The sequence below is a fragment of the Sulfurospirillum arsenophilum NBRC 109478 genome (assembly GCF_000813345.1).
Classification (GTDB): domain Bacteria; phylum Campylobacterota; class Campylobacteria; order Campylobacterales; family Sulfurospirillaceae; genus Sulfurospirillum; species Sulfurospirillum arsenophilum.
Genome location: NZ_BBQF01000004.1, coordinates 57,672 through 113,462, shown reverse-complemented (window position 1 = coordinate 113,462; position 55,791 = coordinate 57,672). Strand labels below are relative to the sequence as shown.

The window sequence follows — 55,791 nt, the reverse complement described above, 5'->3', positions numbered from 1 at the left end:
ATTGACGTACAATGAGACGATAATCACGCATGAAGGCGCGCCATGAAAATTATTGTTTTAGATACCGAAACCACAGGTATGATGGAAAAAGACCGCATCTGTCAGCTGAGTTACTTAGTTTTAAACGAAGAGTTTGAGATTGAGGAGATTCATAACGACCTTTGTATGCCACCACTTCCTATCGCATTCGAGGCAATGGCGATTCACCACATTACCCCTGAAATGCTTGAGGGTGAGCCCTCATGTGTGCAGACAAAAGCCTATAAAAGACTGTGTGAACTCAACATACCGAGCAACATCATTGTCATTCAAAATGCCGCGTTTGATCTTGGAATGCTCTCAAAAGAGGGCTTTACCTCTCAGATGAATCTCATCGACACCTTTCGCATTTTACGTGCTTACTATCCGCTCGATGGCTCATCCTTTAGCTTGCAGTACAAACGCTATCAATGGGGACTCTACCGTGAAGAAGAGGCTCTTGCCAAAAAGCTTGGCATCACCATCAACGCGCATGACGCACTTGGCGATGTTATCGTTCTAAAACACCTCTTTGAACGACTTTGCGAAGAACACTCTATGCCAAAGATGATACTCCTCTGTTCCGAGCCTATAGTGCTAAGCCACATTCCTTACGGTAAAAACAAAGGTAAAAAATTCGCCGATGTCGCACGCACGGATCGCCAAGACCTTCACTACATGCAAAATGCCAACGGACTAGACGCTGATGTCAAAGCTTCCATACTCCACGCCCTCGAAGCCACCAAAGAGAACGTCACTCTAACCATCGGCTTTGGCAAATATGCTGGCAAAACACCCGAGGAAGTTTTAGAGATAGATAGAAACTATCTTTTATGGATGGTCAATAAGATGGATAACCTCAATGCAGAGCTTAAAGAGGCGATAGAGAAGGTTTTGGTTTCGTATCCATAAGAGTTATATATAATTTTTTTTTATGGGTAGTTCACAATTAGTATTGATATATTGCGTTCAATTTGAAGTTTATATTTTATATAATATTAAATCATAAAAGGGGTATTAGCATGGTAATCAAAAAAAGAGTATTTATTAGTTTTGATGTTGATCATGACGAAGGAACAAAACACATGCTTGCTGGTCAAGCAAAATTACCTGATAGTCCATTTGATTTTAAAGATAATTCAGTAAAAGAACATTTAACTGGTGATTGGAAAGAAAAAGTAAAACTTCGTATGAACAATATTGATGTTGTTATAATTCTTTGTGGTACAACAACACATACAGCATCAGGCGTTGCAGCAGAATTATTAATTGCAAAAGAGAAAGGAAAACCTTACTTTTTATTAGCTGCATATTCTGATAGGACATGTACAAAACCTACATCAGCAAGTTCAACGGATAGTATTTATACTTGGACTTGGGAAAACTTGAAAAAACTTATAAATGGTGCACGATAAGAAAGGTTTAAATGAAATTATTTGTAATTCATAGGTTTCAAGAGAGAGACCTTGCAAAAAGAAAACTAAAAAATCTTGCAAAAGAACTATCTATAGAGTTATCGTTAATTTTTTTAGATAGTTCGTATAATGAAGAATGGAAAGAAAAAGCTATTAATGCAATTGCTGAAGCAGAAGCTGTGCTTGTTTTCAATCCTCAAGCATGCAATGAATCAAAGAATGCTAAATGGGAAATTGAAAAAGCACGTGAGTCAAATAAAGAAATAATTAATTTTGATAATAATCAAACTGACCCAGCTTCAATTTTAAAATTAAAGTCATTATATGATTTAAAAGAAGAATTTGAAAAGTGTTTTGTTAATAACAGTGACCAAAATTTTGATTTATACAAGTTAATGATAGATTCATCAGACAAATTAATTGAAAGAAGACAAAAAACAAGTGCGTTTTTTATTACTGTAATTGGTAGTTTACTTGCGATTGCTGGACTCTTGGTAAAAACAGATACTCTCTCTAATGCAAGTTGGTTATTATATGGTTTCTCACTAGTTGGGTTGCTTTTATGTAATTCATGGGGAAATCTTATTGATAATTATGGAAAACTAAACAAAGCAAAATTTGATGTAATTCTTCGGTTAGAAAAAGAGCTTTCATCACAAATATATTTAGCTGAATGGGTGTCTTTAGGAAAAGGATTGCGTCCTAAAAAATATAAATCATTTACTGCAACAGAAAAACATGTACCATTGTTGTTTGCAATATTAATAGGAATATTAACATTAATTACACTTTTTATGAAACATATGTAATGAAAAAAGTGGACGAGGCTTTTACTAAGAGATAAAGGGTTAGGATTAACCTTTTATCTCTTAAAATCCCTTTCAAACACATTTGCCAAACTGCTCAAAAATGGCTTTACATGTAAAGTCATTCTCCCTCACATACAACACTAAAATAGTGTCATAAATAACCACGATAGAAAAGGTTTTGTGGCATATTTGTCCTGAAGCTACGTAAAGCTTTTCTTTTAAGTTTGGTTGTGTTAGCATGAATGCAATGTTCCTTTATGAAAAGTAAGGGGACAGGCTACTTTACAAAACAAACGGAATAATTCTTTTCGTTTGTTGCATATAGCTTTTGTACTCGTTAGACTGCACCATCCACAGCATCTCTTCTTTTTGAGCTTTCAAAAACAGTGTTACAACTAAAAGCACGTAGATAAAAAGACTGAGAATTGTAGGCTTAGACAACACAATCCCAAGCATCATCACAAGCACTGAAAAATACATAGGATGCCTGATGTATCGGTACGCTCCAGTGGTGATGAGTGAGGCATTTTCTTTGATTTCGGGCGTGATGTTAAAGTTGCCAAGTGGATTGTGTTTCACCGTATAGAGTCCAAAGCCACAGCCTAGAATGAAGATGAGTAAAGCAAAGATGGTTGTTGGTATGTGCAAGCCATGTTCTACAAGTAAGATTGCGATGAAGATGAATTGTAACGATACTAAGATGTAGGAGTAGTTTTTGCTCTTCATTTTAACTCTTTGTATGAACATTGCAAAGCCCCAATTTTAAGTGGTTGAAGCTTTACATGTAAAGCTTATTTTGTCTCTTCTACTTTAGCAGAAGCAACAGGTTTTTTAGCGGGCTTTGCGATGATCTCAACATAACACTCGCTCCATTTTTCAGCGTGCGCTTTGTCGATTTCTGCTGTGAAGTCAGCGTGGTGGATGACGTGTGCTGTTTCGCTGGTTTGTCCGAATTTGCAGTCAAAGTCCCAGTAGTGAAAGCCTTCAGGTGTTTTTTTAGCACGTTCACGTTTGAGGTATTTTCGGATTTCATGTTTGATGGACTCTACAAGTCGGTCACTGTTTTTGTTTTCTTCTTGAATGAGAAATATTTTTTTCAAGGATTGCCTTTTAGGGTGTTAATTTTTGAGTTGTCTATTATACTTAATTTCACCTTTGAATGCCTCTTTATTTAAACTCTGCTTTGTATGCATTTTCCAAAACACTCATAAAAGAGGCAGGGTCCATGTAGCCTGTGTACCCTTCGATGATGCTATGGCGCGTTGGTGAGAGAATGGCGTTCGCTGGGGTATATTTGGTACGCAAATCTGCTGGCAAGGCAGGATCATAAAGATCGATTGAGACGAAAACAAATTTTTGGTCTATTTGCTTTCGATACGTTGCGTTGTTAAATATCTCTTTTTGCATTTGCTTACAGTAAGGGCAATTTTCCGTTACAACGTTGACAAGAATGAGCTTTTTCTCTTTAATGGCTCTCGCACTCTCTTCTTCTAAAAAGCTGGCGTGAAGCATCGTCATGCTCATAAATGCTACAAAAAGAAGTCGCAGAAGCGTGTACATGGTTTATCCTTTGTTCGTATAAATAAAGTTTTGTCAAAACTCTAACACAAGCAGGATAAAAGCAACGACACCTCCAATCATGAGTATTCGGCACTCTCTTTAGCTATTGGTGCAACGTATTAACTACATAACATGAGAAGCCCTATGAAGAGCTCATAGGGCTTATGAAAGAGCATGGCGTTTTATTCTGCTTCTAGCATAGCGATGATCTCTTGGGCAATCTGATGCAGCGGAACTTTGGTCTTAACAAGTTCCCCTTTTCTGTAAATGGAAACAACTTCGACCACTTCATCATCAATTTTAGCTTTTGAACCCACAAAACCAAAATCGCCGTTTTCATGGATTCCACACCCTTTTGGACAGCATGACCAGTAAAATTTGAGTTGCTCTTTATGGTTAGGAAATTTTTCAAGCAATGCTTGTGCTACTTTCAATCCTTCTTCTTTTGCTTCGATAATGCCAAAAGGACAATGTTTCTTCCCAGCACATGCAACAATGTTACGGAAGTAACTGTTATCAAAGGTGGCATACTCTTTTACAAAGGCGTCATCCAAGAGAAGATTTTGAGCCCCCACAACAATAAAATTTTGCTCTACACTTAAACGAATTTCACGTGCCTCTTGCATCTGTGCAAATTGGACGGCTTTGAGCAGAGCACTTCCACTAAAAACACCGCAAGGAACAGGGCAATGCAGATGTTTTTGATCTTTGTATGTTGTGATAAACTCAATTTTTCCTTCTTCTTTGGTTAAAATTTCTGGATCGGTAGGGTAGGTTAATCCTTGTTGGTCTTGGACTTCTCGGATGATCTCATCCATTCCTACTTCATCGAGTAAAAAACGAAAGCGGTTTTTGTTGCGGTTGTGTCTAAAGCCGTAGGTTTGAAAGAGCTTTAAGAGCGCTTCGTAAAAAGGTGCTACTTGGTTGGGTGTTAAAAAGAGGTTACTGGGCAAAGAATGATGCCCCACGCGACCGCCCAAGAAAGGAGAAAAGCCAAGCATTCCCTCTTTTTTAGCTAAGACAAATCCGCAGTCTTGTCCGTACACATTGCAACGATTTTGAAGTGCTCCTGTGATGGCGGTATTGAACTTTCGTGGCAAGGAGGCAATCCATTCTTCATTTTTAAGAAAAACAGCTTCCATCTCTTTGACAATCGGTTTACATGTAAGCAGAGAATCTTCACTGATTCCATCCAATGGATCCATAATGATACTGCGGATATTATCGACGCCCGTTTGAAATGAGGTCAGACCAACATGCTCTAATCGGGCAAGAAGATCGGGAATGTTTTCAATCTCAAGGTAACGAAGCTCTATAGCAGCGCGTGTTGTGAGATCCATATAGTCATTGCCATACGATTTGGCAAGTTCTCCTAGGGTTTGCGCTTGCTCTAAACTCAAACAACCGCCACTGGTGCGAATCCGCATCATAAATTGACCCGGGGTGCTTTCTCGATCAAAAATACCAAAGCATTTAAGAAAATAGCTTTTTTCATCTGCTGGTATCGCTTCATACCCCTCTTTAGCATACTGTTTGATGCAGGCAAAGACTTCAAGCGGTGTTTTGGTCTGTTTTAGCTCTTCAATTTTATTGGCAACTTGGTTGACTTTTGCGGAGATTTCTTCTAATTTTGACATGAGATTTCCTTTGGTTAAGATCGAAGGGCTATGCGTGTGATTTTGACGCATGCATGGTTGTAATCAGGCTCTTTGGAGAGCGGGTCATAAAGATCGTTGGTGAGGTAGTTGATGCCACGGTGTGTGACGGGCAGAAACACGCAGCCTTGCGCTATATGTGAAGTGACAATGGCTTTTGCGACAATTTTTCCCCGTAAGGATGCAATTTCGATGAGATCATCGCTCTTTATGCGATACGCCTTTGCGTCTTCTTCGCTGATTTCAACAAATTCCAACGGTTTATGTTTGAGTAACGAGGGCACAAAGCCAGTTTTGGTTCCACTGTGCCATTGATCTCTGGTGCGACCGGTGAGTAAGACAAATGGAAACGCTTTGGTTGGCGCTTCACTGAGTTTTTGATTTTCAACACAAAACAGATGTGCTTTTTGATTGGGTGTTAAAAACGTATTGGTTTCAAACAGTTTTTCTCCCCAACGAAACGGCTTTTCACGAAGGCTATCGTAGTCACATTCGTAGATATTCAAGTGTTTTTTATAGGAGAGTTTTGTCATTGCTTTGTACTCATTAAAAACATCTTTGGCACTTTCATACGCAAAAGCCTCTTTAAAGCCTAAGCGTTGCGCTAATTTTGTAAAGATTTGCCAATCAGGCAATGCATCAATAGAGCGTCTGGTTAGCACCTCTTGTTTGGTGATGAGGCGTTCCATATTGGTTTGGGTTCCCTCTTTCTCTCCCCACGGTGAGGCAGGAAGGCGTAAGTGGGCATAGCTACTGGTTTCACTATCGCGGTACGCATTGATCTCCACAACAAAAGGGATTTTTTGAATGGCTTTTTCAATACGGTGACGATTTGGAAGATGATAGATAGGATCGGTATGGCAAATAATGAGGGTTTCAATTTCACCACGTTCTGCTTGTTCAAAGATCTCCATAGCGGTTAACCCCTCGGTTGTTGCCATCAAAGGTGCACCCCAAAAGTCTTGCACGCTGGCGATGGATGCTTCATCAAACCCCAGATGTACGGCAAGCATCGTTGAAAGACCTCCCACTTCTCGCCCACCCATGGCATTGGGTTGTCCTGTTAAGGAGAATGGACCACACCCTTTTTTATTGATTTTTCCCGTAATGAGGTGCAGGTTGTGAATGGCAAGGTTTTTATCAACCCCTTGGATGCTTTGGTTGATGCCCATTGTCCATGCGGTGATGAAGTTGGGATTTTCATAGATGAGTGCCATGAGTGTCTCAAACTCTTCTTTACTCACGCCACATCGCTTAAGCAGTTTTGTACTCGCCATCTTGGCAAGGTGCGCTTTGAGCGTTTTAAAACCCTCCACATGGGCTTGTAAAAAGAGATGGTCAATCATCATATCATCGCTGATAAGGCGTTTTGCAATGGCATTAAGAAGATCGATGTCTGTGCCTGGCTTGATCTGAAGAAACAAGGTCGCATGTTCTGCTGTCATCGTTTTTCTTGGATCAATCACAACAAGTTTGAGTCCATTTTTTAGAAGTTTTTTGACTTTATTGAAAAAAACGACATGCGCTTCGGCTGGATTTGCACCGATAAGCATCAGCAGATTGGCATCTTCCACATCATCACTGGTGACCGGTACATAATCAACCCCATACGCCTTTTTATGCCCAACCACCGCACTTGCCATACAGGTTCGTGAGTTGGTATCGACGTTAGAGCAGCCTAAAAATCCTTTTGCCAGTTTATTGGCAACATAGTAGTCTTCGCTCATTAGTTGACCTGAGAGATAAAACGCCAATTTATTGGGGGCAGTGTTTTTAATTTTATTGGCAAGAATTCCTAAAGCTATCTCCCAATCAATCTCTTTGAAATCATCATTTATGGTCGTGCGCACGTAAGGTCTTAAAAGCCTAGATGAGGTTTGGATGGATTGCAATTCAGAAACGCCTTTAGCGCACAAAGCTCCCTCATTAATAGGATACCCCACATCGCCAATGAGCCGTGTTTCGTCAAATTCTATTCCGCAACCAACCCCACAATACCCACATACTGATTTAATTTTCATAGCCATTCCTTACTTGTGCTGTGAAATTATACAATCACGAATTCAATAATAATTCAGCTTATATGATTAAAAATTAATCAATAAAACTTAATTTTCAAAATATTTTTTATACTATACTGCTGGCAAGCGTTGATTAAAAAAGGAGATAGCAGATGAAACAGGGGTTTAATGTCACAAAAATAACACTCATGACGTGTTTAGGTTACAGTTTGGCACTCGCTGCACCAGAAAAGACCGATCTCAAAATAGGCTTTATTGCCTTAACGGACTGTGCTCCCATCGTCATTGCAAAAGAGAAGGGCTTTTTTGAAAAGCATGGCTTAAAAGTCCAAGTCCTCAAAGAGGGTGGTGGTTGGGCTGGCATTCAGCAAAAGAGCATCAGTGGAGAGTATGATGCTGTTCATGCACTTGCGGGCATGCCTTTGGCTTCAACCATAGGGATCAATGGCGAAACACCGATGGTTGCCTTAATGTCTTTGGACTTTAACGGCAATGCGATTACCATCAGCAATAAAATGGTTGCGTTGATGGAGCAAGAGGGGTTAGACCCTAAAAAACGCCCCGTTGATGCCAGTTCGCTTAAAAAAGTGATTGAGAAGAAAAAAGCAAAAGAGGGTGCAGGGTTTAAACCTTTTGAATTTGGCATCGTCTATCCCGTTTCCACCCACAACTATGAGATTCGCTACTGGATGGCATCCAGTGGCATTGATCCCGATACCGATGTGACACTCAAAGTCTTCCCACCACCACAAATGGTTGCCAATATGCAAGCAGGAAACATCGATGGTTATGTTGTAGGTGAGCCTTGGAATGAGCGTGCGGTTATGGAGAAGATGGGCAGTGCGTTGATTACCAACTATGACATTTGGAACAATAAGCCTGAAAAAGTACTCCAAACCACCGAAGCATTCACTGCAAAGTACCCTGAGACAACCCAAGCGATGATTAAAGCGGTGATTGAAGCATCCCGTTGGTTGGATGAGTCATGGGAAAACAGACAAGAGGCGGCAAAAATTCTCTCTAAAAAAGAGTATGTCAATGCTCCCTATGATGTTCTTGAAAAGTCTATGACAGGAACGTTTCAGTACCTAAAAGACTATAAGTCTGAAGAGAACCCGATGTTTAATGTTTTCTCCAACAACTATGCTAGCTACCCTTTTAGAAGTCATGGTATGTGGTTTATAACGCAGATGTACCGTTGGGGACAGATCGATAAACCTATCAATATCAAAGAGGTTTCTGAGAGAGTTTACCGAAGCGATCTTTTTGAAAAAGCAGCCAAAGAACTTAACTATAAACTGCCACCAAGTGCTTATAAAATTGAGGGTATTGATCAATACAATAAATTTATTGATGGCAAAGTATTTGACCCCAATAAAGTCATAGAGTATATCTATGGATTTGATGTCAAACATACTAAGGTCAGCAAAGAAGAGTTAGCCAAAGTCAATGCATGGAGTGTGACGACTGCGCAACCGGGTTACTTATGTACCTCTGGCAAGCCAGGCTGTGCCAAATAAGGAGTTAGCATGAAAAAACTTTCAAAACGAAAAGGAGAAGAGCTTTTTTTGAAGCTCTTTTTACCTTTGGTCTTTTTAGGCATTTTGCTGTTAGTGTGGAGTTTGTTGTGTAAGAGTGTGCCAAGTTTTCCAACACCCTCTGGAACATTTGCGAACTTTGTTGAGAAGCTGTCTGACCCTTTTTACATCAACAGTGAGAATGACAAAGGTATTTTTTGGCAGCTCCAAAACTCTTTGTTTCGTGTGTTTGCAGGATTTTCTTTAGCGGTTATCGTCGGTGTACCTGTTGGAATAATGGTTGGTATGAGTAAATATGTCTATTGGATGCTTAATCCATTTATTCAAATTTTTAAACCCGTTTCGCCTTTAGCATGGTTACCACTAGCCCTTTTGGTTTTTAAAGAGATCAATGCAACTGCTGTTCTTGTGCTCTTCATTACCTCAATTTGGCCTATCATTGCTAACACAGCATTAGGTGTTAAAAGTGTCAATGAAGATTATCTCAATGTGGCAAAGGTTCTTAGTTTTAACCCTTTAGAGAAGGTTTTTAAGATTATTTTACCCGTTGCAATTCCTTATATTTTTACAGGTATGCGCCTTTCTCTTGGTATTGGATGGTTGGTTATCGTGGCAGCTGAGATGTTAACAGGTGGTATTGGTATCGGTTTTTGGATTTGGGATGAGTATAACAATCTTAACTATACAAGCATTGTTGTGGGTATTTTGATTGTTGGTATTGTGGGATTTGTGCTCGATCTTATGATGGGATGGCTTGCAAATCGGTTTGATTATAGAACATACGGTGCATAAAAGGAGTAAATAATGGAAACGATAGAAGAGATGAAAAAGCCTTATTTGCAACTAGAGGGCATTAACAAGGTCTTTAAATTGCCCAATGGCGGAGAGTATGTTGCACTTAAAGAGATCAATCTTGATATTTACAAAAACGAAGTTGTAGCCATCATTGGGCATTCTGGTTGTGGAAAATCAACGATTTTAAATATTGTTGCGGGGCTACAAGATCAAAGCAGTGGTAATATGATTCTGGATAAAAAAGAGATTACAGGACCTGGGCCTGATCGTGGTGTTGTCTTTCAAAACCATTCGTTATTACCGTGGCTCACAGTGTTTCAAAATGTTGAAATGGCGGTTAAAAAAGTAATGCCTGATTTGACTAAAAAAGAGCGAGAAGAGCGTGTCAATACCTTTTTAGAGTATGTCAATCTGACCCATGCGGCGCAAAAATATCCCGGAGAAATTAGCGGGGGTATGAAACAGCGTGTTGGTATCGCTAGGGCGCTTTCGATTAGACCGAAGGTATTGCTGATGGATGAACCTTTTGGCGCTCTTGATTCACTCACCAGAGCTAATTTACAAGAGCATTTAGGGCGTATTCAGCAAAGTCTTGAAAATACTGTTATTATCATTACTCATGATGTGGATGAAGCTGTTTTGCTCAGTGATCGCATTATTATGATGACCAATGGACCTGCCGCAACGATAGGTGAAATCGTAGAGGTTAATTTACCCAAGCCTCGCAACCGTTTGGCTTTGCAAGATAATCCCGAATACATCCGTTGTAAAGAGGCCGTACTCGCATTCCTTTACCAAAAATATTCAAAAGAAGAAGTTGAATAAATGGGTAAGTTTATAGTCAAGTTTGAATATAATAATTGCCTAAATAATTAGTATAGGGGCTTTCGAGATGAAAACACGCATTTACTATGATGATACCGATGCGGGTGGTGTGGTTTACCATGCAAATTACCTTAAGTTTTGTGAGAGAGCAAGAAGCGATCTTTTTTATGAGCATGGTAGAAGCCCTGCTGTCAATGGTGGTCATTTTGTAGTGTGTCACCTTGAAGCAGACTTTATAAAGTCTGCAAAATTAGGTGATCTTATAGAGGTCAAAAGCGAGATGATAGAACTTAAAAATGCTTCGCTTATTTTAAAACAAGAAGTTTGGAGAGATAAAGAAAAACTCTTTGCGATGACTTCCACTCTTGCGTATGTTAAAGAGGGAAAGCCATGCAAAATAGATGAAGAAACCAAAGCCTTTTTCAGAGGCTTTTTCATTTAAAAAAGCTCTTCTAAGCAAAGCTCAGAAGGCTACGTTAGCCACTTGGGCACTAAAGCTTGCCTCTTATGAGGCAGAATTTAATTTCCGCGAATAAACTCACTGCGACCAGGTTGGTATAACGAAGTGTTATAGATCACTTGGTTGCTAGAGATGTTTTCTTTAAATGTCCGTGCGATCTTTCCATCAAAGAACTGTTGACACAAATAATCCGCTCCAATAGACGTAGAGTAATTCACCCAGTCATAGACAATGTCATGTCCAAACATCGTGTTGATCTCTTCCAGTGCTGGGGGTGCTTTTTGGATGGAGTTTGCGATGTACATATGGTCGCGATCTTCATACTGTGTCAGTGTTAAAAGCAATGGATTGTAGTTGACTTGTGTTGAAAGTAGGGTGTATGGACGAATGTCATTGGCACGAAGTTGCGATGCAATAAGGCTTGATGTTACAAGCTGAGTATTTAGATAAAGAGAAGCGTTATTGAGCGAGCTGTTACCTTTAAACATCTGTTTGAAGTTTGCTTTGGGGCTATCAACGCGTTTTTCATAAAAGACGCGGTTATTGTTTTTCTTAACATAGCCATTGAGTTGATAGCCTAGGCTACTACCGTCTTCAAATGTTCCCACACGTTCATTGGCTTTTGTTGCCAAAAGAGCGATTTGTTGGTCATAGTCGATACCACCAAAGACAATGTTGGAACCTGCATTTCGTACATTAGCGCGATGCAGTGTTGGGATAAAAACAAGAGTGTCTGTGACACGATTTGCAATAATATTGGCACCATCAGCAGTCACTGGTGCTATGATGTAATTATACCCACCCGCTTGAATATCAGCAAGCGCTTTGGCAATCGACTCTTCTCTCTCATCACCTGAGTTAAAGACGTTAAGATCAAAGTAATAGTTTTTATACAAAAGATATGAAATAACGGAGTTAACAGAAGTTATTGCATATTTTTTGATGGTTTTTTGAGGGACTAAGACAGCGATTTTAATCATCGTACTATCATCATTGAGTGGTTTTGGCATCGGTGAGGCAACTTTAGGTTCAAGCGGTAGATCGGCACTTTTTTCAACCGTTGTGCTAGGTGTCGGTGTTGCCATCGTCAGTGTGTTTGAGCTGATGGTATTGTCAATAATCACAGGTGCAGACGATGGAAGCGTCTCTGTTGTTGCTGGAGTACTTGGCGTTGGAACTGATTTTACTTTTTCAGACCCAGGGTACGTCGCAGTACTTTTTTGATTAATGGCAGCGCCTTTTTTAGCGGTAGATGAAATATTGTAGGTACTTGGTTTATAAGGCTCTGGGGTTGGGCTTGTCGTTGTACAGCCCGTAAAAAGAAATAAACTCAGGGCTAGGGGCAACCAAAATTTCATAACATGCTCCTTACTTTTAGCATATCTGCAAAAACCTCTTTTTTCGCACTAGGGTTTCGCAGTAAAAAACTTGGGTGGAACGTTGGGATCAATTTGGCTTCACCAAAGTTGAGAACCGTGCCACGTATTTTATCGATGGGTGTATCATACTCTCCTGTGAGATGATGAAAACTGGTCGATCCAAGTGCAACAATAATTTGCGGTCGAATGGTTTGGATCTGTTGCATCACATACGGTTTACAACACGCGACTTCTTCGGGCGTTGGAACGCGATTGTCCGGTGTTTTACACTTTAAAATCGTGGTAACATAGACCTCTTCTTTAGGGATGAGGAGTACATTTTCGATCATTTTGGCAAGCAATTCGCCGCTTTTACCTGTAAAAAGCATACCTGTTTCATCTTCGCTGACACCGGGATTGTCGCCTATGAACATGACCTTAGCTTTAAGATTACCTGCACCAAAAATGACGTTTTTACGACTCTTTGCTAGTGCGCAGAGATGACATCCCGCAACACTGATTTTAAGCTCTTCTAAATTGTGTGACAGAACAGGCTGTTTGCTCAATGAGAGTGGTCTATACTCTTGAAAGTATTCAAATCCCATGGCTCTGTACTGGTACAAAAGTTTTAAAAGTCGTATTTTTTCAATGTGAGTCATTCTTATATGGTAGCCAAGCGGGAGTTAAAATATCCTTATTCGACGTCGCAGTACTCCAAGGAGGGGAGGAGAGGTTTTTGCAACCCATGGTTATTGGCAATAAAAAGGCTTTTAAGATGTGTTAGGTTTTGAATGGAATTTGGAAGCGTGCTTAAGAGGTTTTCTTCGACATCCAATTCATAGAGATTACTCAAATTTCCGATGCACTCTGGAAGTGTTGTGAGGTGATTGGCACTGAGATCTAAAGAGGTGAGGTTACTAAGCTTGCAAAGTGTGCTTGGAACACTATCTAGTAGATTGTTTTCCAAAGAAAGTATTTGCAAATCTTCGAGCTTTGAGAGATCAAAATCGATGGAAGTGAGATGGTTGGAGGCAAGATTGAGTTTAACGAGCATATCGTGTGCTTCTAAGCTGGGAAGATTTTGAAGAAGATTCCCTTCTAAGATGAGTGTTTCTAGCTCTTTAATTTCACCAAGTGATTTTGGTAGTGTGGTCAACTTGTTAAACGATAAGTCTAAGAAATAGAGCGATTGCATGGAACCAAAGACTTCGGGAAGGCACTCGAAATAGTTGGTATCTAAGCTTACATGTAAAAGTTTTTTGAGGTTTTTAAAAGCGACATCAAGGTGGTTTAGACGGTTCACGGCAAGAGTAAGGCGGGTGAGATTGGTGAGATCATAAAAGCTTTTTGGAAGAGCACTTAGTTGATTGCCATTGAGATTTAAAATCACTAAAGAGCGAAGTGCTCCAAAGTTTTCTGGAAGAGTTTCCAACAGATTGTTCTCACACTGTAAATTGCGAAGATTTTTAAGCGAACAAATGCTTTTTGGAAGCTCACTTAAGCGGTTACCAGAAATTTTTAGTACACTGAGGTTTTGTAACGCTCCGATGCTCTCCGGCAGGCTTTTCAGTTTTTTACGGCTCAGATCAAGTGTGGTCAAGTTTTCCAGTGTGGAGAGTTCACGAGGAAGCGTATGCTCTAAGCCTTGGGACTTAATCCAGTGTGCAAAATCACGTATGTTCTCACTCATCACTCTCTCCTTGCTCAAATCTACTGTTTTTCTGATCGATCAAAAAGGCAATCTCTTCGTAGTCAATTTCTCCAAATTCTACCATATTAAACAGTGCCATCAACGGTCTTCTGCAACAGGTTTGGTTGCATTCGGTTACTAGTTTTTTAGCTTTTTTATAGGGTAGGGTGGTGGATTTAAAAATATCAATAGCATCTTGAATGGTTTTTTGTCCGCATTCACAGATGATTTTAGAGGCGTACTCTTGCATAGGTTTATCCAGCTTTTGAAGCGATATAGAGCGCTTTTAGCTCCTTTTTATTGAGCACTTTTTTACGATTTGTGACCATTTCTCGCACTTGAGGAAGCATTTTATTGATGACTTCATTTTCAGGCTCATACCCCATGGCGCGCAAATGAAAGAGAAGCGTTGAACTCCCTGAATGTTTACCAATAGGATAACTTCGTGTCATTCCTACACTTTGAGGGGTGAATGCTTCGTAGGCTTTATCGTGTTTGATCATACCATTGACGTGAATACCCGATTCGTGAGAGAAGATATTTTTACCCACAATTGGCATGGTAGCGGAGATACTTTGGTTCGAGGCTTTTTCGACCAATTGAACCACATGTTTAAGAGCATCTGGATTGATGATGCGTTCTTCGCCAAAAAGGTGGGCAAGGCTCATCAAAACTTGCTCAAAACTAGCGTTTCCTGCGCGTTCTCCAAGCCCTATGACGGTGGTATTGACACTCGTTGCTCCCGCTTCGAGTCCACTGATGGCATTCGCGGTTGCCATACCAAAGTCATTATGCGTGTGCATTTCGATCTCTAAAAGATTGAGGCTTGAAAGGTAGGAGATATGCTCATAAATTTGATGCGGGCGCATGATACCTACTGTGTCGCAGTAGCGAAAGCGATTGGCTCCCACACTGGCACCTAGTTCCATCACTTCTTTCAAAAATCCAAGGTCGGCGCGTGAACTATCTTCACCACCGATGCAGGCAAAAAGACCCTCGGATTTGCTTACATGTAAAACTTCTTCAAGGTTTTTTAAAAGACGTGCTTTATTGCCTCCAAATTTGGCTTCAATGAGAATGTCAGAAACGGGGATGGAGAGATCAACAGCTTTTAGACCACACGCGAGCGATGCTTCAAGGTCACGCATTGTGGCACGATTCCAGCTCATAATGCGAAGAGGCAGATCAAGAGCCAATATCTCTTTGATATCGGCTTGCTCTTTCGCCCCCATCGCAGGAATACCCACTTCAAGCTCATCCGCACCTGCAAGGTAAAGTGCAGAAGCAATGGCAATCTTCTCTTCGGTATTAAACGCGACATACGGCGCTTGTTCACCATCTCTGAGTGTGGTATCGTTGATAATCATCGTCTGTTCCTTTGCTTCTTATGAAGCGGCAAAAAAGTGTTTGCGCACTCCCTTTAAGACAGAAAGCTCAATAGGCTCATCCGCAAAACTCTCATCACAGGTAAGGTGAATGCTCTCTAACTCTTTTTGTGGGCATTCGCCAATTTTTTGGGTCAAGAGAAGATGACAATCGGAGAGGGCATTTTTTATCTCATCAATCGGATAACTTCCATCACATCCCTCTTTACCCATGCAGTAAGACTTTTCGACTTTACGGTGCATAATAAATTTGATCGCCTTATCGCCTGCTTCGTAGATGAGAAACTCTTTTGCGCTGCCAAAATGGTCGTTAATCAGTCCATTTCCACGTGTTGTGACGGCTACAAGCATTGTATTGCCATTGGAGCTGAGTTCGTCTTTGTTCGCTTCTTCTTGGCTGATCTTGCCATTGGCCGCACGAAGTGCTCTTCTCCATGTCTCGATGTTTTCGTGCGTTTTCATACGTTGATTGAGGTCGTAGTGATGTGCGAGTTCTTCAAAGCTTTTGTCTGCAAAGCTCTCTTTGAAAAATTCATCACTGCGATCTTCGCCTAAAAGTCCAACCGCGTCAGCCCTGCATTGGCGACAGTGACGCATCAATTTGACATTAACATCGCACGCTTCTTGTGCCTTCATCAACTGTTTATGTGTGGCGCTTGGAACACCATCTAAGCCAAATTTAGTACCGTATTCGGGTTTAGAGATGATAGGCATAACATTTTGAATGAAAACACCAAGCTCTTTGACTTTTCGTGCCACAAAAGGAAGATGTTCGTCATTGATTCCTGGGATTAAGACTGAGTTGACTTTGACAAGGATGCCCCTTTCAACCAGCATCTGAATGCCAAGAAGTTGCTTTTCGAGCAACAATTTCGCACCTTCAACGCCTCGATGTTTTTTGTGTTCATAAAATACCCATGGGTAGATTTTTGAACCGATTTCACCGCTCTCATCGACCGAGTTCAGCGTCACTGTAACATGCTCAATGTTGTACTTTGCAATCTCATCAATATGTTTATGAATCATCAAACCGTTCGTTGAAAGACAGAGCTTGATGTCAGGAGCATATTTTTTAAGAAGCGAGAAGGTCTCAAAGGTTTGCTTAGGGTTGGCGAGTCCATCGCCTGGTCCCGCGATGCCTACGACGCTGAGTTGTTGGATGAGTCCGCCTACATGTAAAACCTTTTTAACGGCTTCTTCGGGGCTTAATTTATAGCTCGTAACGCCTGGACGACTCTCGTTGGAGCAGTCGTACTTGCGGTTACAGTAGTTGCATTGGATGTTACAAGCAGGGGCAACCGCTACGTGGATACGCGCATAATGTTGGTGGGCATCCTGAGAGTAACACGGGTGGTTGTTAATCTTTTGCAAGATGCTGGCATGAAGTTCATTTTGGGTGTTGGTGGATGATGTACAAGAACAACTCATGTGCGATCCTTTAGAATTTCTTTACTCTAAAGTTTGCACAAAGTGTTCCTTGGAAACTAAGTAGGGATTCTACATTCTCAGTCTTTAAGCTCCTGATAAATAGCGTGAATTTTTTCAATATTTTCGTTAAAAAGATTGATTAATGCAGGGTCAAAGTGTGTTCCACTACTCTTTTGCAAGTGCGCATGTGCTTTTTTAAAACTCCATGCGGCTTTGTACGGGCGTATGGAAATCAGAGCGTCAAAAACATCAGCGATGGCAACGATTCTTCCATAGATTGAGATCTCTTCGCCGCTTTTGCCATGAGGATAGCCACTACCATCCCATTTTTCATGGTGTTCGAGTGCAATGAGAGCGGCAGTTTTAAGGTATTCATTCTCTTCATCAAACAACAGATCATGACCTAACTTGGCGTGTGTTTTCATCACATCAAATTCTTCATCGCTCAATTTATTGGGCTTGAGAAGGAGTTTATCGGCGATACCAATTTTCCCAGCATCATGCATAGGAGCGGCGAGTTCAATTTTCGTGATGTCATCTCTGCTTAAACCATATTTTTCAGCCAAAAGAGCGCTGTAAAGTCCTACACGTTTGGTGTGTTTAGATGTTTCTTGATCTTTAAATTCCGCAGCGGAAGCAAGTTTGTTGATAATCTTGGTTTGAGTGTCACGAAGTTTGTCGTATAAAATAGCATTTTCAATCGCTGACGCTGCATAATTAGATATGAGCAGTAAAAGTTCGGCATCAACATTGGTAAAAATACTCTTTTTTTTATTGAGTGCTTGAAAAACGCCTATAGTATTTTCTTGATTGTCGAGTAAGGGAACAGAAAGGATTGTTTGCGTCAGATAACCTGTGGCTTTATCGACTTCACGGTTAAAGCGGTAGTCATTGTATGCATCGACAACAATTTGAGTCTCTTGCGAAAGTGCGGCATAGCCAGCAAGCCCTTTTTTTGCGCTAATGCGGATAGGATGTACTTCATGAGCGACTTTTGACCAAAGTTCATCCTTATGTTTATCGTAAATAAAAATAGAACAACGATCAGCTTGTAAGATATCTCGTGCAAAATTTGCCATAGACTCTAATACACCGTCTAAGCTTTTTGTCTTGTTGATGACTTTACCAAACTCTAATAAAATAGCGAGTTGTTTTTCCGCTGTGTTCATGGTTGTCTCTTAGTATAGAAGATGTACTAGAATTATAACAAAGTTTTAAATTGTTATAGGCAAAATGATGTCCTTTATGTATAATACAAAATAATAAAAGTTTGGAGTGGTTATCAAAATGCAAAAGAAAATTAAAGTCCTCTTAATAGAAGATGACTACGATGCGGCAGGTCAAGTCGCTCAGTATTTAGAGAATGTAGGGTTTGAACTGGATATTTCAGAAACAGCAGTTGATGGTCTTTTAAAACTTTCTGCTCAACATTACGATATTTTATTATTAGATCTTAGCCTTCCTGATTTCAATGGGTTTGAAGTGATTAAACAGATCAATAATCAAAGCATTATTCCTATTGTTGTCCTAAGTGCACACGCTAATTTAGAAGCCAAAGTTCAAGCCTTTCGCTTTGGGGTAGATGACTATTTATGTAAGCCTTTTATGCTTGAAGAATTGGAAGTTCGTATGTGGGCAATTTTGAAGCGTTGTTCTACGATTAAACTTGAATTTAAGAAAAACAATCTGGCAATTGATTATAACAACCAAACCATTTTATTGAACCAAAAACCACTCTCTCTCACTGCAATTGAATACAAAATCCTTTCTTTCCTCATAGAGAACAAAAATAGGGTCGTTTATCGCAATGTTTTAGCGATTCATCTCTCTTCTTTAAGCTCTCCTCAGTCTTTAAACTATCATATTCAAAATATTCGTAAAAAGCTCGGGGATGACCAAAAGAAGCCACGTTATATCATGACAGAATATGGAACAGGTTACCGATTAGTGTTATAAAAGTGTTACATTTCTTATAATCCTCATAAAAAACTGATAATACAACATATTTTTGGAGTATAATCTACATATAGATCCAAAAATATGGGGAAATGATGGATGCATCAGCAATGGAGAGACTCAAATCTCAATGTAAAAATGTACGTGTTTTATACGTTGAAGATGATGAGGTTACACGAAAATATACACACTCAATTTTAAGTGAATTCTTTGATTGTGTTGATGTTGCGAGTGACGGGCAGAGTGCTTACGATATGTTTTTTGACGCTGAAATTGCTATTCCCCATTTAGGACTTCCTCAGGAAACAAATACTCAACGCTATAATCTTGTGATTACTGACATTAAAATGCCAAAAATGGATGGCATCGCCTTAATCTCAAAAATTCGTAAAATCTGCAAAGAGACAGCGATTATCGTCACATCAGCACACAACGATGCAGAGTATTTGATTGAGACGATTCGTTTGGGTGTGGACGGGTATATTTTAAAACCCATTGAGCTCGACCAACTGTTAGATTCTCTTGCTTCCACGGTTGAAACGATTTTACTCAAAGAAGAACATCGTGCTTATACTAGCTCCCTAAAACAAACCATAGAGTTGCAACAATCCGCCTTGGACGAACAACTTCACACGGATGCATTGACCAAACTTTCCAATAAAAACACATTAGATAATATTCTATCGCAAATCCAACCTATAGAAGTGCCATCGTTGTTTCTCATCAATATTGATAATTTTAAAAATTACAACAAGCTCTATGGTATTGAAGTTGGCAATCAGATCTTAAAAGAGTTTGCACACCATCTCAAAGATGTGGCAAGCTCTTTGTGTTACGATGTTTTTCGCATCTCTTCCAATGAATTTGTAATGCTACGACTTGATAATCAACTTGATCCTGAGCATATTTATGAAGACATTACCCAAACGCTTGAAGTGCTTAATGGGATTGAGCTTAAAATTCCAGACCTGAATGAAAAAATCCTCGTTAACATCTCTATGGGCGTTACATTTGATCAAGAAAATCTCTTCAATAAAGCGTTTACAGCTCTTGATTTTGCGAAACAGATGGGTAAGTCTTTTGTGGTTTATACGAGTAATCTGGATGAAACGGAATCTTTAGCCAATGATTTTTATTGGCAAGATGTCATCGCGGATACGCTTGATAAAGACAATGTTGTGCCTTTCTTTCAGCCTATTTGTAACAAAGATGGTCATATTGATAAGTATGAAGCCCTTATTCGCATTAAGACCAAGGACAAGTTAGAGCAAGAGCAGTATGTTTCTCCTTACTATTTTTTAGACATTGCTCGGCGCACGAGACAATACGATAGCCTAAGTCACAAAATGATCGAAAAAGTTTTAGAGATGGCAGTAACGCACCCAACCATAACGTTTTCCATCAATTTTAGTTTTAGAGATATGCTCAACAAAGAGATCCGAGATATGATTCGTGCTAGCATGGTTACTATGCAAGAAGAAAAAAGAGCCATAAACCTTGTCTTTGAAGTCGTTGAAAGCGAAAAGGTGACCGATTACAATACCATTAAAAATTTCCTAAAGTATATTAAGTATGAAGACGGACCTATTGCGATTGATGATTTTGGCACAGGTTATTCTAATTTTTCGCACATTATGGAGATGAACCCTGCCTATCTTAAAATTGATGGCAGTTTGATTAAGTGTATTGATACCGATAAAAAAACACTGAAGCTTGTGAAAGGTATTGTCTCCTTTGCAAAAGCTTTACATGTAAAGACGATTGCTGAGTACGTGCATAATAAAGCGATTTTTGATCTTCTGGTTGACATTGGTGTGGATGAGTTTCAAGGCTATTATATTGGGGAGCCGTGTTTGGAGCTACAATGTCAGTTATAACGTTAGATACTATATTCATTTTCCTTGGCGCACTTTTGCTCTTGGGCATGATGTGGATTTATCTGCTTTTAAAACAACGTCAAAAGTTTAAACAGCTGATTGATTTTGCGATTGAAGGGTTGGTCATTTCGCACAAAGGGCTTGTTATTGAGATCAATGAACAAGCGCTGGAAATCTTTGGAGGAACGGATAAGCAAGAGATTTTAAAGAAGTCTATGTTTGATTTTATTGCTCCAGAATCAAAAGAATTGGTTTATAAGCAAGCAAACAAGAGCCATACTGAAATGTACGAGTGTATGCTTTTACGAAAAAATGGAACAACTTTTACAGCGCTCGTACGGGGTTCTGATATGAAAAGCTTTGGGAAAAAGATGCGCGTTTCTGCGATTATTGATCTCAGCGAACTCAAAGAAGCCCAATACGCACTTCAAGCACTCAATGGCAACTTAGAGATGCAAGTGCAAGCCCAAATTGAGAAAAATCGTCAGCAAGAGATGATGCTTTTCCAACAATCTCGCCATGCGCAAATGGGTGAGATGATAAGTATGATCGCTCATCAATGGCGTCAACCCCTCAATGTACTCTCTTTGTTAGCGCAAAATATTGTCTTTAAATATAAGCTCCAAAAACTAGACGATCGTGTTATGGATGACTTTAAAGAAGACTCCATGCGTCAGATATTGCAGATGTCTAAGACGATTGATGATTTTAGGGACTTTTTTAAACCCGATAAATCGGTCAAAGTTTTTGACATTAAGCAGCAGCTTACACACGCTGTGGAAATGGTTAAGCCTATTGTTGCGGCTCATGGCATTGAGCTTAGTTTTCAAAGCGAAGATGATCTTAAAGTCGAGAGTTTCCCAAATGAATTTGGTCAGTGTGTCATCAACATCCTCAACAACGCCAAAGATGTGCTTTTAGAGAGTTGTGGAGACTACACAAAACAGATCGCTGTTGTTGCGAAGCGAGGGGAAAATAATACGGTGATTGTCACCATTGAAGATAATGGTGGCGGCATTGATGCCATTGTTATGCCGTATATTTTTGAGCCTTATTTCTCAACAAAAGGTGCGAAACACGGAACGGGGCTAGGGCTTTATATGAGTAAAATTATTGTCGAAGAACATATGCACGGTCGTATCAATGTTGTCAATAGCGATGAAGGTGCAAGATTTGAGATTGTATTGCAAGGATTAGTTTAATGGATTTTAGTCTGCTCAAAGGGATCCGTCCTTTGGTGATTGAAGATGAAAAAGATGTTTTGGAGTCGCTTTTTTCGATTTTTGATACCGTTTTTGATGAGTTTTATACCGCACGAAATGGCGAAGAGGGTTTGTATCGGTTTTATAAAGATGCCCCTGATATTATTATTACAGACCTGCAAATGCCTTTTATGAGTGGCTTTCGTATGATAGAACGTATTCGCATTGAAAACGGAAATGTTCCTATCATTATCATGTCTGCACACAGTCAAACGAGTCACATTGATCAAGCCAAAGAACTTCATGTGCATGAATATTTTATCAAGCCTTATGACATGGATGAGTTATTTAAAAAGATTTACCACTATTGCATTCCTGATAGATCAGGCAAGATCGATCTCGACCAATTTACCGTTTAAAATCTCAGCAAATTCTACCCCAAATTCATAGCAAGTTTGAAGCTCTGCCACACTGGGAATCAGTTTGATTTTAAGAGGCGTGAGCGGAGGAACGCGAAGTTTTAGCGATTTGAGGCGCGCTAGTATATGATCGACCGCTTCACCACTCCATCCGTACGAGCCAAACGCCCCTGCACACTTTCCCTGTTTGTCTAAAAACATAAGGCATGAAAGCAAGTCCCACACAGGCTTTGGTGCATCGGCATTGATCGTGGGCGTACCGATTAAGAAGCCATCACTCTCTTCTAAAATTGCCATCATATTTTGCTCTTCAATGGAAGCAAGATCGTAGATATTGGCGACCACTCCTTCGACACTTTCGCATCCCTCAAAGATCGCTTGTGCCATCTCTTGCGTATTTTTATAGCTGGTGAGGTAAAAGATAGAGAGAATTTTTTTACCCGCTTTGTACTTTTCGACCTTATGACTCCACTTTCGATAAGACTCAATGTACTGCTGTGGATTTTCACGCAAAATAGGACCATGGAGTGGTGCAATCAGCGCTATGTCAAAACGCTCATACAGTTTCAGCGCACTTTTGACATAGCTTTGAAATGGACGCATGATGTGGTCGTAGTAATACTGAAACGCGTACGAGAAGTCGCCCACTTTATCGTTAAAGAGCCGTTTATCGTAGTAATGGGCGCCAAAAACATCGCCGCTAAACAGAAGCTTGTCTTCATGCACATAACTACTCATCGTCTCTGGCCAGTGAAGATACGGTGTGGTCAAAAACGTGATGGTTTTGCCACCAAGAGAGAGCTGTTTGTTTGTCCATATAGTCTCAAAAGTGATCTCAACACTTCCTGCAAGCGCTTTGAGCATCGTCGTAGCTTGAGGTGAGATAAGCACTTTTGCCTGTGGCGCTCTGGTAATGAGTTCTGGGAGTGCTCCTGAATGGTCAGGCTCAATGTGATGGATAATGACGTATTTGATCTCATCGTACGAACAGAGTGCCTCTACATGGTGAAAGAAATCGTCTTGAAACTCTTTTTTAACCGTATCAACGATAATGACACCATCATCAGTTTTGATGAGATAGGCGTTATAACTCGAACCGTTGGCGGTTCGCATGACGATGTCAAAGGTTCGAATATCGGGGTCAAATACACCTATAAAATAGATGTCCTTAGCTATGGTTATGGGGTGATGCGGCATGGAGAAACCTTTGCATCCAAAGAGGCGGATTGCTGTTTTTTAACGTGAGTAGGGTGTTTAAAAGGGTGTCGATACGCTCGTTTTCTTTCTCTGACTTCAGCACAAAAATACCTGATCCCTTGACCATGAGCGATGCACGAGGTCCGATGTGTGAAGCACACAAGATGTTGGCATCTTCTAGGCATTCGATTTTATAGGCAAGTTTATCGCCTTCTTCGGCGATTTCATTGGGGGATTCGAGTGCTTTGAGGAACACAAAAGAGTCCTCTTGAAGCTCATAGAGGTAAAAGCATTTACACCAACCAAAATGGTCATTGACATGAATGTTGTCGGTCGATGCAAATGCTATTTTCATACTGTTATCCTGCTACAGCTACGTGTGCTTGGCGGTCGCTAATAGAGATAGCTTCACGGTAAGGCTTAGGCGAGACCTCAGGAAACATAATGCCGTTTTTCTTATGCTCACGAATATTGTAAAGACCACTTTCGTGACCTGCAACATAGTACGCATTGTACTCAGCAGTGTAGGGTAAATCCCAAACGATAGCGCCCTCGGTAGGACAGGCGTCTGCGCATTTTGGTGTCGTACCATCCGAACACTCGATACATTTTTCAGGTTTAACATACGTGGTGTCACCATTGATCGGTGAATCACTCGCACTTACGATTGCGGTTGCGGGACACTCGTCGATACAACTGTCACAATTGATACAAACGTCTGTAATTCTTACTGCCATGATAGATCCTTTTGATGGGAATGGATTAGTAGCTCTAAAAAGCCTTGCTAAAAAGAGCCCACGATGCGAAAAGGGCTTTATCGCACCGTGGGTGTTGAGTAAGGGTTTTTAAAGGTACACGCTACAGTATTTGCAAGAGGTGTTCCATTTGAAGATTTTTACAAATACTCTTTTAAATGGAATGAATTGTGCAACTCCATCACTATGGTAAATAGAAAACTGATCAAGGATTTGTTAAACGAGAGTGCTTGTTCTCATAACAAAACCAAAAAAAGTAGCTGTGATAAACCGAAACCTGGAGCGACGAGCGGAGGGTGTGCGTTTGAGGGAGCGCAAATATCACTTTTTCCTTATGCTGACGCTGTGCATTTGGTGCATGGTCCAGACACTTGTCTTGGCGCTTCGTGGGAAACCAGAGCTACGCTTACAAGCTATGAAGGTGAAAACAACACGCCACTAGGTTATTGCACCAATGTCACCACGCAAGACATCATCTTTGGGGGTGACAAGAAGCTTGCGGATGCTCTCTCTTACATCGTGGAGCACAAAAATCCTAAGGCAATTTTTGTCTATGAAACTTGTGTCACAGCGATGATTGGTGACAATATCGACTTTACATGTAAAACCGCACAAGATCAGTTTAACATTCCTATCGTGCCTGTGCATGCACCTGGTTTCGTGGGAAGTAAAAATCTAGGATCGCGTCTTGCTGGTGAAGCGGTTTTAGATGCGCTTGTGGGTACACGTGAGCCTGAATCTATTCATCCCTTTGGCATTAACTTGATCGGTGATTATAACGTAACGGGTGACATGTGGCAGTATAAGCCTATACTTGAACGCATTGGCATCAAAGTCATCTCCTCGCTCTCGGGTGATGGCAGAATTGAACAGATACAAACAGCGCATACCGCGAAGCTCAATGTCATTGTCTGTGCGAAGTCTTTAGTCACCTTGTGTCGTAAAATGCAGGAGCGCTACAACATCCCTTATGTCAGCGTCTCCTTTTACGGTAAACGTGATACGTCCAATGCGATTCGCTCCATCGTCAACGCGTTTGGCGATGCGGAATTGATCGCTAAAGCGGAAGAGATTATCGCCGAAGAAGAGGCGAAATTGGAGACGCGTTTGAAGCCGTACCATCTGATGCTCAAAGGCAAAAAAGCCATTCTGAATACGGGTGGCAACAAATCGTGGTCGATCGCCTCAGCGCTTCAAGACATCGGTATCGAAGTGGTGGCAACCTGTGTTCAAAAAGCTACGGAAGAAGATGTCGCCATTGCGAGTGAATATGTGCCCATTGTCTTTAAAAACCCAGGGGTTGAACAACCTCGTCTCATTGACGAGTATAAAGTGGACATTTTGCTTGCGGGTGGGCGTAGTCTTTACACGGCGATTAAAAAGCGCATCGCCTTTGTCGATGTCAATCAAGAGAAAAAAGTAAGTTATGGCGCGTACGGTGGGCTTGAAAATTTGGCGAGCGACGTCTGTTCGGCTCTTGCAAATCCTGTCTTTAAACTGGTTGGAAAGGCTGCACCATGGGAGCTAGTATGAACTTAAAAGAGCTCAAAACAACGAGCCTAAAACCTTTACATGTAAACCCTCTTAAGCTCTCTCAGCCGATGGGTGCGACACTGGCATTTTTGGGCATTAAAAACTGTATGCCTTTGATGCATGGTGCGCAAGGGTGTGCTTCGTTTACCAAGGTGCTTTTTACACGACACTTTAACGATCCTATCGCCATTCAAACCACCGCGGTGAATGATATTACCGCTGTTATTGATGGAGGAGACAAGGGCATCTCCGAAGCGGTTGAAAACATTACAAAAAAAGTAACGCCTGATTTGGTGGGGCTTTTTACGACGGGGATGACCGAGACCAAAGGCGATGACATCAAGGGAGCGACGCTGCTTTTAAAAGAGAAGCAAAAGATGGTGTACGTGCATACGCCTGACTTTGAAGGAGGGCTGGAGAGTGGATGGAGTTTGAGTGTTCAAAACATCATCACGCAACTCATAGAGCCAACCACGCAGGTTAAAAAAGACAAAGTACTCCTCATCCCCAATGTCAATCTAAGCCCGATTGAAGTCGAAAAACTCAAAGAAGCCTTAGAGCTTTTGGACTTGGTGGTCTTTGCACTTCCAGACCTTAGTGATTCGCTTGATGGACATTTGGGTGTTAAGCAAGGCGCACTCAGTAGTGGTGGGATTAGCGTTTTAGATATTGAAAAGCTAGGTAATTCTGGTGCGGTCATCACGGTAGGTCGTTCGATTAAAAAGTGCGGTGAGATTTTCAGTGAAAAGTTCCCTCAAAGCATGCATCTTCATTTTGATAGCCTGATAGGTTTAGAAGCCAGCGATGATTTTTACGCCAAAATTTTAGCCTACATGGACGAAAAGAGTGTCCCAAATAGTGTTAAACGCTGGCGAGCACGTTTGCAAGATGTACTTTTAGATACCCACTTTACCCTTGGAAAAGCTAAGATTTTGATCGCTGATGAACCTGATAGTGCGTATGCGATTTCCAAAGCGCTGAGAGAAGCAGGAAGCACGTGTGAGGCGTATATTTCCCAGCGCAGTGAGGTGCAAGAAGCCTTTACATGTAAAGTTGCCATTGGTGATTTTGAAGAGGTTGAAAAAGCACTTCCACAGATGGATATGCTCATTACAAACTACCACGGAGAGCGTTTAGCACATAAGCATCATAAAGCGCTTCTCATTCGTGGATTTCCTAATTATGAGCAGGTCGGCATTGGACTTCGCCATAATATTTTGTATGAAGGCAGTTGTGCTTTTTTATGCGAAGTCAATAATCTTTTAGGACATCATTAAAAGAGTGATGCTAGTATTACCTCACCAAAAGCGTAAGGATAAAAAATGAATCCCATTGAGGCAATACTTACAAAGCAAAAAGTGCTCATTATTGATGGAGCGTTTGGCACGGAGTTGGAGCGTAAAGGTTATGACATCAACGACTCACTCTGGTCAGCTAAGTTTCTCATGGAAAAGCCAGAAGCCATTGGCGAAGTTCACAAAGATTACCTTGAAGCGGGTTCAGACTGTGTAACAACAGCAAGTTACCAAGCGAGCTATGAAGGATTTATGAAGCGAGGAATGAGTGAAGCTGAAGCCAAAGCACTTATCCAGTCTTCGGTCAAAATCGCTCAAAAAGTACGCGATACGTTTTGGAGCGAAACCAAAAACCATGACAAAAGAGAAAAGCCTTTAGTGGCAGCTTCGGTTGGACCTTATGGTGCTTACTTAGCCGATGGCTCAGAGTTCAGGGGCAATTATGGGCTGAGTCAAGAGGAACTGATGAACTTTCATCGCAAACGACTTGCCACACTTATTGAAGCGAAGCCTGATCTTTTGGCATGTGAGACGATTCCATGTTTAATTGAGGCGCAAGCGTTGTGTAAACTACTAGAAGCGTTCCCCAATATGTATGCGTGGGTGAGTTTTAGTGCGAAAGATGGAACGCATATCAACAGTGGGGAAAGTGTGCGTGAATGTGCGCAGTTCCTTGAAAATCAAAAACAGATCGTTGCCATTGGCATTAACTGCACCACGCCTCAATACATCGAATCGCTCATCGGCGAGATCAAAGCGGTCACAACAAAACCCATCATCGTTTACCCCAATGATGGATCGACCTACAATGCGCTCACTAAAACATGGGATGGTCTTTCTAAAAGTTCATCGTATGGCAAGATGGCACACACATGGTATGAGAAGGGTGCACAGGTCATCGGAGGATGTTGCCAAACAACACCCGAAGATATAGCGCAAATTGCAAAATGGGTGAGAGCCTAATACTTCTTAACACATAGGCTGTGAGAAGAGTGTTCTCGCCTCACAGCGCTTATGATTAACTTCATTTTATCTTTACATGTAAACCTTATTTCCCTACGGAACACTTCTTGTATATCCTTTAAAAAAATGTCATCTTCGCCCCAAGCCTTACCCAATTTTTGCCTCTCAAATACACCATGAAGGAAATCTATCCCTATGTCTGAACAAAGCCATTCCACGCGCTATAATGCCTACATTCCTGAAGTTGTTGCCTATCAAAAAGCACTCGATCAACTCTCTGAGCGTTGGAATTTACTTTCGCTTTTAGGGCAGATGAGTAACATTGGTATGGATATATCCGAGACCAGACAAGCCTTTAGCAACCTCTCTGAGCAACTCTTACAAAGGCTTTGTGAAGAGACTGTAAAGAAGCTCTCTACCGAGCTTGGAGCCAAGGCACAAGTCGCCATAGATATATTAATCCGAAATCTTTTTGAGCGTACCGCAGACATAGGCTTTTTGGCGATGGACACTATTATCTGTGATTTTGCAAAGAAAAGCTGTGAAGAGCAGAAATCATCATTAGCATCCCTTCAAAACCGTTTTCATGAGTACATTGAAAAATACAGTGTTTACAGCGACGTGTTGTTGTTTGATCTTGAAGGCACGCTCATTGCTTCTACCAAAGGTGAAAAAATAGGGAAGAAGATAGAAAATGCTTTTATCTACGAAGCGATGCATACGTCTCAAGAGTATGTGGAGAGCTTCGGCATCTATCCACTGGTGAGTGACAAGGAGAGTTTACTCTACAGTTACCGTGTGTGCGATGAGAATGGCACACCCCTTGCCGTGCTCTGTTTAGTGTTTAAATTTCAAGATGAGATGCATGTCATCATTTCCAACCTCATCGAGAACGAGACATGGGCAGACATTCTTTTGTTAGATGAAAACAATCGTACGATTTACAGCAGTGACCCGTTTCATTACGCTCTTGGAGCGCCTCAAAAAACAGCTCTGCATAGCTTTGATATTGTTCCCTTCGTAGGGGGAGAATATGTCGCTAAAACACAATCAACTAAAGGCTACCAAGGCTTTTTTGGCTTAGGATGGATGGGGCATGCGCTTATGCCTTTAGCCTTTGCTTTCCATCAAAAACAGTCTCTGGTTCCTTTTACAGAGGCGCAGATTAAGATCATCAAAAACTCTTCGCTTTTTTCGGAGGAGTTTACGAGTATTCCCACCAAAGCAGAGGCAATTCAAAGACGCCTTGATATGACCATCTGGAACGGTAATGTGCAAATCGCTAACCAAAAAAGTGGCGACAACTCTTTTTCAAAATCTCTTTTAAATGAGATTTCTCGTACAGGTGCGCAGACCAAAAAGACGTTTGAAGAGTCCATCGGCAATCTTAACTGGACAGTTGTGGCTTCCTTTATCAATGATGCGGCATTTAACGCCAAACTCGCGATTGATATTATGGATCGAAACCTTTATGAGCGCGCGAATGACTGTAGGTGGTGGGCGTTGAGTCCTGTTTTTATCAAGGCATTTAGCGCTAAATACAAAGAATTTACAACGATTCGCAAAGAGTTTGGGCATGAGATAACCGAAGTGCTCAGTGCTATCAACGCACTTTATACGGTCTACAGCAATCTCTTTTTATTTGACACGCAAGGCTGTGTTATCGCGGTGAGCCAAGAAAAGTACGCACACCTCATTGGAAAGCGCATCGGAGCACATTACATCGCGCAAACCTTGGCACTCAAAAGCTCCAAAGAGTACGTGGTGAGTCCATTTGAGCGAACCGAGCTTTACGATGGAAAATATACCTATATTTACAGCGCGCCTATTTTTATAGAAGGTGTGAAAGAGGCACAAGGAGGCATTGGTATTGTCTTTGATGCTGAAGTGCAATTTGAAGCGATGCTAAGAGATGTTGTAGGCGAAGATGAACGCTCTTTCGCACTCTTTTTAGAGAGTAAAACCAACAGTGTTATTGCTTCAACAAACCCAACGATTGGCATTGGTGAGCGATGCGTATTTTGTGACTCTCTGGAAAATATGGTGCTTATCAAAGAAGATTATTACATCATTGGTAAAGGTAAATCTCAAGGCTATCGAGAGTTCAAATGCAGTGATGGTTACTGCAATGATGTAACCGCCATCGTCTGCATCAAGATAGCGAACCAAGATGCGTGTGTGGAGGATGTTTCAAAGAATGGTAAAAAGCAGTACCTTTACCCACGTATTGGCGCATCGGAGAAGACGGTTGAACTCTCAACGTTTTGGATGAATGGCAATCTTTTTGCGATAGAGAGCCAGCAAATTTACGCAGCACTTGAAGGACAAGATGTCACACAGGTGATCGGGTGCGATGAAATCTATGTGGGTATGATTACGTGGAATAACAAGACGATACCTGTAGCTTCTTTAGCCAAATATTTTCACCATGATATTGCTTACAACAAAGAACATCATCATATTGTTGTGCTTAAAGGTAGTGACGACAAACCTTTTGGTTTAGTCATCGATATGGTTCAAGATAGCCCCGAAGTACCTGCTCGTTGCGTGGATGAGACGAGTCAAGCGATGATGGGTCAGCAGACCCTTACGAAAGCCATCGTTAAAGCAGATGTTGGTCAAGAAAAAGCGGAAATGCTCTCCATTCTTGATCCTCTTAAAATAGAAAAATATTTACTGATGGAAAAACAATCCAACATCGTGAAATGAAAGTCAATTAAGCTTTAGTCATTTCTTCTTTATCGCTTTTTTCAGTCGATGGGAAAAGCGATAAATGAACATTCTCATCAACACTTTTGATATGGACATCATGTTGTGGAAAAGGAATTTCAATACCATGAGCATTAAGTGTATTGTAGATAATAATGAGAAATCTTGAAGTGGTTTTGCTCGGTGCTAAAATTTCTTCTCCATGAATCCACACTTGCAGTATAAAATTAACACTACTGCTACCCAACCCAGTCATAATGACGTTGGTATATTTGTCCTGTGTCACGAGAATATCTTTATACCCACTGTTCGCAACCGCTTCTACAATAACAGCACTAACATGCTCAGGTTTTGTACCATACGCAACGCCAAAGGGAATATCAAAACGTTTGAGTTTATCGTGCATCGTCCAGTTAATGACATTGCCTTCGATAAAATTTCGATTGGGAACAATGACATCGATATTGCCATTGGTATTGAGTGTGGTAGCACGCATACGTATATCGGTGACATGCCCACGTAAAGTATCTGACAACTCAACAAAATCACCAATTTTAATGCTTCGCTCAAACATCAAAATAATTCCAGAGACAAAGTTTGAGACAATATTTTGCAGACCAAAACCAATACCCACAGAAAGTGCTCCAGCTACCAGTGCGATAGAGGAGAGGTCAATGCCCATGACATTAAGCGCTACAAAAAAAGCGGTGATGACAATGACGTAGTAGCCAATATTGGACAAAATAGTACGCGTTGCTAAGTTGATTGATTTACTGTTATACGTAATTCGTTTAATGCTGGTTTTATAGAAACCTCCACCAAAAATACCAATCAGAAAAATAAGTATCGCCAAGATGATTTTTAACATGCTAATGGGTGTGCCATTTAGTGTAAACATGGGGTCACTCATCATATTCCAAGAGGTTTTGAGAATATTTTTGAACTCTTGTTCGGTGGAACCTTTAATGGTATCAAGCGTGCCGAAATAATCTTTTTCCATGTTGTGCAGTAAGGAAGCAATAGCGTCTTTGATAACATTTGCATTCTCCAAGCTCGAAGCTTCATCAAGAATACTTTTCTCCAGCACAAATGCTTTGTTGTTTTTAAATTTTAAGGCATCTGAGATTTCTAAAAATAACGAAGCTATCGTCACTCGCAACGCTTTATTATAGGCATCTTCTTTTGTACTAATCGTTGCCGTTGTGATGCCTTTATCGTGTGTATCTCCTAAGAGTTCAAAACGCTCTTTTTTAACTAAAAAGGTATCAATCGTAGCGCGCAATTTTGAAGCTTCATCTTGAGCCATCACCGTTCTTTTTGGCAGACTTTCAGAATCTAATGTAATGTTTTTTAATGATTCCGTCAACATCTTATCGATGGAGAGCATTTCATTGGTTATAACGTCATATTGGTCTTTAAAATCTTGCAATGACTTTGTGTATAGGGCACTTTGAAGTTGAAGGGTACGCTCTGAATTTGCGTTGCTCTCTAAACTTTTGATTTCTTTGGTTAAGGATTTTATTTTAGTATTAATAGATTTGATTTTTTTGGCAAGTGAGTCTTTTTTAAGGGCGTCATCGATGTAACGATTAAAGAGAGTGGTATATTCATCAACATTTGTAGGAGCACTTAATGGGGTGTTGGTAACGGGTGTAGGGAGCGTGTTGATAAGTTTTTCAAGCAATACTTTTTGTAAAGCAATCTCATCATTCGATATTTTTGACTCTTTGATTGTTTTTAAGAGGTTGATGTAAACGGTTTTGTCTGCGTTGACTAAAGAGGTGTTTTGGTCATCCGCAAGAACGGTATTTGAAAGCACCACTATTAAAAATATCAATGATTTTAGGACACGCATAGCCATCTAAATTCTCCGAAGTTGAATAGAAAAAATACAGTTTCCATTATACTCTCAATGTATTTAAAACCAATTCTGAATCAATCATTACCAACGGAACACTTCTTGTAAATGTATGAATAACGTTTAGTATAGGAGGATAAAAAGATGGTCAAGGTAGCGTTTTTTACAAACGATCTTAAAAACATTGATGCCCATTTTGGCTCAGGAGAGCAATTTGCCGTGTACGACGTAGGTGTTGAGGGTTTTTCTCTCTCTGGCGTCGTTCAAACAGGCGAAGAGCGAACCGAAGGCAGAGTCGAAATGTTGCAACATGAAAACGTTGACATTATGTACTGTGTCGAAATTGGACCTGCTGCGGCTGCAAAAGTCGTCAACAGTCGAATCTTTCCTATCAAATACAAAGAAGTTGTGAGCATCGAGACGGAGCTTAATAAACTTCAAACCATGATGGCAACCAATCCTCCACCGTTTATCAAAAAAATCTTAGAAGCCAGAGGATAAGGCTATGAATGAACTTGAAAAGTTGTTCATCGAAACCCTGACATCTCAGATCAGGGCACTTGACCAGTTTGGTACGTGGGCGAAGAAGAGTGATGAAGAAATTTTGTCCGAGAAGTATGTTAAGACCAAAGATCAACTTAAAAATGTTCCGATTATCGCGGATATTGATGAGATGCAGATCAAAGATATTCGTCTGATTTTTCAGTCCATTGCATTGGCTTTCGAGTTGAAGCTTGGCATTATGTGCTCAGTCGTTATGGAGATGAGTCACGAAGGATTTGGTCGTGCTGTGGTTTTAGCTGAAAAAATTGTTGTGACCAACAAGTTTTTCAAAGATGCGCACCGTTATAGTTTTCGAACGTATGATGATCTCATTAAAGAGGGTGGCAAGATGCTTGGTAACGCACTTGAAATCCATGAACAATACACACTAAAAGCAGGATAGAACATGGCAAAGGTTGGTATATTTTACGCAAGTGCAGGTGGTAATACAACATTGGTAGCTGAGGCTTTAAAAGAGGCATATGAGTTGGAAGATGATGATTGTATTTTGATGGAAGATGACTTTGACAGTGTTGAGCAATTTGAAAACTACGATGTTCTTTTCGTTGGCTCTTCAACATGGGGACAAGGTGATGTTCATTTTAGTTGGGTTGACCCACTCTTTGAAATCACGTCTGATAACATCAGCTTTGCAGGTAAAAAAGTTGCATTTTTTGGTGCGGGTGACAGTAAAACACATGGTGAACATTTTTGTTCAGCCCTTGGTAAGTTCAATCAAATTTTTACCAAAGCAGGTGCAAACGTCATCGGGTTTGTTGACAAAGAGGGTTACAACTACACGGCTTCTTTGGCAGAATCAGGCGATAAACTTTGTGGTTTAGCCATCGATAATATCAATGAAAAAAGCAAAACCAGTGAACGCATTGAAAACTGGATAGAGCAGTTACAAAGCGAATTAGCATAACGATAACGTAAAAGGAAATAAAATGAGAACGCTTGAGCAATATTATGAACTGAAAGATGCAGAAGATTTTTTTGAGTTTTTTGGTGTCGAATACGATAAGCACATCGTTGAAGTCAAGCGTTTTCATATTATGAAAGAGTATGGAAGCCTCATTAAAAAAGGGTTTGAAAACTTTAATGGCGATGAAAAATACCTCATGGACTTTTTAAAGTTCGCTTTGATTCGCGTCTATATGGACTATAAACATGGGCATGCCCCAAGTGCGGCAGAAGTCTGGGGAATGCTGGAAGACGGCAAAGCCAAAGGCTGTTTGGCATGTACGACATTAACTGAAGGAGGAAACTGTGCTTGCTAGTGAAGAAGTTGTTTTACATAACACTGTGATGGCAAAACTTTCAGGGAAAGACGAAACGAAAGCCAAGTATTTTCTCGGGCAAAAAGTGAAGCTTTTGGAAGATGTCAAGAACGATGGGACTTATCCTTATCTTGGGATTGGCGAGGTGATGATTAAAAAAGGCTCAGTTGGGTACATCCGAACCATCGGTGAGTTTTTGCAGGTCATTCGTGTTTATGAAGTCCATTTTTTAGATGCCGAAGCGGTTATCGAAGTGATAGGGTGTAGAGAGCATGAGCTTGAAGCGCTTGAGCCTTACCGTGACCTTGAAGCCGAAGAGACAGAATGGATGATGAATCATTATAAAAATTAGTAGTAAAAAATCTTAGTAAGGAGGGAAAAAAGTCATGGCAAAAGTAATCTTTATGCATTTTGATAAAGAAAAAGATGGTATCTATGATGCCAAAATAGGGGAGCCTGTTGTGCGTCTCGCAAAAGAGAAAGGAATCCCAATTCCTTTTGATAGCAAAGACTATGCTAAGTGTTTGGTCAGCGTTGAGAATATCAGCGATGAAGAACCAACAAGCTACATGGAAGACGAAGAGCTTGATGAGCTTGTAAAACTCGGTGCCATTACGCAACAAGATGCAGATATCTGCCAACAGTTTACCGTTAGTCCTAAGATTCGCATCGCTTCGATGATGATGATTAAGGGCGATGTTTTGATTAAACCATTTAAGAAGTAAAGGATAAAAGATGACAACAAGAGTAGAAATTATCAACGATTTTTTAGCAATTAACGTAAAACCGGGCGCAACCATTCAAGATGTCGTAGAAGCAAGTGGTAGTGCACTTCCTTTTGGCTGTCGTGATGGTCAATGCGGTACATGTGCCGTTGAGATCGTTCAAGGTATGGAGTTTTTATCTCCAAAAAATGAAAAAGAAATAAAAGTACTCAAAGAGATCTGTTTTGGTACGTGTACTCCAAATACACGTCTTGCTTGTCAGATGAAAATCGACAAGCCAAACGGCGTTGTACGTATTAAATACTAAGATATATTCTACAAAAAACACTTTTCAACGCCACAGCAAAGAAAGTTCTCTGGTGTGGCGTTGATACTCTCTCAAAATTCCGAAAACTCTCTTCTTTGTGCATAAATTTTAATCACTAAAAATGATAAAAAGTATCCACACTTTGGCATAATTTACGTATGAGAAGTATCAACCTAGAATTCAAACAAAAGCAGAGCTTAAACCTCTCTTTGAAACTTTGGCTCCCACTGTTACAGCTTCCTCTTCAAGAGTTAAGTACGCACCTAGAAACCTTGTCGTACGAAAACCCTTTTTTAGAGGTCAAGCGTCCTTTCGAGCAAAACCTTGGTTCAAGCCATGGCATTGTTGAAGAGTTGGTACTTTGCAGTGAGTCTTTGCATGAAAAAATCATCGAACAGATCGTGCCGCCACTTTTTCCGACACCCATTTCTCAAAAGGTTGCGCACGAGATACTCTGTGACATCAATGAAGAGGGCTATTTTGATGGTGACATTGAAGCGATTGCTGCAACCTGTGGCGTTTATACAGAGTATGTCGAGCGCATTCGTCAACGTTTCTCTAAGCTAGAGCCGTATGGCATAGGCTCAACGGATAGCCACGAATCCTTTGTTTTTCAACTCGATGCACTCAGTGATGACATCGATGATGAACTCTATAACTTAGTGCTTAAGATGATCGATCAGATGGCAAAGGTCGATAAATTTTCCAGACACGGACGATTTGAAGAGGCCAAAGCGATCATCAAAAAGTTTGCCAATCCACCAGCGATTGAGTATCAAGCGACACCAAAGCAGATTATTCCTGATTTTTTTGTGGAAGTGGGCGATGACATCAACCTTCGCATCAATAACGACTATTATCCAGATATTCTCATTACCGACCCCTTTTCGAGCAAGAGCGAGAACATCAAGGAAAAGCTTAAAGAGGCACGCGACATCGTCAATCTTTTGGAGCTTCGTAAAACAACGCTGTATAAGATCGTTCTTTTAGTGGTGGAGCGACAACTCTCCTTTTTTGTGGGAGGCGAGTTAAAACCACTCAATATGGCACATTTAGCCGAGGAACTCTCGTTTGCTGAGTCGACCATTTCACGGGCGATCTCGAACAAATACATTGAGTCTAAGCAGGGCGTTTTTCCACTTAAATCCTTTTTTACCAATGCCGTTTCATCCAAAGAGCTCTCTTCTTCAGAGATTAAAAATTTTATCAATCAACTGATAGAATACGAAGATAAAAGCGAACCGCTCACCGATGATGATCTTTTAGAGCGCATTGAAAAACGATTTAACATCAAGATGGTCAGACGCACCATCACCAAATACCGCAAATTGATGAACGTAGCGTCATCCAAAGAGCGCAAGAAAATCTATAAGGTACAAGCATGAACAAAACGACAGATGAGAGCTTAGATAGCAGGTACAGCAAACTTGAAATGCTCAAACTTGAACGTGAAGTCATGGTCTTTTTGCAAGGATATGCTAAAAATCGCTATTCAAAGTACGTCATAGCACCCCACATCGCGGCTATGTCCTTGCAGATGAACCATCTGTATGAAGCGATGGGTTTTCGTAACCGAGTGCAGATGGGAAAGTACATGAAGTGCCATTTTCCTGAGCTTGTGCAACTAAAGCCTGTCGATAAACTGTGGAAAAAATTCATCTACGATTCCATCGACAGAATCGCCCCTGCATGTTTTACATGTAAAGATAATTCCAACTGCTTTGCATGTCAGTTAGCGGGGTAATAGCGTTACGTTAATCTTCTGGCCCTATCGTCATAAAAGGATTATGAGCGATTTCCCACAAATGACCATCGGGGTCTTTAAAATAGCCACTATACCCTCCCCAGAAAACTTTTTGAGGTTGTTTTGTAGGTGTTGCACCTGCTTTTAGGGCTTCTTTAAAGAGTGCATCAACTTCCGTTTCACTGCCAAGGGTATGAGCGATGGTAAATCCTTTAAAGGTACTTTCATCAAACGTGACATTGGCATCTTCTGCGAGTGCTTTTTTCTCATAGAGCGCAAGCCATGTTCCATTGAGTGTAAAAAAAGCAATGTTCTCTTCATAAGGCTCACGCCTAGGAAATCCAAGCCCTTTTTGATAAAACGCAATAGATTTTGCTATATCACTGACACCTAAGGTAATCATGCTCATGTAGGGTTTCATTGTTTTCCTTTTACATGTAAAGGTTTATGGTACTCTTAAAACCAAACTATTGCAAAGATCGTCACTTTCAAACTGTGTCATGTCGCCTTCTTTGAGGTTAGGGACAGGGAAAAGTCTGACGGTAAGAGGCTTGTTGAGTCGAAAGGCGAGGGTTCCTGTGTCAGCACAGATGTCGGCTATCTTTTGCGCGGATGTGTCGCCTTCTATCGGTACGGTATCGAGTCCGATGCCGCAGACTGCGGAGTACTGAAGTAAGGCTCTTATGTCAAATTCATTGCGTGTTGTGGCATCGGCTAGACCTTCATCTTCCACGACGGCGAGCATTAAGCCTGAAAAACCTATGAGGTCGCATCCTTTTTGAGCCTTAAACACTTTGGTCAAAATCGCAGAAGCTTCCAGTGTTCCTGATGCCCCAAAGTAGGGCACTCCAAGAAGTTTATACACATCAACCATCGAAGCGCAGTTTTTAGAAGGTGCGGCAGAAGTGTCGATGCCTGCAAATTTGGTTTTGTAAGGGTGCTCATACGCATGTGTGATGCCAAGGATCGTGTTGATGTGGTACTGTAAGCTATCTCTCATAATGGCGTAGGATTTTTGCATTTTAAGATTGTGGTTTTTCTCTTCTTTGAGGCTTTTGAGTGCTTCGACAAGCAGGTCGGGTGTTTCAAGTCCGAGTGCAAAACAGTTTTCATCATGGCTGTTATGGTAAGACGCTGGAAAATAAGGAATGTGTGGCTTGCAGTTGTAGTTAATCGTAAAGTTAAAATTGCCTTCACCTCGAGGGGTGATTTTGCCTATTTCGACCACTGCTTCGGCACAACTTAGTGTAAGATCGCGATCGACAACGCTTAGTTCATCGATATCGACATTGACACATGCATTGCAAATGTCACCATACGCTTTGATAAGCTCAGGCAACATGGCTATCTCCTCTTTAGTCTTTGCTTCACCTATGGCAAAACGAATGCGAATGGCAGGCATCAGAGGGCTTTTAAGCACTTCAGAGAGGATATGCATGTCTTTCATGATGGCGTGGTAAGACGAGGTGTCTAAGTACTCTCCAAAGGCATTGGTAACGATGCGAATCGACTGAACGTGGTAACCCTGCGCGTTAAACTCTTTGGCTAATGCTCCGCCAAAGCTTGCGGCTTTACAGATGGTCTCTTCCCATTGACTTTTATCGGAAGTCAGTGTTAAAAATGAGGTAATTGTGCGAATTTTGCATAAATCTTTATTTTTGAGGTTTTCTTTTACCATCGCACGTCCTTGAGGGATTTTACACAAAATCATAGCCAATTCAGTTTTACATGTAAAGGTAACAAACAAAACGGGGTCTAAATTTTTGACCCCATCTTACAATGCTTCACAACACCATACGCATGCTACATCAACCTTTCTCCTCAACTTGTTCTACGAGGAAAGAAAAGCTCCAATGGTTTTCGTTTTGCTTCGTGAAAGAGTAGCCTGACAAAAGAGAAAAAATTACCAAAATCAGCATCGCGTGATTTGAGTGAGACTTTGAGGGCTAGTGTAAAACTGACGCTGAGATTGACCAAACCTATCATCAAAACAAACACTAAACCTACGATAAAATCAAGAAAAGAGAGTTCGCCTTGTGCGACGATGTAGCCGAGATTGGCTGATGAAAAGGCAACGTGTCTTATATCTAAAGGAAGGTTAAGCATGTGCCCTACAAAAGGGGTAATGCCTAAAAGAATTCCAAAGTAAAAATTGCCCATGATTGCGCCATGGTTGTTGTGTAAGTACGTTGCGATTTTCTCTCGAACGAACTGAGAACTGATTTTTTTTAAAATGGGAAGATGCATGTACCGGTTTTTCAAGTCCAAATAGCTTGCTCGGTTATCAAAATACCCTGCAATCAAGCCTGATGTAAAGAGCCAAATGCCTGCAATGGCGGCATAGAAAAGCCCAGGAAAAGGATTGAAATTTTGTGTGTAGTAGTGAAGTTCTTGCTCTGATAGAATAGGGGTGTCATTGTGTATGTAAATAAATCCGATCAGGCATGAAACGCTCAACGCAAGCGTAACATTGCCCACAACCGCAGCAAATTGAGACCTGCTTACTTGCATGAATAAGGCCACAAGTTTACGCTGATCTGCTTGCTTTGCATCTGCTCTATCAACCGCTTTTGCAAAGGTAGAGGCAGTCATGGCAGGTTGTTTGGTTGCTACGGTAAAGCCCAAAAGATGGATAAGCACAAAACCAAAACCATAATTTAAACTTGCAAAAATAGTCTCAACGATGGGGGAAAAACCACTCTGCATGATCGTTATTTTTATCAACGCCATTAAAGCGATAACAATGCCCGCACCACTGGCACTTAAAAACATACCGATGTACTCTTTGGTATTTTCGGTGATGTAGTGTTCCCCGTGTTCACTGGCATTGTTCGCGATACTTTTAGCTAATATCTTGATGTTTTGATTGAGTACTTCACTCAGTGAATTGCGCGAGCAGTTTTTTTCAACAACTTCTTTAAACAGTGGCAGCAAAGTTGTGTAAAAGGCCACTGTATCAAATTCTTGGATAAGTTTAACACACTGTTGCGCTCTTTGGATGATTTGATCTAAGCGTTCAAGGTTGTAGGTTAACGAGACTAAAATACCTTTATCAAGCGACTGTTTGCGTAAAAAATTGACTTGATTCTGAGATTGAGAAATTAAAACATCGATATGCTGAAAATCAAGCTTCGTTAATTCTGCTTCTGCATCTTCATTTTGAATGGAACGAGACAGAATGCTGATCTCTCGCTGCAAAGCGATAAACGCTGAGTCTTTGGTCAACAAAGTGCTATCTAAACGTATATAATGCTCATCAAATTCTTCTGCCGCAATCCAAATCGCTAAAATCTCAGCTGCATAGACAAGCTCATGAAAAAGATAGAATTGGGTCTTTACATGTAAAGCTTCACTGTATAAGAGTGTGCTCCAAAACTTTGCCCAGAGTGTGTCATCGATAGCATTGACCCAAAGAGGGTCTTTTTTGTGAGGAAAAAGCGTTGCAAACAAAGAGGTAAAATCGCCTTTTTGAGGCGCTTTCGGTAAAAATTTATTGTAAAAACGGTTGCTCATCTCATCTTTAAACCCTTGCTTGGAAAGAATCCCCAAAGAAGCGATGTTACTAGAAATTTTGGAGTTTATGAGCCATTCATTAAACTCATACGAAAGCGGTTCTCTTACGTTTGGGAATGCTTCAAGGTGACTTATAATCGCTTCTATTATGTCAATACTCTCGTCTATATGACCGATAGATTTAGGGCGAATTTCGCTGATAATATAAGCTAGTTTTTCAACAGAAGTTTCACTGCTTTTGCTAAGGGTTTCGAAAAATTCTTCTATCGTCTGTTTCATGATGACCCTTTTTCTGGAATTTTTCTATGCTATTTTCATTGTAGCACACTAGGGTAAACCTTTACTTTCTACTTTACATGTAAAGCAAAATAGACTATGATTTTCCATAAACTTTTAAAGAGGTGGTATGTTCACAAAATTTTTCTGGGTGTTAGGCTCACTACTTTTACTAACCCAAAACGTCTTAGCGGAAGATACGGCCTTAAAAACTCTTTTTGAAAATGAAACGATAGAAGGGACGATGCTCATCGAATCACTTGATGGCAAAGAGCGTTATGTGTACAATGAGGAGCGCGCCCGAACACCTCTGCTTCCAGCCTCAACGTTTAAAATCCCCAATACCCTTATAGCCCTCCAAGAAAATGTCATTAATGCCGACTCGACCATCGTATGGGATGGTGTGGAGCGAAGTGTGCGTGCATGGAATCAAAACCAAAGTTTAAAATCAGCCTTTAAAAGCTCTTGTGTCTGGTGTTATCAGCTTTTTGCACGTAACATTGGGTTTGAAAAGTACAACGAGTATCTGAAAAAACTTCACTATGGCAATGAAAAAGCAACCCCCGATCTGGAGCGCTTTTGGCTCGATGGAGAGCTTCGCATCAGCGCATACGAGCAGATCGCCTTTTTGAAAAAGCTTTATAAAAATGACGTGCCGTTTCATCAAGAACACATTGACATTCTTAAATCCATTATGATAGACGAGCAAGGGAAAGGCTACGTGCTAAGGGCTAAAACAGGCTGGGCAGTACCAAAAGATGCAGAGCATCATGGTTGGTACGTAGGCTATGTGGAAAATTCTAAAGGTGTTTATTTCTTTGCAACCAATCTAATAACCTCTTTACCAGATGAGCTACCGCTTCGTAAACTCATGACGATAGAAGCTCTAAAAGCTAAAGGTTTTTTAGAATAAATATGGCTTATTTTTAATGGAAACTCCGACTTTTTCATCTATAGAGATGGTTTAGTTCTTTTGTTGCCTCTCTAAAAATACTTTGAGTGCATCATATGCTAAAGGCTTAGCATAAAGATAGCCTTGAAATCTGTCACATCCTAAGTTTCGAAGCACCGTTTCTTGCTCTTTAGTTTCCACGCCTTCGGCTAAAATATACAAGTCGAAATTTTTACCGATGGTGATGATGTTTTGAACCATTTTTTCAGCGGTGATGTCATTTAAAATGGTATCGACAAAGCTTTTATCAATTTTCAATTCATCAATGGGTAGTTTGCGCAAGATACTCAAAGAAGAGTACCCTGTACCAAAATCATCCATCGAAATATGTAATCCCATGTCACGGATTTTTTCTAAAAGTGGCAAAATGTAGTCAATATCTTCGATAAACAGACTCTCGGTAATCTCCAAACACAATGAAACATGTGCCAGCTTTGCAAGCTCTATTTCTTTTGTTAGTTTTTCCAAGAAATGTGCTTCCATAAACTGTTTGATGGAAATGTTGATAGAGGTCTGAAAAGCTACTCCAAGTTCTACTTGTAACGCTTTCATCTCTTGAAGGGTTGTGTTAATAATGAAATGCCCAAGATGAGGCATAAGACCCGATGCTTCCGCAATAGGAATGAATTTATCGGGAGGAACAAGACCTAACTCCTCGCTTTGCCATCGCACAAGCGCTTCAACACCGTAAAGATTTCCATGGTTATCCATCTGTGGCTGATATGCCATATAGAGTTCATTCTTTGTGAGTGCTTTACGTAACATCTGCTCTACATTGACACGGTTAAGATACCCCTCTTGCATAAAAGGGACAAAAAGGCGAACACTGTTTTTATACTTTTTAGCCTCATACATCGCAATATCAGAGGCGCGTAAGAGCATATCTAATGACTCGCCGTGTTCTGGATATTTGGCAATGCCGATACTGGCACCAATGACAAAATTAAATTGCTTGATGTGATAGGGTTGAGAGATTTCATCCATGATCGTTTGTGCATGTGCAAGCAGCGCATCATCATTGGCAAGATAACTTAAGATAATAAACTCATCTCCTCCTTGACGAATCACAATGCTCTCTTTAGGCACAACACGCAAGAGACGTTTGGAAAATTCAATGAGAACCAAATCACCAAAATGGTGACCGAAGCTATCATTAATGTTTTTGAAATGGTCCATATCAAGATAAAAAAGACTAAACGAAGGAGCTCCATCATAGATCCTATCCTTCATACATTGCTGGAGATAACTCCGATTGGGTAGTTGGGTAAGTGAATCATGGGTTGCTTGAAAAATCAAATCTTTTCTTCGTTTGTTTTCTGCATTTGCAATCAGTTTAAAGAGAAAAAAGAGAACGGTATGTACAATGATAAGGGTAAGTACATACAGTATAAAGTTTTGAATAAAATCGCGTACGATCTGTGAATGCTCAACCTCTGAGAGTATCCACAGTTCATAACGAGGATCGTATTTAAGGGCAAGTTGTACAGACCTTCCATCATTGTGAGCCATTTCTACATCAAAAATTTCACTTTTTTGTTTGATCTCTTCAGCGGAAATGTTGTATTTTTGTGTGATGCTCTCTATAATATTATGCAAAAAATGATTGGCTAAAGGCGCTTCGTAAAGGTTTTTGGGTGTCTCGTGGTTGGAGGATTGAAACTGAACAAATTGGTCATGGTCACGTATGAGCGTGACGGTGTTGTAATCTCCAAGAGAGAGGTTTTCCGTATAAATTTTGAAGGCACCTTCTATGCCAAGACCAGCTGTCATGACGCCGATGGGTTGAGCAAAATCGTCATAAACCGTTTTACGAATTGGAATTCCCCAGCGTCCACTTCCCGCGATAAAATAAGTTCTTCCTAGTACCATTTTGTTTTGAGTTAATGTATAGTCAAAGGAGTCTTTCGTAATGGCTTGGCTTCTTAGATTGGGACGTTTTGTTTTATCAAAATTGGAACTGGTGTAAAGGTAGTTACCTTGAGGATCAACAAATCCAAATGCAACAACCGAAGGATTGATGAGAAGCAAATCATCTAAAATACGGGGGTCATTATCTTTGACAATTTGGTCTCCCAAGATGTTCAGCATCATCTCTTGTGTCAGAAAAAGCGAGTGTGTTGCATTGGAGACAAGTTTTACAAGATTGGTTTGATCGGTTGCGTATTTTTCATGGATGCTATTCCATTTAGCGTATGAGACAATCCCTAGAAAAACAAAGGCGCTGGTCAAGAGGATATAAAAAATCGTCCAAATATTTTTTTGAATAATAGCCAAAGGAGCCTCCTTTTGTCACTATGAATAATCATAACATAATTTTTTTACCTTGCTATAAAAAATGTGTGAAGTGAAAAAACGAAGGGGAATTTTAAGTAAGAGCAAAGAAGGCATTAAGAGCCTTCTTCATTTATTCTTTGCGGTGTAAAAAGGTTTCGATCTCTTCGATTGCTTTTTTGTTGGAGAGGTTAAACTTAATCTCAATGCGCCTAGAGGCCTCTTTATCTTCGATTCCATTTTTGAGGATAAGATCACTGTACGCTCTTCCGTTGGCACTGAGGTATTTTTGTAAGAGTGCAGTACGTTTTTCATCGAGTGAGTAGATGAACGCCATGACCGAGTAAGCTCTTTTTTGCGAAAGATCAAGGTTGTGCATGTAGCTACCATCAGAGTCCGTATGTCCTTCGATGACAATATGGTCGATATTCTCACGTATGGTTTCATCGTTTAAAAGCACGTCAAGGTAAGGTTGTAGTGTCTCTTTGAGCTGTTTTTTGGCTTCAGGTTTCAGCTCAAATGAATCCACGGCAAACAACACGGAAGCGGGAAGACGAATCGCCCCACTGTTCGGATCGATGTTGATTTTTTTGCCCAGTTTATCTTTAAGTTCTTGCACCACTTTGATGCGAATACCTGTTAGATTTTTGATGCGCGTTTTGGTTAGGTTCAAGTCTTCGACCAACTGCTGATGTGCCGCACTGTTTTCAAGTAATTTGGCACTTAAAAGTTCAAGCTCTCCCTCTTTGAGTTTGAGCGTGTTAGTGGTTGTTCCAAGTTCCATTTGGCTTGCAACCAACTCGCCTTTGACTTCATCACGAGCCAGCTCGGTGTCGAGCAGAAGCTTTTTGAGATTTTCGATCTCTCTGTCGCTCAGTTGTAGTTTTGCTGTTGCTTCATCAAGACTTGACTCTTTTTGAGTGAGTAGCTCTTGCGCGATTTGCAAAGAGGCATTCGTCTCATTCATATTGGCACTGAGTCTTAAAAAGTCGCGTTTTTTGGCTAAAAGCTCTTGTTGGTTAAGGCGCAAAACTTTCGTTTGCTGTTCAAGATCGTTCTTGATGCCCTTAAGATCGGTTTGCACGTAAACATACTTCACCACAATCGCGCCAATAAGCAAGATAAACACAAACAACAATCCCGCCATCAAGTCGGCATATGAAACCCAAAAATTTTGGTCTGAGCTTCGTGAACGGTTGTAACGCATTACTTTAACGCATCCATTTTTTGGATGATCTCTTCGGTTTCCGCGTCGATGATCTTGAGGCTTTCTTTAAGTGACTCGACCTCTTCATTGGGCGCAGTTTCAAGGCGTGCCGCACTTGCCTCTTTCAATGCTCGAAGTACCTCTTGGTTGGTTGTTATCATCTCTTCATTGCTTTCAACCATCTTTACATGTAAAGCGGATGTTGTCTCATTGAAACGATTGAGTTGCAAAACCATGTCTTCGTGTACAAGCGCTAAATCACGCTGTTTTTCTTGTGAACGAGAGAGTGCTTCCATACCTTCTTTGATGTGTTCCGCCCCGCGTTTAACGGCTGCTGCTTCAAGGGAGAGCATCTCATCAAACAGACCAAATTTTGACTCGATGGTTTGACCCAAATGGTCAAAAAAGTCGTTTGAGCTTAGACGTTCAAACATCTTTTCTATGCGCTCAAAATGTTGAAGATTTTCTTGTAAATAGGCATGCTCTATCTCTTCTTTTGTCCAAAAGAGTGCTGCGGTTGAGTCTTGAATGGCTGCTACTTCTCTATCGAAACGGCTAAGACCTCTTTTTTCAAAGAAAATCCACCACAAAGAGAGCAAGATGCCGTAAATAGAAACATAAAACGCTGTACCCACACCACTTAAAAGAAGTGATATCTCATTTTCAAGCGCACCAGCACTTTGCGATGAAAAGTCAGGAAGCGTTAATGCAATGGAGATAAACGTACCCAAAATACCCATCGTAGGGAAAATGGACGCCGCTACAGAAGCGTAGTTGTCATTGCGAATGCCTTTTACATAACTGTCGACAAAATTTTCAAACGAGGCATTGGACTTGAGCTTGTCGCCTATGCGCATTAAGTTTTTGGAGATATACGCGTGAAGTTCATTTTGGAACTCTTTAGAGTAACGAGCAAATGTGCAGGCACCAAATTCGCCATTGTGTTTGGCAAAAATGAGTGAAACAATGTAAATAAACCCAATAAGCACAATGCTGTGAATACCAACTTTAAAGTGTAAAATGCCTAAAAAACCAAGTAAAAAGTAAACGTACGCCAGTGTTGGCAACAAAATAAGCTTTAGATAAACCAAAGCGCAGTTACGTTTCGGAGCCTCAAGCGTGGCTAGATTTTGGAGTGTTTCGTTCATATCTTCTTGCATTAAAAAGCCTTTGTGTCTCTATTTGTATAGTCTTGGCATATTATAACGCGCCTTTATATACAGATGCTTAACAAGAAGCAAAAACTGTTCTATTAACGTGGAATTAATCTTAAAAGACTACAATTTTTTGTATCGATCCAAGAACATGTTACTTCTTTTAACTCCCGTTTTAAACATACAAAGGTGCTCATATGTCCCCTAAAACAGTTACGTTAGATCGTCACAGCGTTCAGTCTTTGCTGAAAAACACACTTTTAAAAACCATAGAGAACATTACGGAACACTTGAATAATTTTTTGCAGACAAAAGAGCCTGAAAGTTTGCATCAGTACCGTATAAGTGTTCGCATGGCACGATCTGTTTGTTTAGAATTTAGCGAGTTTATAGAAGAAAAGCGTAAATTTACTTTAGAAAAAATCCTAAAATCTCTCCAAAAAGAGACCAATGAGATGCGCGACATCGACGTTTTTTTAGAATGCATTGAAACGTATAAAACCATGGTTGATCCTTCATGTTTGCCTGAGTTTGAAGACTTAGAAGCAAAGCTCAAAGCGGAAAAAGAAGAGGCATACAAAGCTTTTGAAGCAAAGTACACGAAAGCGTTTAAAGATGCTTTGATTGCGCAACTTCAAACCATTCAAAGTGATGATTTGCTCTGCCTTCCAAAATCCAAAGCAAAACTCTTCACCTATGTCCAAGAGATACTTTCAGCACGCCTGAAAAAGATCGCGAAAGCATCTTCTAAAATCAGTCTCAATGCCCCAAATGAACGCTTCCATAAGCTAAGACTTCACTATAAAAAACTTCGCTACAATGCCGATGCCATAAAGCTAACTCAGTTTTCCAAAAGCTTTAAGCCTCTCCAAAATGCCTTTGGAAGAGTGCAAGACAAAAACAGCCAAATCGAGCGCATCAAGCGCTACAATACAACACATAGTGTTTGCCTAGAGCAGATCATCGCTCTGTTAGAGCAAGAACTCATTGTTGATAAGCAAGTGTGCATTGAAAAATCAAGCAAAGAGAACATCGCAAAAATGCAAGAGACCATCAAAAAAATCTTTACATGTAAAAAGTGCTAACCGTGCCAAATTTAGAATACATCGCCCATTACCCTGAACATCTCAAAGATCAGATACGCCATCTCATCGCTCAAGAAAAACTAGGAAAGTACCTGCTCTCCAAGTATCCAACCACGCACAATATCTCCAGTGACAAGGCACTCTACACCTACGTCATGGAACTAAGAGCGGAGTTTCTTCGCAAAAGTGAGCCCATCACCAAAGTGCTTTACGATGGCAAAATAAACGACATCAACGACGCTTTAGGCTTGCATCGCGTGACCATCAAAAACCACGGTGGACGCCTTAGAAGTAAAAGTGAAATCCGCGTGGCAACCGTGTTTAAAAATACCCCAGAAGCTTTTTTAAAAATGATCTGCGTGCATGAACTTGCCCACCTTAAAGAGAAAGAGCACAATAAATCGTTCTACGCCATGTGCGAAAAAATGGAGTCAAGTTACCATCAATTAGAGTTTGATGTTAGGCTTTATTTGACACATTTGGACTTGTTTGGGAAGTTGTATTAAATATATTTTGGAAAATTTTAGTGGAATTAAATTAAACAAAAGAAGATTTATTCAGTATTAGAAAAAATTGAATTTAAAATAAAAGAACTTTAATGAGGATAAGACTATGAAACTCTCCCAATTCCCCATCTACGTCATAGATGCTTTCACCAAAGAATTGTTCAAAGGCAACCAAGCCGCTGTTGTTCCTCTTGATAGTTGGCTATCCGAATCTGTAATGCAAAGCATTGCCTCTGAGAACAACCTCTCAGAGACAGCCTTTTTTGTGCGAAACGATGCAGGTGTGTATGAGATACGTTGGTTTTCACCGCTGAAAGAGATCGACTTTTGTGGTCATGCGACGTTGGCGAGTGCGTATGTTATCTTTAACCATCTTGGCGAAAAAGGCACTCTCAAATTTTGGGCAAAAGCGGTCAATACCATCGAGGTCAATGAGCGCGAAAATGGACTCATCGAAATGAGTTTCCCCAACCGTGCGCCTGAACGTGTAACCGAAGTTCCTGAAGCACTTAAAAGTGGGCTTTCCATAAAACCTATTGAGTTTTACAAAAACCAACAAGCTTACTTTGCGGTGTATGAAGACGAGGATGATGTCAAAAATGTTGTGCCTGATCTTGAAAAACTTAAAATGCTGGCACCCCTTGATGTCGTGGTAACAGCTCCAAGTTCTGAGTATGACTTTGTTTCACGCTACTTTTGGCCAGCTAACGGCGGTGTAGAAGACCCCGTAACAGGTTCCATCCATGCAGGTCTTGCACCGTTTTGGGCGAAACGCTTAGGTCAAGACAACCTTGTAGCACTGCAAGCTTCTGCGCGCACGGGTGTGCTTTATTGTCGTGTGAGTGAAGAGCGTATTTTTATCTCGGGTGCGTGCAAAGAGTATTTGCAAGGTTGCATAAGTATTACCCACTAAATCTTTACATGTAAAGTTAAAAAAGCAATAAAAACGTAGCAACGGCTGAAATAAAAATGCCTAAACACACTTCAAACGAGAGCGTTGTACCTTCTAAAAAGTAAAGCAGAAGGGCGATGCTGGCAGGACTTAGGTAAACATACGCCATAACCTTTTTGGGTCCAATGAGTATGGACGCTTTTTGGTACAAATAAACCGTGAAAAAAGTCGCAACAATGGCAAGGTAAAACAGGTAACTTACATTTTCATAGCTCAAATTTCCCCATTGTAAAGGAATGTCAAAGAGTATTAAAGCCATTCCCATCCACACCGAACCACCTGATAGTGTCATAAAAACCAGCACGCTTGTGTCATCCTTTTCTCGGTGGAGGTATTTGGTGCAGATAGAATAAATTGCCATAGCAACAACAGCTCCTAGATAGATCACATCACCAGTACTCAGTGAAAAGTGCAGTAGAAGGTTGATGTCTCCTTGAAAGACGACGATGAGTGTGCCTACGATGCCACACAGGTAGATAAAGAGTTGTTTTGGACTGATGTGTTCTTTAAAGAAGAAAATGCACAAAATAGCTGTTATAAGCGGAACAAGCGTGTAAAGTGTTCCTGTATTTAGAGCGGTTGTGTACTCAAGTGCTTTAAAAAAAGCGATGAAGTAGAGTGCGTAAAAGAGGCTAATCATGAGTCCTCTAGGAAATGTACTCAGCATCAGTGCGCGTTTACGAGAACGCATCAGCACAAAAGGTGCAAGAAAAAGAGATGCGATGATAAAACGAAGAAGATTGAGTGAAATAGGGTGAATGACACCAGATAGCGTTTTTGAAACAATAAAAGAACCTGCGACTAAAAAAGTGGCAAGAAGCACCATAAGGTGTGCTTTGAATCCGTTTGACATGAACGTCCTTTAGCAAAAGTGGACGTTATCGTATCGGATTTTAAAAATGGTGTCATTTACCTATGTTGAGACTTTTTCTGATGCGGCTAAGTTGTGTGGGCGTAATGCCAAGATGCGTTGCAATGTGATGCTGTGAAACTCTTTTCTCAATGTCTGGGAATTTTTTTAAGAAGTTTTGGTAACGTGTGGTAGCGTTGTCAATGATGAGCGAGATCTCGTTTTGTTCTTTTTCGATGATCCAGTTTTTTTCAAGATAGCAGATATAAAAGTTTTTAAACGCTTCAGTTGTGTCTATAAGATGTCGGTAGCCTTTATAGTTTATTTCTATAAGAATGCTCGGCTCCAACGCTTGAATACACATGTAAGAGTTTTCACCCGTTAAAAGGGAAACGACAGAGGCAGAAAAGTAATTTTCCATAAAGAGGTTTTTGGTGTAAATCGTACTTTGCTCATGCAAGTAGTAAGTACGCAACAAGCCTTTACAGATAAAATAGATCGCATTTGCAGGCGTATAGTTGTCTTGAAGCATTTCGCCTTTTGGGGTAACTCTAAGCTTGAGATACGGTTTCAAAAGTGCAAATTCATCACGACTTATGGGCGCATAACGGTTTAATGCTTCGTAAAATTGTTCCCAAAATTGCGCTTCGTCTTCCATGCTTTTCTCCTTCTCTCAACCGTTTTATCATAACCAATTTTAGTTTACATGTAAAGCTTCAAAGCTTATTTTTCAAGCACGACTTTTGCGCGAGTATGGGTATAATAGCACTTTATTTAGGATATTTAGGATGATACATGCCAGCTTTGATCGCACTTGGGTTGCTCTCTGCACTTTTTTTTAGCTCAACGTTTGTGCTTAACCGTCTTATGAGCTTAGAAGGCGGTCACTGGGTCTGGTCTGCGTCGCTTCGTTATGTTTTTATGATACTGTTTTTACTCATCGTCATTCGTCTTTTTCAAGGCAAAAAACCTCTTCATGCACTTTTAAAACTTTTTTGTGAGCATTGGCTCTTTTGGACGGTAGCTGGAAGCATTGGGTTTGGCTGTTTTTACGCGCTTTTATGTTTCAGCGCAGACTACGCCCCCGCTTGGGTAATAGCTGCTACGTGGCAACTTACCATCATCGCTTCGCTTTTTGTGTTGATGCTTTTTGGCAGAGTGTTTCCCAAACGTATTTGGGTTTTTTCAACCATCATCGTTATAGGCGTTGGGCTTATCAATACTTCACACATCGTGCATTTTCATTTTATGGAGTTTGCTAAGGGTGCGTTTCCTGTGCTCATTGCAGCGTTTTGTTATCCGTTCGGAAACCAGCTTGTGTGGGAGTCAAAACACGGGCATAAACATTTTCCTAAAATTGACTCTCCATTACTGGAAAATGCCTTCAATAAGGTCTTCTTGCTCTCTTTGGGTTCACTTCCATTTTGGGTTTTACTTGTTGCATTCATCAATCCACCTGCACCAACATTTGGACAGATGTTTAACACCTCTTTAGTAGCACTGCTCTCAGGACTAGTGGCAACCACACTTTTTTTACTGGCACGACACCGTGCGCATAAGTCCAGCGAACTCGCCGCAGTGGATGCAACGCAAGCAAGTGAAGTCATCTTTGCGCTTCTTGGAGAAATGCTTTTTTTAGGAATACCGCTGCCTAATGTTCAAGCGTGGTTTGGCATGGGACTCGTTTTCTTAGGGCTTGGATTTTTTATCTATTTTCAAGAAAAGAAGAGTGTTATTCACGATTGATTCATAATAATGAGCTACAATAACGCAATTAATTGAAGGATACTTAAAAATGAAAACGCTTAAAAAAGCATGTATGGTTTTAGGATTGGCTCTAGGGGTTTATGTCTATGCTGAAACACCTAAAATGGCACTCCCCTTTAACATTACACCAGAGATGTACGCTACATTCATGGCACAAAATCTCGCCCCAAATTTACCGCATACCTTTAAACAAAAAGATATGTCACTGGTTGTAAACAAAGTCCACGCAGAGCAAAACAAAGTCTTTTTTGACTCAACCACAACACAGTATAAGCAAATTCTTGCAGAACTTAACAAATACCACACGCTTCCAGATGATCTTAAAAAGCAGTGTAAAGATTTCTCTAAAATCGCTATGGTGGATAAGGGTGTTGAGTACTACTTAACCGTTGCAGAAAACGAGAAAAAATTTATGGTGAAATATGACAAAGAAGCATGTTCTGACAATTTTGATCCCGCACAGAAAATCTTTATAGGCGGTTATAATCGCTACGGTTTAGATATCAATGGTGTTACTAAAAAAGATACGCTTGCTAAAAAATCTTCCAATTAATTAACGAACGCAGTTACGCCCCGCATCTTTCGCTTGGTAGAGCTTTTCATCCGCTCGGATGTAGAGCTCATCAAATCGTTTGGTCTGTGAAGAAAGCAGAGCTAACCCAATACTGACCGTGACACTCAGCGTTTTTTCACCATCATAGGGCACTTTGAGTTCACTTATCTCTTGTCTTAAATTTTCCATCTTTGCTCTAGCTTCATCTTCGTTTACATGTAAAAGTAAAAAAGCAAACTCTTCACCACCAAGACGTGCGACAAGGTCTGTTTCGCGCAAGTTAACAAGGCAGTGTTTAGCGATAGCTTGCAGCACAACATCGCCTACAGGATGACCATAGGTGTCATTGATGTTCTTAAAATGGTCAATATCAAGGATTGCCAAACAGATAGAAGTGTTATAGCGTTGGGCACGTTTGAGCTCTTTTTCGGCCGATTCCAAGAAGTAACCTCGGTTGTATAAAGAGGTAAGTGGATCGGTTTGAGCGAGTCGTTTGAGCTCATGTTCTAGTATTTTGCGTTGTTCTATCTCTTCATTGAGTAATTTTTGCTCTAATAAAAGTGCTTGATGTGAGCGAGAACCGTGGTATTCCACCCAACTGCTAATAATCGCTACAACAAGATACGAGATACCAAAACGCACTTGAAAGGGAATACTATAGATCGTATGAATTTCAGGAACAACAAGAAAAAGCCCGATAATCATGCCTAAGAGTAAACAGCTCCATAAAAAGCCAAGGCGATGTCCAAATAAAAAGATGATGCCAATGGGATAGATGTAAGCCCAAAGAATGCGGGAGTTTTCTGAGTCAGCATGAAATACCATGAAAAGAATCAAAAAAGCATAGAGAAGGTTTGCGCCATGGTAGAGCAGATACGTCTTTTGGATGGTAGGAATGAGAAACAGTGAGCCAACCATATGCCCTGAAAAGAGTATGATCAAAAAGGCTAACGCATAATTGTTGATGTAGGCATTATAAGCACCTGAACACAAGGCAACAGGCAACATCAAAAGAGCGATCCATACATAATGATTGAGTCTAAACATTTCCTCTTCATTATGGGAAAGCGACTTAGCAACAATGAGATCAACAAAATGTTGAATTTTTTTAGCCAATGTAAGCATGTCAGCTCTTTTTGTTTAATTGTACATCATGCGTGTGACAAAAGCGTTGTAATGAGAAAAGATAAAACGGAAAAATTACAAAATGAAGCATTATGCTTCAAGGGTTCTTAGCCATATCTTTTTAAGGAGCACAATGGCATCTTCTATCTCTTCTTCCTGTAACCCTCCAAAGCCCATTTTAATGGCCTCCCACGCATCTCCATAGTAGTCACTTCCCAGATAAAGTTTGACACCTTCTTGCAGTGCGTTAGCTTTTAGTTTTTGCAGGTTAATGGTGATAGTGGGGCGCATAATGATAGAAAGTCCACCGCCTTCACTGATAATTTCGATCATCTCTCCAAACGCTTTTTTTAATGCTTCTTTCATCAAATCGTGTTTTTTACGATTGAGTGTGCGAATTTTACGTAAATGTCGATCCCAATGTCCGCCTGCCATAAAGTGCTCTAGCGTTTTTTGCGTAGGAAGGGCTACACAGCATCGTTGATGACGCATCAGACATAGCTTTTTATAAGCTTCTCTATAACGATGTGGAAGAACAAGATAACTGACACGCAGAGCAGGAGAGAGTGATTTTGAAAAGGTTCCAACGTAAATGACTCTATCATCGTTGTCAAGCCCTTGAAGTGAGGGAATAGGGCGATTTTGGTACCTGAGTTCACTGTCATAGTCATCTTCGATAATGATTCCTCCAGCGCGTTTTGACCAATTCAGAAGCTTGGCGCGGTTGGTAATTGGCATATTGACACCCGTAGGGTACTGATGCGATGGCGTAATATAAACCAGCTTTGCCTCTGTTGCTTCAAGTTGGTCGATATTTAAACCATTGTGATCTACCTCAATCGGCGTAATCGTATAGCCATATTCTGTAAATATTTTGCCAGTAGCGGGATACCCTGGATGCTCTATGGCGATCTCGTTGAATTGCTTGGTAAAGAGTGCGGCTATCAAACTCATTGAGTCGTTGAACCCTCCGCAAACTATAATTTGAGAAGCATCACAGACGACGCCACGCGATTTGATAAGGTACTTTGAGATTTCAGTTCTCAGCCCTAGTTCTCCTTGCCTATCACCGTATGCTCCAAAATCCAAGCTTTCTTCCATCGCTTTGATAAAAAGACGTTTCCAGAGTTTCAAAGGAAACGCGTCATGCGTCAATCGTGCAGGGAAAAAGTCATAACGCAACGTTGCTGTTGGCTCAGTCTTTGTTTTAGGGATGATGATAGTATCGTCATGCGGTTCTAGCAACGTATCAGCAACAAAATAACCACTTTTGGGAACACTCTCGATATACCCTTCGGCATAGAGTTGTTTGTATGCCAATTCAACCGTGTTTTTACTGATTTTATACTCTGTAGCCACTTTGCGGACAGAGGGAAGTTTTGATCCACATATAAGATTATTTAAAATCTCTTTTTTGATGGCATCGTAGAGTTGTATGTAGAGTGGTTTTGTGGTTTCTTTATCTAAAACATACATAACTGACCCCTAAAATATTTCATTAACTGGCTCTTGTGTAGAGTACAGTTTGAGAATATAATACCACAATTACAATTTAAAATAATCAACTAGGAGTGTTAAGTGATTCCAAATATATTAAAATCAATTATGCAAAAAGAGGGGACTGTTGCTATTGTTGCTCAAGGGCAAGATTTTCCGCATGTGGTCAATACATGGCATTCATTTGTGACAGTGAATAACGATAATTTCATTGTTCCCGTTGGAGGAATGAACACGATGGAAGAGATTTTATCACACGACAATAGGGTTTTAGTGACGGTTGGAAGTCGTGAAGTGGAAGGGTTGCATGGAGCAGGGGCAGGGTTTTTACTCTCTGGCAATGCGAAAATCATATACGATGGTGATGAATGTGAGCTTATTAAAAAGAATTACCCATGGGCGAGAGCTATGATGAAAATCATGATGACCCATGCAACTCAAACAGCATAGGAAAGACGATGAGAAGAGCAGAATTTGAAGTTCACGATAGAGCATTATTTGAAGAGTTGTTGGCGACATGTGAGTTTGGCACCCTTTCAATCATTGATGGTGATGAGCCTTATGGCGTGCCACTTAATTTTGTCTGGTATGAAGAGCGCATTTGCTTTCATGGCGCTAAAGAAGGGCGAAAAATGAATGCCATTGCCCAAAACCCGAAGGCAACGTACAGCGTGGTTAAACCACTCTCTTTATTGCCATCGTATTTTAGCAATACACGTTCCGCATGCCCTGCATCACAGCTTTATATCTCGGTGCATTTTGC

General features: G+C 40.6%; 59 protein-coding genes (1 of these 59 cut by a window edge). 32 read left to right on the top strand and 27 right to left on the bottom strand.

Going from position 1 to position 55,791, the window contains the following annotated elements; translation table 11 throughout:
• Positions 1 to 42 precede the first annotated feature (42 nt).
• From SAR02S_RS10970 to SAR02S_RS13275, 3 genes are all read left to right on the top strand, one after another.
• On the top strand, positions 43 to 930 hold the full coding sequence (locus tag SAR02S_RS10970) for a 3'-5' exonuclease (protein WP_041959696.1): 888 nt from the start codon (positions 43 to 45) through the stop codon (positions 928 to 930).
• Positions 931 to 1,040: 110 nt separating this feature from the next.
• A complete protein-coding gene (locus SAR02S_RS10965) occupies positions 1,041 to 1,433 on the top strand; it encodes a TIR domain-containing protein (RefSeq protein ID WP_041959695.1) in 393 nt (130 codons plus the stop codon).
• Positions 1,434 to 1,444: 11 nt separating this feature from the next.
• Complete coding sequence (locus SAR02S_RS13275; RefSeq protein WP_052433619.1) at positions 1,445 to 2,242, top strand: RipA family octameric membrane protein; 798 nt, start codon at positions 1,445 to 1,447, stop codon at positions 2,240 to 2,242.
• A 72-nt stretch (positions 2,243 to 2,314) separates the two neighbouring features.
• On the opposite strand, the gene SAR02S_RS13450 is transcribed toward SAR02S_RS13275, so the two are convergent.
• From SAR02S_RS13450 to SAR02S_RS10935, 6 genes are all read right to left on the bottom strand, one after another.
• Positions 2,315 to 2,482, bottom strand: coding sequence for a hypothetical protein (locus SAR02S_RS13450; protein WP_156961472.1), 168 nt, complete (start codon positions 2,480 to 2,482; stop codon positions 2,315 to 2,317).
• Between the two features lie 42 nt (positions 2,483 to 2,524).
• Positions 2,525 to 2,968 (bottom strand): methyltransferase family protein, encoded by a 444-nt coding sequence (locus SAR02S_RS10955; protein ID WP_041959694.1) that lies wholly within the window; start codon positions 2,966 to 2,968, stop codon positions 2,525 to 2,527.
• A 65-nt stretch (positions 2,969 to 3,033) separates the two neighbouring features.
• A complete protein-coding gene (locus SAR02S_RS10950) occupies positions 3,034 to 3,342 on the bottom strand; it encodes a DUF6172 family protein (RefSeq protein ID WP_041959693.1) in 309 nt (102 codons plus the stop codon).
• Positions 3,343 to 3,409: 67 nt separating this feature from the next.
• Positions 3,410 to 3,802, bottom strand: coding sequence for a thioredoxin family protein (locus SAR02S_RS10945; RefSeq protein WP_041959692.1), 393 nt, complete (start codon positions 3,800 to 3,802; stop codon positions 3,410 to 3,412).
• A gap of 182 nt (positions 3,803 to 3,984) precedes the next feature.
• Positions 3,985 to 5,439, bottom strand: a complete 1,455-nt coding sequence (locus tag SAR02S_RS10940) for a ferredoxin-like domain-containing protein (protein ID WP_052433618.1) — start codon at positions 5,437 to 5,439, stop codon at positions 3,985 to 3,987.
• Between the two features lie 14 nt (positions 5,440 to 5,453).
• The gene (locus SAR02S_RS10935; protein WP_052433617.1) at positions 5,454 to 7,478 is read right to left on the bottom strand and encodes a molybdopterin oxidoreductase family protein; all 2,025 of its coding nucleotides are present in this window, start codon (positions 7,476 to 7,478) and stop codon (positions 5,454 to 5,456) included.
• 152 nt (positions 7,479 to 7,630) lie between these two features.
• On the opposite strand from SAR02S_RS10935, the gene SAR02S_RS10930 reads away from it, so the two are divergent.
• The 4 genes from SAR02S_RS10930 to SAR02S_RS10915 all read left to right on the top strand — a co-directional run bounded on the left by SAR02S_RS10930 (position 7,631) and on the right by SAR02S_RS10915 (position 11,078).
• Positions 7,631 to 8,998, top strand: a complete 1,368-nt coding sequence (locus SAR02S_RS10930) for a CmpA/NrtA family ABC transporter substrate-binding protein (RefSeq protein ID WP_052433616.1) — start codon at positions 7,631 to 7,633, stop codon at positions 8,996 to 8,998.
• 9 nt (positions 8,999 to 9,007) lie between these two features.
• Entirely contained in the window at positions 9,008 to 9,808 is an 801-nt protein-coding gene (ntrB, locus tag SAR02S_RS10925; RefSeq protein ID WP_041959690.1) for a nitrate ABC transporter permease, read from the top strand.
• A gap of 12 nt (positions 9,809 to 9,820) precedes the next feature.
• Positions 9,821 to 10,636: an ABC transporter ATP-binding protein gene (locus SAR02S_RS10920; RefSeq protein WP_232294045.1), complete on the top strand. Its 816-nt coding sequence runs from the start codon at positions 9,821 to 9,823 to the stop codon at positions 10,634 to 10,636.
• A 67-nt stretch (positions 10,637 to 10,703) separates the two neighbouring features.
• Positions 10,704 to 11,078, top strand: a complete 375-nt coding sequence (locus SAR02S_RS10915; RefSeq protein ID WP_041959689.1) for a YbgC/FadM family acyl-CoA thioesterase — start codon at positions 10,704 to 10,706, stop codon at positions 11,076 to 11,078.
• Positions 11,079 to 11,155: 77 nt separating this feature from the next.
• On the opposite strand, the gene SAR02S_RS10910 is transcribed toward SAR02S_RS10915, so the two are convergent.
• The 7 genes from SAR02S_RS10910 to SAR02S_RS10880 form a co-directional block, all read right to left on the bottom strand.
• Entirely contained in the window at positions 11,156 to 12,454 is a 1,299-nt protein-coding gene (locus tag SAR02S_RS10910; protein WP_041959686.1) for a hypothetical protein, read from the bottom strand.
• The gene (locus SAR02S_RS10905; RefSeq protein ID WP_041959684.1) at positions 12,451 to 13,113 is read right to left on the bottom strand and encodes a uracil-DNA glycosylase; all 663 of its coding nucleotides are present in this window, start codon (positions 13,111 to 13,113) and stop codon (positions 12,451 to 12,453) included. The genes SAR02S_RS10910 and SAR02S_RS10905 overlap by 4 nt, the downstream gene beginning before the upstream one ends.
• Before the next feature lie 35 nt (positions 13,114 to 13,148).
• Entirely contained in the window at positions 13,149 to 14,144 is a 996-nt protein-coding gene (locus SAR02S_RS10900) for a leucine-rich repeat domain-containing protein (protein WP_041959682.1), read from the bottom strand.
• Positions 14,137 to 14,394 (bottom strand): hypothetical protein, encoded by a 258-nt coding sequence (locus SAR02S_RS10895; RefSeq protein ID WP_025344355.1) that lies wholly within the window; start codon positions 14,392 to 14,394, stop codon positions 14,137 to 14,139. Before SAR02S_RS10895 ends, SAR02S_RS10900 begins: the two co-directional genes overlap by 8 nt.
• Positions 14,395 to 14,398: 4 nt before the next feature.
• Positions 14,399 to 15,511 carry a homocitrate synthase gene (gene nifV / locus SAR02S_RS10890; protein ID WP_041959678.1) on the bottom strand — a complete coding sequence of 371 codons (1,113 nt, stop codon included), beginning with the start codon at positions 15,509 to 15,511 and terminating at the stop codon, positions 14,399 to 14,401.
• Between the two features lie 18 nt (positions 15,512 to 15,529).
• Positions 15,530 to 16,957 (bottom strand): nitrogenase cofactor biosynthesis protein NifB, encoded by a 1,428-nt coding sequence (nifB, locus tag SAR02S_RS10885; protein ID WP_041959676.1) that lies wholly within the window; start codon positions 16,955 to 16,957, stop codon positions 15,530 to 15,532.
• A gap of 77 nt (positions 16,958 to 17,034) precedes the next feature.
• Entirely contained in the window at positions 17,035 to 18,126 is a 1,092-nt protein-coding gene (locus SAR02S_RS10880; protein WP_041959675.1) for an HD domain-containing phosphohydrolase, read from the bottom strand.
• A gap of 118 nt (positions 18,127 to 18,244) precedes the next feature.
• Between SAR02S_RS10880 and SAR02S_RS10875 the strand changes: the two genes are divergently transcribed.
• From SAR02S_RS10875 to SAR02S_RS10860, 4 genes are all read left to right on the top strand, one after another.
• Entirely contained in the window at positions 18,245 to 18,913 is a 669-nt protein-coding gene (locus tag SAR02S_RS10875; protein WP_041959972.1) for a response regulator transcription factor, read from the top strand.
• 95 nt (positions 18,914 to 19,008) lie between these two features.
• Positions 19,009 to 20,790, top strand: a complete 1,782-nt coding sequence (locus tag SAR02S_RS10870; protein ID WP_041959672.1) for an EAL domain-containing response regulator — start codon at positions 19,009 to 19,011, stop codon at positions 20,788 to 20,790.
• Positions 20,778 to 21,992 (top strand): PAS domain-containing sensor histidine kinase, encoded by a 1,215-nt coding sequence (locus SAR02S_RS10865; RefSeq protein WP_041959669.1) that lies wholly within the window; start codon positions 20,778 to 20,780, stop codon positions 21,990 to 21,992. The genes SAR02S_RS10870 and SAR02S_RS10865 overlap by 13 nt, the downstream gene beginning before the upstream one ends.
• Positions 21,992 to 22,411: a response regulator gene (locus SAR02S_RS10860; protein ID WP_052433615.1), complete on the top strand. Its 420-nt coding sequence runs from the start codon at positions 21,992 to 21,994 to the stop codon at positions 22,409 to 22,411. Before SAR02S_RS10865 ends, SAR02S_RS10860 begins: the two co-directional genes overlap by 1 nt.
• Here SAR02S_RS10860 and SAR02S_RS10855 read toward each other — a convergent pair.
• The 3 genes from SAR02S_RS10855 to SAR02S_RS10845 are packed head-to-tail and all read right to left on the bottom strand — an operon-like array spanning position 22,376 to position 24,345.
• Positions 22,376 to 23,608 carry an FprA family A-type flavoprotein gene (locus SAR02S_RS10855; RefSeq protein WP_041959667.1) on the bottom strand — a complete coding sequence of 411 codons (1,233 nt, stop codon included), beginning with the start codon at positions 23,606 to 23,608 and terminating at the stop codon, positions 22,376 to 22,378. The genes SAR02S_RS10860 and SAR02S_RS10855 overlap by 36 nt on opposite strands.
• The gene (locus tag SAR02S_RS10850) at positions 23,580 to 23,963 is read right to left on the bottom strand and encodes a NifB/NifX family molybdenum-iron cluster-binding protein (protein WP_041959970.1); all 384 of its coding nucleotides are present in this window, start codon (positions 23,961 to 23,963) and stop codon (positions 23,580 to 23,582) included. Before SAR02S_RS10850 ends, SAR02S_RS10855 begins: the two co-directional genes overlap by 29 nt.
• Before the next feature lie 4 nt (positions 23,964 to 23,967).
• Complete coding sequence (locus SAR02S_RS10845; RefSeq protein WP_041959665.1) at positions 23,968 to 24,345, bottom strand: 4Fe-4S dicluster domain-containing protein; 378 nt, start codon at positions 24,343 to 24,345, stop codon at positions 23,968 to 23,970.
• A gap of 231 nt (positions 24,346 to 24,576) precedes the next feature.
• Between SAR02S_RS10845 and SAR02S_RS10840 the strand changes: the two genes are divergently transcribed.
• The 4 genes from SAR02S_RS10840 to SAR02S_RS10825 all read left to right on the top strand — a co-directional run bounded on the left by SAR02S_RS10840 (position 24,577) and on the right by SAR02S_RS10825 (position 30,863).
• Positions 24,577 to 25,896 (top strand): nitrogenase component 1, encoded by a 1,320-nt coding sequence (locus tag SAR02S_RS10840; protein WP_232294044.1) that lies wholly within the window; start codon positions 24,577 to 24,579, stop codon positions 25,894 to 25,896.
• A complete protein-coding gene (gene nifN, locus SAR02S_RS10835) occupies positions 25,881 to 27,173 on the top strand; it encodes a nitrogenase iron-molybdenum cofactor biosynthesis protein NifN (RefSeq protein ID WP_232294043.1) in 1,293 nt (430 codons plus the stop codon). The genes SAR02S_RS10840 and nifN overlap by 16 nt, the downstream gene beginning before the upstream one ends.
• A gap of 45 nt (positions 27,174 to 27,218) precedes the next feature.
• The gene (gene mmuM, locus SAR02S_RS10830; protein WP_041959661.1) at positions 27,219 to 28,154 is read left to right on the top strand and encodes a homocysteine S-methyltransferase; all 936 of its coding nucleotides are present in this window, start codon (positions 27,219 to 27,221) and stop codon (positions 28,152 to 28,154) included.
• 195 nt (positions 28,155 to 28,349) lie between these two features.
• Positions 28,350 to 30,863, top strand: a complete 2,514-nt coding sequence (locus SAR02S_RS10825; protein ID WP_041959659.1) for a chemotaxis protein CheW — start codon at positions 28,350 to 28,352, stop codon at positions 30,861 to 30,863.
• 7 nt (positions 30,864 to 30,870) lie between these two features.
• Here the strand turns inward: SAR02S_RS10825 and SAR02S_RS13270 are convergent, their stop codons facing one another.
• The gene (locus SAR02S_RS13270) at positions 30,871 to 32,724 is read right to left on the bottom strand and encodes a mechanosensitive ion channel family protein (protein ID WP_052433614.1); all 1,854 of its coding nucleotides are present in this window, start codon (positions 32,722 to 32,724) and stop codon (positions 30,871 to 30,873) included.
• A 141-nt stretch (positions 32,725 to 32,865) separates the two neighbouring features.
• Here SAR02S_RS13270 and SAR02S_RS10815 point away from each other — a divergent pair, with 141 nt between their 5' ends.
• The 9 genes from SAR02S_RS10815 (at position 32,866) to SAR02S_RS10775 (ending at position 37,320) form a co-directional block, all read left to right on the top strand.
• Entirely contained in the window at positions 32,866 to 33,222 is a 357-nt protein-coding gene (locus tag SAR02S_RS10815) for a NifB/NifX family molybdenum-iron cluster-binding protein (RefSeq protein WP_041959658.1), read from the top strand.
• Between the two features lie 4 nt (positions 33,223 to 33,226).
• On the top strand, positions 33,227 to 33,667 hold the full coding sequence (locus SAR02S_RS10810; protein ID WP_041959656.1) for a NifX-associated nitrogen fixation protein: 441 nt from the start codon (positions 33,227 to 33,229) through the stop codon (positions 33,665 to 33,667).
• Positions 33,668 to 33,670: 3 nt separating this feature from the next.
• Entirely contained in the window at positions 33,671 to 34,189 is a 519-nt protein-coding gene (locus tag SAR02S_RS10805; RefSeq protein ID WP_041959654.1) for a flavodoxin, read from the top strand.
• Between the two features lie 22 nt (positions 34,190 to 34,211).
• Complete coding sequence (locus SAR02S_RS10800; RefSeq protein WP_041959651.1) at positions 34,212 to 34,544, top strand: nitrogenase-stabilizing/protective protein NifW; 333 nt, start codon at positions 34,212 to 34,214, stop codon at positions 34,542 to 34,544.
• Complete coding sequence (locus SAR02S_RS10795; protein WP_232294042.1) at positions 34,534 to 34,896, top strand: nitrogen fixation protein NifZ; 363 nt, start codon at positions 34,534 to 34,536, stop codon at positions 34,894 to 34,896. Before SAR02S_RS10800 ends, SAR02S_RS10795 begins: the two co-directional genes overlap by 11 nt.
• A 34-nt stretch (positions 34,897 to 34,930) precedes the next feature.
• Complete coding sequence (locus tag SAR02S_RS10790) at positions 34,931 to 35,269, top strand: hypothetical protein (protein ID WP_041959650.1); 339 nt, start codon at positions 34,931 to 34,933, stop codon at positions 35,267 to 35,269.
• A 10-nt stretch (positions 35,270 to 35,279) separates the two neighbouring features.
• Positions 35,280 to 35,576 (top strand): 2Fe-2S iron-sulfur cluster-binding protein, encoded by a 297-nt coding sequence (locus tag SAR02S_RS10785; protein WP_041959648.1) that lies wholly within the window; start codon positions 35,280 to 35,282, stop codon positions 35,574 to 35,576.
• 158 nt (positions 35,577 to 35,734) lie between these two features.
• Positions 35,735 to 36,961, top strand: coding sequence for an RNA polymerase factor sigma-54 (locus SAR02S_RS10780; RefSeq protein ID WP_041959646.1), 1,227 nt, complete (start codon positions 35,735 to 35,737; stop codon positions 36,959 to 36,961).
• A complete protein-coding gene (locus SAR02S_RS10775) occupies positions 36,958 to 37,320 on the top strand; it encodes a nitrogen fixation protein NifQ (RefSeq protein ID WP_198133103.1) in 363 nt (120 codons plus the stop codon). The genes SAR02S_RS10780 and SAR02S_RS10775 overlap by 4 nt, the downstream gene beginning before the upstream one ends.
• Positions 37,321 to 37,330: 10 nt before the next feature.
• Here SAR02S_RS10775 and SAR02S_RS10770 read toward each other — a convergent pair whose 3' ends face one another.
• The 3 genes from SAR02S_RS10770 to SAR02S_RS10760 form a co-directional block, all read right to left on the bottom strand.
• Positions 37,331 to 37,741, bottom strand: coding sequence for a VOC family protein (locus tag SAR02S_RS10770; RefSeq protein ID WP_041959644.1), 411 nt, complete (start codon positions 37,739 to 37,741; stop codon positions 37,331 to 37,333).
• Positions 37,742 to 37,765: 24 nt separating this feature from the next.
• Positions 37,766 to 38,998, bottom strand: a complete 1,233-nt coding sequence (locus SAR02S_RS10765; protein ID WP_041959642.1) for a DUF711 family protein — start codon at positions 38,996 to 38,998, stop codon at positions 37,766 to 37,768.
• 143 nt (positions 38,999 to 39,141) lie between these two features.
• Positions 39,142 to 41,112, bottom strand: a complete 1,971-nt coding sequence (locus SAR02S_RS10760; RefSeq protein ID WP_052433613.1) for a transporter-like protein — start codon at positions 41,110 to 41,112, stop codon at positions 39,142 to 39,144.
• A 127-nt stretch (positions 41,113 to 41,239) separates the two neighbouring features.
• Here SAR02S_RS10760 and blaOXA point away from each other — a divergent pair, with 127 nt between their 5' ends.
• Positions 41,240 to 42,022 (top strand): class D beta-lactamase, encoded by a 783-nt coding sequence (gene blaOXA / locus SAR02S_RS10755; protein ID WP_041959639.1) that lies wholly within the window; start codon positions 41,240 to 41,242, stop codon positions 42,020 to 42,022.
• 51 nt (positions 42,023 to 42,073) lie between these two features.
• Here the strand turns inward: blaOXA and SAR02S_RS10750 are convergent, their stop codons facing one another.
• The 3 genes from SAR02S_RS10750 to SAR02S_RS10740 all read right to left on the bottom strand — a co-directional run bounded on the left by SAR02S_RS10750 (position 42,074) and on the right by SAR02S_RS10740 (position 46,699).
• A complete protein-coding gene (locus SAR02S_RS10750; RefSeq protein ID WP_041959637.1) occupies positions 42,074 to 44,335 on the bottom strand; it encodes a bifunctional diguanylate cyclase/phosphodiesterase in 2,262 nt (753 codons plus the stop codon).
• A gap of 130 nt (positions 44,336 to 44,465) precedes the next feature.
• Positions 44,466 to 45,539, bottom strand: a complete 1,074-nt coding sequence (locus SAR02S_RS10745; protein WP_041959635.1) for an OmpA family protein — start codon at positions 45,537 to 45,539, stop codon at positions 44,466 to 44,468.
• Entirely contained in the window at positions 45,539 to 46,699 is a 1,161-nt protein-coding gene (locus SAR02S_RS10740; protein ID WP_041959632.1) for a MotA/TolQ/ExbB proton channel family protein, read from the bottom strand. Before SAR02S_RS10740 ends, SAR02S_RS10745 begins: the two co-directional genes overlap by 1 nt.
• A 191-nt stretch (positions 46,700 to 46,890) precedes the next feature.
• On the opposite strand from SAR02S_RS10740, the gene SAR02S_RS10735 reads away from it, so the two are divergent.
• From SAR02S_RS10735 to SAR02S_RS10725, 3 genes are all read left to right on the top strand, one after another.
• Positions 46,891 to 47,778, top strand: coding sequence for a CHAD domain-containing protein (locus SAR02S_RS10735; RefSeq protein ID WP_041959630.1), 888 nt, complete (start codon positions 46,891 to 46,893; stop codon positions 47,776 to 47,778).
• Between the two features lie 2 nt (positions 47,779 to 47,780).
• Positions 47,781 to 48,284 carry a YgjP-like metallopeptidase domain-containing protein gene (locus SAR02S_RS10730; protein WP_041959628.1) on the top strand — a complete coding sequence of 168 codons (504 nt, stop codon included), beginning with the start codon at positions 47,781 to 47,783 and terminating at the stop codon, positions 48,282 to 48,284.
• Between the two features lie 106 nt (positions 48,285 to 48,390).
• Positions 48,391 to 49,197 (top strand): PhzF family phenazine biosynthesis protein, encoded by an 807-nt coding sequence (locus tag SAR02S_RS10725; RefSeq protein ID WP_041959626.1) that lies wholly within the window; start codon positions 48,391 to 48,393, stop codon positions 49,195 to 49,197.
• 16 nt (positions 49,198 to 49,213) lie between these two features.
• On the opposite strand, the gene SAR02S_RS10720 is transcribed toward SAR02S_RS10725, so the two are convergent.
• Together SAR02S_RS10720 and SAR02S_RS10715 are read right to left on the bottom strand one after the other, a co-directional pair.
• Positions 49,214 to 50,089, bottom strand: a complete 876-nt coding sequence (locus tag SAR02S_RS10720; RefSeq protein WP_041959624.1) for a DMT family transporter — start codon at positions 50,087 to 50,089, stop codon at positions 49,214 to 49,216.
• 52 nt (positions 50,090 to 50,141) lie between these two features.
• On the bottom strand, positions 50,142 to 50,744 hold the full coding sequence (locus tag SAR02S_RS10715; RefSeq protein WP_041959622.1) for a Crp/Fnr family transcriptional regulator: 603 nt from the start codon (positions 50,742 to 50,744) through the stop codon (positions 50,142 to 50,144).
• A gap of 137 nt (positions 50,745 to 50,881) precedes the next feature.
• On the opposite strand from SAR02S_RS10715, the gene SAR02S_RS10710 reads away from it, so the two are divergent.
• Positions 50,882 to 51,832, top strand: coding sequence for a DMT family transporter (locus SAR02S_RS10710; protein WP_041959620.1), 951 nt, complete (start codon positions 50,882 to 50,884; stop codon positions 51,830 to 51,832).
• Positions 51,833 to 51,881: 49 nt separating this feature from the next.
• Positions 51,882 to 52,406, top strand: a complete 525-nt coding sequence (locus tag SAR02S_RS10705) for a hypothetical protein (protein ID WP_041959619.1) — start codon at positions 51,882 to 51,884, stop codon at positions 52,404 to 52,406.
• Here SAR02S_RS10705 and SAR02S_RS10700 read toward each other — a convergent pair whose 3' ends face one another.
• Both SAR02S_RS10700 and pdxR read right to left on the bottom strand, forming a co-directional pair.
• Positions 52,407 to 53,531: a GGDEF domain-containing protein gene (locus tag SAR02S_RS10700; protein ID WP_041959616.1), complete on the bottom strand. Its 1,125-nt coding sequence runs from the start codon at positions 53,529 to 53,531 to the stop codon at positions 52,407 to 52,409.
• Positions 53,532 to 53,621: 90 nt separating this feature from the next.
• The gene (pdxR, locus tag SAR02S_RS10695) at positions 53,622 to 55,007 is read right to left on the bottom strand and encodes a MocR-like pyridoxine biosynthesis transcription factor PdxR (RefSeq protein WP_041959614.1); all 1,386 of its coding nucleotides are present in this window, start codon (positions 55,005 to 55,007) and stop codon (positions 53,622 to 53,624) included.
• 102 nt (positions 55,008 to 55,109) lie between these two features.
• On the opposite strand from pdxR, the gene SAR02S_RS10690 reads away from it, so the two are divergent.
• Positions 55,110 to 55,478 carry a hypothetical protein gene (locus SAR02S_RS10690; RefSeq protein WP_041959612.1) on the top strand — a complete coding sequence of 123 codons (369 nt, stop codon included), beginning with the start codon at positions 55,110 to 55,112 and terminating at the stop codon, positions 55,476 to 55,478.
• 8 nt (positions 55,479 to 55,486) lie between these two features.
• Positions 55,487 to 55,791, top strand: partial view of a pyridoxamine 5'-phosphate oxidase family protein gene (locus SAR02S_RS10685; protein ID WP_041959610.1) — the 5' portion only. 304 nt of this gene lie beyond the right edge of the window; the window shows 305 of its 609 coding nt (coding positions 1-305); the start codon lies at positions 55,487 to 55,489; its stop codon lies off the right edge, out of view.

Excerpts from the sequence above, each read along its gene's own strand:
- SAR02S_RS10970 (WP_041959696.1), top strand. The coding sequence starts at position 43 with ATGAAAATTATTGTTTTAGATACCGAAACCACAGGTATGATGGAAAAA.
- SAR02S_RS10965 (WP_041959695.1), top strand. The coding sequence starts at position 1,041 with ATGGTAATCAAAAAAAGAGTATTTATTAGTTTTGATGTTGATCATGAC.
- SAR02S_RS13275 (WP_052433619.1), top strand. The coding sequence starts at position 1,445 with ATGAAATTATTTGTAATTCATAGGTTTCAAGAGAGAGACCTTGCAAAA.
- SAR02S_RS13450 (WP_156961472.1), bottom strand. The coding sequence starts at position 2,482 with ATGCTAACACAACCAAACTTAAAAGAAAAGCTTTACGTAGCTTCAGGA.
- SAR02S_RS10955 (WP_041959694.1), bottom strand. The coding sequence starts at position 2,968 with ATGAAGAGCAAAAACTACTCCTACATCTTAGTATCGTTACAATTCATC.
- SAR02S_RS10945 (WP_041959692.1), bottom strand. The coding sequence starts at position 3,802 with ATGTACACGCTTCTGCGACTTCTTTTTGTAGCATTTATGAGCATGACG.
- SAR02S_RS10940 (WP_052433618.1), bottom strand. The coding sequence starts at position 5,439 with ATGTCAAAATTAGAAGAAATCTCCGCAAAAGTCAACCAAGTTGCCAAT.
- SAR02S_RS10935 (WP_052433617.1), bottom strand. The coding sequence starts at position 7,478 with ATGAAAATTAAATCAGTATGTGGGTATTGTGGGGTTGGTTGCGGAATA.
- SAR02S_RS10930 (WP_052433616.1), top strand. The coding sequence starts at position 7,631 with ATGAAACAGGGGTTTAATGTCACAAAAATAACACTCATGACGTGTTTA.
- ntrB (WP_041959690.1), top strand. The coding sequence starts at position 9,008 with ATGAAAAAACTTTCAAAACGAAAAGGAGAAGAGCTTTTTTTGAAGCTC.
- SAR02S_RS10920 (WP_232294045.1), top strand. The coding sequence starts at position 9,821 with ATGGAAACGATAGAAGAGATGAAAAAGCCTTATTTGCAACTAGAGGGC.
- SAR02S_RS10915 (WP_041959689.1), top strand. The coding sequence starts at position 10,704 with ATGAAAACACGCATTTACTATGATGATACCGATGCGGGTGGTGTGGTT.
- SAR02S_RS10910 (WP_041959686.1), bottom strand. The coding sequence starts at position 12,454 with ATGAAATTTTGGTTGCCCCTAGCCCTGAGTTTATTTCTTTTTACGGGC.
- SAR02S_RS10905 (WP_041959684.1), bottom strand. The coding sequence starts at position 13,113 with ATGACTCACATTGAAAAAATACGACTTTTAAAACTTTTGTACCAGTAC.
- SAR02S_RS10900 (WP_041959682.1), bottom strand. The coding sequence starts at position 14,144 with ATGAGTGAGAACATACGTGATTTTGCACACTGGATTAAGTCCCAAGGC.
- SAR02S_RS10895 (WP_025344355.1), bottom strand. The coding sequence starts at position 14,394 with ATGCAAGAGTACGCCTCTAAAATCATCTGTGAATGCGGACAAAAAACC.
- nifV (WP_041959678.1), bottom strand. The coding sequence starts at position 15,511 with ATGATTATCAACGATACCACACTCAGAGATGGTGAACAAGCGCCGTAT.
- nifB (WP_041959676.1), bottom strand. The coding sequence starts at position 16,957 with ATGAGTTGTTCTTGTACATCATCCACCAACACCCAAAATGAACTTCAT.
- SAR02S_RS10880 (WP_041959675.1), bottom strand. The coding sequence starts at position 18,126 with ATGAACACAGCGGAAAAACAACTCGCTATTTTATTAGAGTTTGGTAAA.
- SAR02S_RS10875 (WP_041959972.1), top strand. The coding sequence starts at position 18,245 with ATGCAAAAGAAAATTAAAGTCCTCTTAATAGAAGATGACTACGATGCG.
- SAR02S_RS10870 (WP_041959672.1), top strand. The coding sequence starts at position 19,009 with ATGGATGCATCAGCAATGGAGAGACTCAAATCTCAATGTAAAAATGTA.
- SAR02S_RS10865 (WP_041959669.1), top strand. The coding sequence starts at position 20,778 with ATGTCAGTTATAACGTTAGATACTATATTCATTTTCCTTGGCGCACTT.
- SAR02S_RS10860 (WP_052433615.1), top strand. The coding sequence starts at position 21,992 with ATGGATTTTAGTCTGCTCAAAGGGATCCGTCCTTTGGTGATTGAAGAT.
- SAR02S_RS10855 (WP_041959667.1), bottom strand. The coding sequence starts at position 23,608 with ATGCCGCATCACCCCATAACCATAGCTAAGGACATCTATTTTATAGGT.
- SAR02S_RS10850 (WP_041959970.1), bottom strand. The coding sequence starts at position 23,963 with ATGAAAATAGCATTTGCATCGACCGACAACATTCATGTCAATGACCAT.
- SAR02S_RS10845 (WP_041959665.1), bottom strand. The coding sequence starts at position 24,345 with ATGGCAGTAAGAATTACAGACGTTTGTATCAATTGTGACAGTTGTATC.
- nifN (WP_232294043.1), top strand. The coding sequence starts at position 25,881 with ATGGGAGCTAGTATGAACTTAAAAGAGCTCAAAACAACGAGCCTAAAA.
- mmuM (WP_041959661.1), top strand. The coding sequence starts at position 27,219 with ATGAATCCCATTGAGGCAATACTTACAAAGCAAAAAGTGCTCATTATT.
- SAR02S_RS10825 (WP_041959659.1), top strand. The coding sequence starts at position 28,350 with ATGTCTGAACAAAGCCATTCCACGCGCTATAATGCCTACATTCCTGAA.
- SAR02S_RS13270 (WP_052433614.1), bottom strand. The coding sequence starts at position 32,724 with ATGGCTATGCGTGTCCTAAAATCATTGATATTTTTAATAGTGGTGCTT.
- SAR02S_RS10815 (WP_041959658.1), top strand. The coding sequence starts at position 32,866 with ATGGTCAAGGTAGCGTTTTTTACAAACGATCTTAAAAACATTGATGCC.
- SAR02S_RS10810 (WP_041959656.1), top strand. The coding sequence starts at position 33,227 with ATGAATGAACTTGAAAAGTTGTTCATCGAAACCCTGACATCTCAGATC.
- SAR02S_RS10805 (WP_041959654.1), top strand. The coding sequence starts at position 33,671 with ATGGCAAAGGTTGGTATATTTTACGCAAGTGCAGGTGGTAATACAACA.
- SAR02S_RS10800 (WP_041959651.1), top strand. The coding sequence starts at position 34,212 with ATGAGAACGCTTGAGCAATATTATGAACTGAAAGATGCAGAAGATTTT.
- SAR02S_RS10790 (WP_041959650.1), top strand. The coding sequence starts at position 34,931 with ATGGCAAAAGTAATCTTTATGCATTTTGATAAAGAAAAAGATGGTATC.
- SAR02S_RS10785 (WP_041959648.1), top strand. The coding sequence starts at position 35,280 with ATGACAACAAGAGTAGAAATTATCAACGATTTTTTAGCAATTAACGTA.
- SAR02S_RS10780 (WP_041959646.1), top strand. The coding sequence starts at position 35,735 with ATGAGAAGTATCAACCTAGAATTCAAACAAAAGCAGAGCTTAAACCTC.
- SAR02S_RS10775 (WP_198133103.1), top strand. The coding sequence starts at position 36,958 with ATGAACAAAACGACAGATGAGAGCTTAGATAGCAGGTACAGCAAACTT.
- SAR02S_RS10770 (WP_041959644.1), bottom strand. The coding sequence starts at position 37,741 with ATGAAACCCTACATGAGCATGATTACCTTAGGTGTCAGTGATATAGCA.
- SAR02S_RS10765 (WP_041959642.1), bottom strand. The coding sequence starts at position 38,998 with ATGGTAAAAGAAAACCTCAAAAATAAAGATTTATGCAAAATTCGCACA.
- SAR02S_RS10760 (WP_052433613.1), bottom strand. The coding sequence starts at position 41,112 with ATGAAACAGACGATAGAAGAATTTTTCGAAACCCTTAGCAAAAGCAGT.
- blaOXA (WP_041959639.1), top strand. The coding sequence starts at position 41,240 with ATGTTCACAAAATTTTTCTGGGTGTTAGGCTCACTACTTTTACTAACC.
- SAR02S_RS10745 (WP_041959635.1), bottom strand. The coding sequence starts at position 45,539 with ATGCGTTACAACCGTTCACGAAGCTCAGACCAAAATTTTTGGGTTTCA.
- SAR02S_RS10740 (WP_041959632.1), bottom strand. The coding sequence starts at position 46,699 with ATGCAAGAAGATATGAACGAAACACTCCAAAATCTAGCCACGCTTGAG.
- SAR02S_RS10735 (WP_041959630.1), top strand. The coding sequence starts at position 46,891 with ATGTCCCCTAAAACAGTTACGTTAGATCGTCACAGCGTTCAGTCTTTG.
- SAR02S_RS10725 (WP_041959626.1), top strand. The coding sequence starts at position 48,391 with ATGAAACTCTCCCAATTCCCCATCTACGTCATAGATGCTTTCACCAAA.
- SAR02S_RS10720 (WP_041959624.1), bottom strand. The coding sequence starts at position 50,089 with ATGTCAAACGGATTCAAAGCACACCTTATGGTGCTTCTTGCCACTTTT.
- SAR02S_RS10715 (WP_041959622.1), bottom strand. The coding sequence starts at position 50,744 with ATGGAAGACGAAGCGCAATTTTGGGAACAATTTTACGAAGCATTAAAC.
- SAR02S_RS10710 (WP_041959620.1), top strand. The coding sequence starts at position 50,882 with ATGCCAGCTTTGATCGCACTTGGGTTGCTCTCTGCACTTTTTTTTAGC.
- SAR02S_RS10705 (WP_041959619.1), top strand. The coding sequence starts at position 51,882 with ATGAAAACGCTTAAAAAAGCATGTATGGTTTTAGGATTGGCTCTAGGG.
- SAR02S_RS10700 (WP_041959616.1), bottom strand. The coding sequence starts at position 53,531 with ATGCTTACATTGGCTAAAAAAATTCAACATTTTGTTGATCTCATTGTT.
- pdxR (WP_041959614.1), bottom strand. The coding sequence starts at position 55,007 with ATGTATGTTTTAGATAAAGAAACCACAAAACCACTCTACATACAACTC.